The sequence below is a fragment of the Erwinia piriflorinigrans CFBP 5888 genome, assembly GCF_001050515.1.
GTDB lineage: Bacteria > Pseudomonadota > Gammaproteobacteria > Enterobacterales > Enterobacteriaceae > Erwinia > Erwinia piriflorinigrans.
The window spans coordinates 344725-402395 of record NZ_CAHS01000014.1 but is presented as its reverse complement, the minus strand read 5'-3'; the positions used below and the strand labels follow the sequence as shown (position 1 = coordinate 402395).

Genomic DNA, 57671 nt, shown 5'->3' with positions numbered 1-57671 from the left:
GCTGGCCTACTGGTTCTATCCACCGGAAGTGAAGTTCAATGATGAAGTGCCGCGCTGGGCAATAAGCGAACTGGAAAAATTGGGAAGACTCAGCCGTAACGAAATCCTGCTGCTGGTGTTCGTGGTTTCCGCTTTGCTGATGTGGATTTTTGCCACCGCATGGATTGAACCGGCGATGGCCGCGCTGCTGATAGTGGTACTGATGCTGTGGACCGGTGTACTAAACTGGAACGATATCACCAGTAACAAACCGGCCTGGAACACGTTTGCCTGGTTTGCCACTCTGGTGGCGCTGGCAGACGGTCTGGCCCGCGTTGGCTTTATCACCTGGTTGGGTAAAGAAGGTGGCCTGCTGCTGCACGGCTACGACCCGCAGATTTCCGCCGTTGTATTGATGGTCGCCTTCTTCCTGTTGCACTATCTTTTTGCCAGCACCACTGCACATACCACGGCGCTGTTGCCGGCGATGTTAACCATTGCCGCTGCGATACCGGGTATCAATATGCCTGTGTTCTGTTTGATGATGTGTACCTCACTGGGCGTCATGGGGATCATCACACCGTACGGCACCGGCCCAAGCCCGATTTACTATGGTAGTGGGTATCTGCCAACCAAAGACTACTGGCGCCTGGGTACGCTGTTCGGTGCCATCTTCCTGTGCCTGTTGATGCTGATTGGCTATCCGTGGATGGTGATGATGTTCTGAGGAGTCACCCAGCCCCCTTCAGGCATAACTGATATGCAGTTGTTGCCATATTGTTATACCATTCTGCACCTGCCGGGCCGCATCCACAGCCCGGCAGGATAAAGCGAACCGATATCGCCGTGAAGATTGCCTAACCTCCGCATCAGAGAAGGATGGCAGAAGATCATTAAGTGAGAGCAAAATGTCGAAAAAACCATTCTATTACCAGCCGCCCTTTCCGCTTGCTAAAGACGAAACCGAATATTACCTGCTAACCCGTGAACATGTATCTGTCAGCTGCTTTGAGGGCGAGGAAATCCTTAAAGTGACACCAGAGGCGCTGACGCTGCTGGCCCAGCAGGCGTTTCACGATGCCTCATTTATGTTGCGCCCTGCTCACCAGCGCCAGGTTGCTGCCATGCTGGCAGATCCGCAGGCCAGTGAAAATGACAAATACGTCGCATTACAGTTTCTGCGTAACTCCGAGATAGCAGCCAAAGGCATTCTGCCGACCTGCCAAGATACCGGCACGGCGATTATCATGGGCAAAAAGGGTCAGCGTGTCTGGACTGGCGGCGGCGATGAAGCCGCTCTGGCTCAGGGCGTTTACAAAACCTACACCGAAGATAATCTGCGCTATTCGCAGAATGCGCCGTTAGATATGTATACAGAGGTCAACACCGGCACTAATCTGCCGGCACAGATTGACCTGTACAGCGTTGACGGTGAGGAATATAAGTTCCTTTGCATGGCGAAAGGCGGCGGTTCAGCCAATAAAACCTATCTTTACCAGGAAACCAAAGCGCTGCTTACCCCCGGTAAACTGAAAGCGTTTCTTACTGAAAAAATGCGCAGCCTCGGCACTGCCGCCTGCCCGCCGTATCACATCGCGTTTGTGATTGGGGGTACCTCTGCCGACAGCACGCTGAAAACGGTGAAGCTGGCATCGACGCACTATTACGACGAACTGCCCACCGAAGGCAACGAGCATGGCCAGGCATTCCGCGATGTTGAGCTGGAACAGGAACTGCTGCTGGCAGCCCAGAAGCTGGGGCTGGGTGCGCAGTTTGGCGGCAAATATTTTGCCCATGACATTCGCGTAGTGCGCCTGCCACGACACGGTGCCTCCTGCCCGCTGGCGATGGCGGTTTCCTGCTCTGCCGATCGTAATATCAAAGCGAAGATCAATCGTGAAGGCATCTGGATTGAGAAGCTGGAGCACAACCCAGGCCGCTATATTCCTGCCGAACTGCGCCAGCAGGGCGAAGGCGACGTCGTACAGGTTGATCTCAACCGTCCAATGAAAGAGATCCTCGCCCAGCTTTCTGAATACCCGGTCTCTACCCGCCTGTCGCTCAGCGGCACAATTATCGTTGGTCGCGATATTGCTCACGCAAAGCTGAAAGAGCGTATCGACAAGGGCGAAGGCCTGCCACAGTATATTAAAGACCATCCGGTTTACTATGCAGGGCCGGCAAAAACCCCGGAGGGCTACGCGTCAGGTTCTCTCGGGCCAACGACGGCAGGCCGCATGGATTCCTATGTTGACCAGCTTCAGGCGAACGGCGGCAGTATGATCATGCTGGCAAAAGGTAACCGTAGCCAGCAGGTGACGGATGCCTGCCACAAGCACGGCGGCTTCTACCTCGGCAGCATCGGCGGCCCCGCTGCGGTGCTTGCGCAGCAAAGCATCAAAAGTCTGGAATGTGTGGAGTATCCAGAACTGGGAATGGAAGCTATCTGGAAGATTGAAGTTGAAAACTTCCCGGCCTTTATTCTGGTCGATGATAAAGGCAATGATTTCTTCCAGAGTATCCAGCAGAACTCGTGCGGTAAGTGCGTGAAGTAACCGTTACCCCGTGCGCTGGCAGCATGCTGCCAGCGCACGGCTCGCGAAAGACGGAGAACCCGGCCAGTAAACCATATGAAAACGGGCCATTGCTGGTCGCTTCCCCGCCGTTTCTATTTATTTATCCCTTGAAAAGCCCATGTCGACGCTGCTCACCGTCGGACGATTATCTGCGCCGCATCCGGCGGTCAACCATGATGTTTCTTCAGGAAGGTGACGCCTTGTGCGGGCAGGGTTGGCACAGAGTCCTTTAACCAGTGGTAAAGCAGGTCGATATTCTTTTTGCGTCGAGTGTTTTTAGGCCACACCATATAGTAGCCATCGCCGGTAGCAACAGCGTCACTAAATGGCAGCACCAGCAAGCCATTTTTGATCGCCTGTAGGCTAAGCAACAGGTCTCCCACCGATATTCCGTGACCACTGATGGCAGCCAGATTTCCCTGTTCAAGGGTATCAAATACCTTGCCACGGGAAATATTAAGGCCGTGATGCTGCCCTGTGCTTTTCAGCCACCTTCGCCAGTCACGGCGGTCCGGCGAGGGGTGGATCAGTTCACAGGCTACCAGGCCGGTGCGTGCCGCTTCGACCTGTGCTGGCGCACAGACGGGGATCAGCCATTCTTCAAAAAGTAGATTGCTTTCCGTGTCATCGCCAAACTTCCCGTCACCGAGCAGGATGGCGCAGTCGTAGGGCTCACGATTAAAATCAACCGCATCCGTATCCATCCAGACGCTGGAAATTTCAACTTTCGGCGTTGAGTTATGCTCACGAAACGCATTCAGGGCATCCAGCAACCAGCGCATGGTCAGTGTTGAGGGCGCTTTAAGTCTTAGTTCAAAGCTGTTACTGCGAAAAGCAGAGCAGGCCCGCTCCAGGCACAGAAACCCTTCCGTTAACTGCGCCGACAGGGTTCGTCCGGCATCGGTGATGTCAATACGCGGACCATTACGGCGAAAAAGTTCACATTCAAACCAGGATTCCAGCGTGCGGATATGTCTGCTGACGGCACCTGGAGTCACGTTCAGTGCGGCGGCAGCCTTACTGAATGATCCCAAACGGGCAGCGGCTTCAAATGCGCGCAGCGCATAAAGGGGAGGCAGTGTCATTTCAGCTCATCATTGTGATTTTTACTCACAGTAAAGCGGAGTTTTATCCGTTTTTCAATGTTCGCCCTATTCGGAATAATACGCACTAGGAAATATCTAGTGGGCAGAATAGCATGGATAACGGATTAGTAAGCTGTGGGTGCATCCTCAGACAGCCAGATTTAGACAAACCGATTGCAGAGAGTGACATCGCCTCTTCGGCAGTGGGATGGCAACAAGATGCTTTCCTGGACATTAGCAACAGGCTGAACGATCGGCACTTTCCCTGTCTGTTTGCCCGCCACGCGTGGAAAACAGAGTCTCTGCTGTTTAGCTTTATCCGCTCAAAGGCGACGCTTACCGATATGATGAACGCGATGACGGCGTTTATCCAACGCACGCAGAATACGGCTGAAAAAGACCGTCTTTACAGTCCCTTACTTATGGTTTTCGAGCAGCAAGGGTTTTCCACCCTGAATGAAGCCCATCAGTTTGCCTGGCAGCGCCTGCAGGCATTACACGATCATGACATTCAGCCCTGGCCGGAACATATCCCAACATCACCCGATGACAGTACATGGTCATTTTGTTTCGGCGGTCTGGAGCTGTTTATCAACATCAGCTGTCCGGGCCATCTTCAGCTCAAAAGTCGTCATCTCGGCAAACGGGTGGTCTTTGTGGTGAATCCCCGGGTTCATTTCGACATTCTCGCCAGCCACTGTGACCCAAAGGGAATTAAAATCAGAGAGAAAATACGCACCCGCGTATGCAACTACAACAACGGCTACGTTCCCGCTGCGCTGGGCTTTTATGGCGATGAGAATAATCTTGAATGGCAACAATATCAGCTCAATGAGCCGGGTGCAGCTAACTTCTCGCGCTGTCCGCTGCAAATTAACAAGGAGATAAATAAAACATGAACATGACGTTGCTGGGTGCTTATATCCTGTCTGTTCTGATGCTACTGCTAACCCCTGGCCCGGTCGTCGCGCTGATAACCGGAACGGCTGCACGCTATGGCTACCGCAAGGCTTTTGCCACAGTAGTCGGCACCAACGGCGCTTCGCTGGTGTTGATTGCGCTGGCAACATTGATGCTCGCTGGCGTGGTGTCGCTCTCACCCATTTGGCTCTACCTGGTTGGCATTTTAGGTTCGATTTATATCGGCTATGGCGCCATACAGACGCTGCGGGCCATGTTGCGCAAGGATGCGCCGACCAACACAGCGGCCCCTGATAGTGGCGCAGGATTTGTGCGCGGCTTTCTGACAGGTATTGCCAACCCTAAAGATATCCTTTTTTTTGTTTCTTTCTTTCCGCAGTTTATCGCCATAACCCAAAACTTCAGTACCAGTGTGATTACGCTGTCGCTGGTGTGGATCCTGTTTGATTTTTCAGTGCTTACACTATATATACTGACGGTTAAACGCTGGATCCCGGCACGACACGGCGCGCGTATTGAGCTGGTTTCATCCCTTTTTCTGCTTACGGTTTCTTTATGCGGTATCATATATAACGTACATAAAGTGGTAAACGTGATGCCGTAATTGCCCGCTAACATCCCATGATACTGGAACAGATTTTGCGGTATCAGGGTGAAAACGGGCTTTCAGATTAAAATTCGCCGTCAATTAACGCCCTACCTTCTGCTGGATAGTGAATATGCGAAAAAAAACGATAGCCCTGTCCGTGCTGGCACCGCTGATGGCCAGTTTCCAAACGTTTGCCTCCTCAGACGGCTTTGGCTGCCTGTGGGGGACTGCCGGCTGTTATCTGACCAGCCCGCCGGTGCTGGGCATCACCAATGATACCCGGGATAACCTGTTACGGCTGTTGAGTGAAAAAAAACATCTCGCCCTGCCATTACAACCTGTGCCAGTGGATATCACCCGCAGCCGGAATTACTATTTCGGTGCTCACGATGAGTCACCGATCGCAGTCCCGACGACGACCGACAGTACCCCGACAGCCGTCTCCTCTCTGAAGCAATTACTCACCGGGATGGGGCTTGATTATACTCCACCAGCAACCTCGCAGTTCGACGACGAAGAAGCAGAAGATCGCCACGTCTCCAATTCCGCAGAAACCCTTTCTCGTTTCGTAAATGCCTTACTGGCAGATAATTCGCTCCCCCCTGAGCAGAAACGGGCGCTGGCACAGGCACGCATCGCGCTGTCAGAAAAGCCGGAAAGCCGACAGAAGATTGAAGCGCTGAACTTCCCGACAGACTCAGCCGCAGGTGCATTCGCTGACTATTTGCTGGCCTCCAGCGATTTTTATCAGGGTAACTATCCTGCCGCTAAAAAGACCTTCACCCGCTTACAATCCTCGACACAGCCCTGGGTGGCAGAGACCGCCAGCTATATGCTGATGCGGACCGCGTTAAACCAAAGCAGCCAGAATGCCAACGGCGAATACGGCAATTTCGACGTGAAAAAAATTGATAAAAATGCGGCAGCAGAGGCACTGACGGCGGATCGGGCTTATCTGGCAGCAAAGCCGGAGGGACTGTATGCGCTCTCTGCGCAGGGGATGTTGCGCCGCATTTACTGGTATCTGGAAGACTGGGAACCGCTGGCTCAGCTCTATGAGCAGGCGCTGACCCAGGCTGACAGTAGCGATCGGCTGATCGCCCTGGTGGCAGAGAACGATGCGAAGCTGCAAAGCAAAGATCAGAGAGGCGATACTCATTTTATCAGCGCACCTGATGCGCCATTGCTGACTTTCACCCAGGCGCTGCGCCTGATGCGTATCAATCCCTGTGAACAAAAACTTCCCTGCGTCGATCGGCCGTTTCTCGACAGCCTCGAACCCCTATTTTCGCGCTCCGGGCATCAACGGTTATGGCAATACCTCAATGTGATGCAGGCATTCCGCACCGGCGATTATGCCGGGGTGATTGATAAGATTCAGCCGATAACCTCCCTGCCCTCACAGGATATTGTCCTGTTCAGTGAGCAGGTGTTGTACGGCGACGCACTGATGGCACAACAGCAGCGGGACGCGGCACGCAAACACTGGTCACATCTGCTCACCCTGAGTCAGGACGCAGAACAACAGCAGTTTCTACAGGCCAGGCTTGCCGCCGTGCTGGTGCAAGATAACCAGGCTGCACAGATTTTTGTGCCCGACAGTCAGGTGACCAGCCTGCGCTATCGCTCGCTGGTGCTCAAAACGCGCGCCGCGCCAGAACTCCTCCGCCAGCAGGTGAGCGCTGGCCCCAACAATGAAGAACGCACCATTGCCCTGCATACGCTGCTGGTCACGGATTTAACCGAAGCACGTTATACGGACTGGCTGCAGGATAAAAATCTCATTCGCGCTATCGCCCACCCCGTTGAAGCTGAAGCCTTTGACGATGTGCAGGTGAGCCACTTTAACTGGTCAGGAGAGCAGGCAGCTACGGGCTATAGCTGTCCTCGACTGGAGGATGTTGTCACCCGCCTGGGTCAAAACGCTGACGACAGCCACGCGTTAAACTGCCTTGGCGAGTTTTTCCGCACCACTGCGGTAGCGGTAAGTCTGTGGGAAGAGACCGGAGGCAACGGTGCGCTGGACACCGTGCTGAAGGACGACCGCCCGCGAGGGCAACCCGACCGACAGCATTATTACCAACAGGTCATTCTTAATAATAACGCTGAACCGGAAGATAAAAGCTATGCGTTATACCGCGCCGTCATGTGCTATGCCCCATCGGGGTATAACGGCTGTGGCGGCGATGAAGTCAGCAAGGCGCAGCGTAAACGCTGGTTTAATCAGTTAAAAAGTGAGTATCCGGGCAGCAAATGGGCAAAAAAACTCAAATATTACTGGTAATCAGCCTGCTTGGTGCCCTGTTTTGCCCGGCTGCGGGGGCATTACCGCAGATCAACGCCGTGGATTATCAGGCATTCTGGCTGTGGTCCGGGGTCAGCCCCGGGCCAGAAATGCGTGCCGCACGCATCGTTTATCTTCATCAGGGAGAAGTGGTCACCCGCCAGGGCAAGGTAACGTTCGAACGCCTGGGCCTGCCGGTGAGCCGCTTAACTTTCCCGCAGATCTGGTTAACCGTTCGCTTCAATACGCTGGATGTCCCCGATGAGATGCTGGCGCGTATCCTGCGCCTGGTGCAGCGCTGGCGGCTGGCGGGGAATCATGTTGTTGGCCTGCAAATCGATTTTGATGCCGCCACCAGGCGTCTTGGGGACTACGGTCAGTTTTTGCAACGGGTGCGAAAAATAATGCCTGCTGAATATGCTCTTGGAGTAACCGGGCTGTTGGACTGGGCTAAAACCGGCCAAGTTGCCACGCTAAATGCCTTACCCATTGATGAGTTGGTGGTTCAGAGTTATCAGGGGCGTCACACGGTACCCAATTACGCCGATTATCTCCCGGCACTGGCCGGACTTCGCATTCCCTTCCGACTCGGGGTTGTGCAGCATGGTCAGTGGCAACAGCAGGATGAACAGCATCTACTCGCCTCCCCCTGGTATCGCGGCATCGTGGTATTTATGCTTAATTCCCGCTAAACATCATCAGCCGCCGTTGACCGCTCCGGGAGTCAGGGAGCAGCGTGCTGATTCACCGATCCGCTCCGCTCATCGCCCGCCTTAAATGACTGCTTATGCATTTAAAACAGATAATCAGTCAATCCGTGTTTACCCTGGGTCTTAAATCTCGCATAATCTGATGCACTGTTTTTACTTACCCGAGGCTGAGACTGTAATGAGTCAGAAATATCGCGTGTTTATCGATGGCCAGGCGGGCACTACCGGATTGCAGATCCAGCAACGGTTAGCCCGTCATCCTCAAATCGACATGCTCCAAATTGACGAGGCGCAGCGTAAAGATGCTGCCGCCCGTCAGGCGCTGATGAAACAAGCTGACGTCACTATCCTTTGCCTGCCGGATGCCGCTGCGCGTGATGCTGTAGCCCTGGCTGACGAAGTAGGCGCACGCGTGTTGGATGCCAGCTCTGCTCACCGTGTTGATAGCGGATGGGTATACGGCCTGCCCGAGTTGGCTCCTGAACAACGTGAGAAAATCCACGCCGCCAGCCATGTTTCCAACCCGGGTTGTTATGCCACCGGAGCGATTGCCCTGCTGGCTCCACTGACTGCACATGGGCTGTTAAAGGCAGACCAGCCGCTGACCATCAACGCGGTTTCCGGTTACAGCGGCGGTGGCAATCAGATGATTGAAAAATATCGACAGGCGGGTACGGGTTATGCTGCTTACGGCCTGGGCTTCGATCATAAACATCTTAAAGAGATCCAGGCCTGGGGCGGCTTGAGTAGCCGACCCATTTTCCAGCCTGCGGTCGGTGACTATGCTCAGGGTATGCTGGTCTTTATCCCTTTAAATCACATCGACGGCGAGCCGCTACAGCAGGCACTGGCAGACTATTATACCGGCCAGCAGTTTATTCAGGTTAACCCCCTGAACGCCATGGATGAACGGGATGCCCCTTACCTGCTGCCGGAAGCGCTGAACAATACCAATAATATGGAACTCTTTGTCTTCAGCCATGCGCAGCAACGTCAGTGTATCCTGGCGGCACGTCTGGATAACTTGGGTAAAGGCGCTTCAGGTGCCGCCGTGCAGAACCTGAATCTGATGCTGGGTCTGCCGGAAGAGACTTGCGTCAACCTGTAAGGTACATGGCGAGGAAACGATCGCTCTCGCCAGCTTATCCTCGCCGCACGCTTTTCGCCGCATCGCTCATTGGTCCTCGACAGAATGGTTGCTGGCACGATAACGGGTGGCTGGCGGCACATTGCACACCCGTCAGTCATTCTCGTTAGGCCGCGCCATTATCCCTTGTCCCCTTAAAATTCCTGCCTGATTCACACTTTGTCGATCTCATTCTCCTGCTTCGCCACATTTTGTCTAAGGTTTTGTATATTTCCCATAGCATTCAGAACCGTCATGGTAAAGGAGAATACCCGATGAGAAGACCCTTCAGGCACCAATCGTCCGTCCCGCTGTTGGCCTCATTGCTGCTATCTGGCGCGTTAGCAGCCAGTTGCACCGTGCGGGCACAAGAAGATCAGCCCGTTTTCAATGCCATTCCCCAGCCGCCCGATGTCCGTTTGGGGCCGCTGTTTAGCGCGGTGCAGGCAGCAAACCTCTATCCGGATCAGAAAACTTTTGCTGATGCCATACCCAAAAGCGACCCCATGATGATTCTCTCCGACTGGCAGATGCAGAAAATGCAGCGTAATTTCGATCTCAAACGTTTCGTTGCCGCCAACTTCTCCCTGCCAGCCACCGATGACGTCTACACGTCTCCACAAGGGCAAAGCCTGCGCGCGCATATCAACGGTTTATGGAAAGTACTGACGCGCTCCGATAAGGTCGAAAATCAGTGGGATTCGCTGCTGCCACTGCCCAATCCCTATGTGGTTCCAGGCGGTCGTTTTCGTGAAGTGTATTACTGGGATAGTTACTTCACCATGTTGGGGCTGGCAGAAAGCGGCCACTGGGAGCGCGTACAGCATATGGTCGATAACTTCGCCTATCAGTTGGATACCTTTGGTCATATCCCCAACGGCAACCGCAGCTACTATCTCAGTCGTTCGCAGCCGCCTTTCTTCAGCATGATGATTGATCTGCTGGCTCAGCACGCCGGTGATAAGGTTTACGGCCAATATCGTCCTCAGCTGGAAAAAGAGTATCGCTATTGGATGGCTGGCGCAGACAGCGACACGCTTCAGGCTGGTAGTGCCACTCAGCGCGTGGTGAAATTGCGCGATGGCACAATATTGAATCGCTATTGGGACGATCGTGATGTCCCTCGTACCGAATCCTGGCGGGAAGATACTCACACGGCACAACAGGCATCAGGCCGTGATAAGGCGCAACTCTACCGAGATTTGCGCGCTGGCGCGGCGTCCGGTTGGGACTTCAGTTCGCGCTGGTTCGATAAGCCAGACGATCTCACCACTATCCGCACCACGCAGATCCTGCCGGTCGATCTTAATGCATTGCTGTTCCACCTGGAAAAGACACTTGCACGCGCCTATAAAACAGAGAATAACAACCCCGCCAGCCAGCGTTTTGAGCAGCTGGCCGAACGTCGCCAAACCGCAATCGGCAATTACCTGTGGGATGAGAAACAGGGCTGGTATGCCGATTACGACTGGCAGAGATCCAGCGTGCGCCCGCAGCTCACCGCGGCGACTCTGTTCCCGCTATATTTGCAGGCCGCCACTGGCGATCGCGCAACCCGTACCGCCAGTGCGGTGAAAAAGCACCTGCTGACAGAGGGCGGATTGGTCACGACCACCCTCAAATCCGGCCAACAGTGGGATGCGCCTAACGGTTGGGCGCCTCTGCAATGGGTAGCCGTCGAGGGCCTTAACCATTACGGTCAAGAGCCATTGGCAAAAGAAATTGGCTTGCGCTTTCTGAATAGCGTGCAGGCGACTTACGATAAAGAACATAAGCTGGTCGAAAAGTATGTGGTGAAGGGTAAAGCGCTGACGCACGGTGGCGAATATCCGCTACAGGATGGGTTTGGCTGGACTAACGCGGTAACGCTGAAACTGATGGATCTTTACTGCCCGAAAGGCTTGACCTGCAACAATGCCAAAGACCTCAACAGCGAAAAAGCATCTCACTAGCGCTTTAGTTAACGTTATCTCCCGGCATATCAGGCCTGGAGACATAAAAAATCGGGGAGGCCTAAGCCTCCCCGATTGCTGCAACAGCCTGAATCAGCTGCGCACTTTGCGGTAGATCCACAGCACCACGATGGCGCCAATCACCGCAACAACGAAACTGCCGAAGTTGAAACCGTCTACCCGGCCAAAGCCAAAGAAAGTACTGATCCAGCCACCTACAACCGCACCAATGACTCCCAGAACCACAGTGATAATGAATCCGCCGCCATCTTTACCCGGCATAATCCACTTGGCAATAATACCTGCGATCAGACCAAAGATGATCCATGAAAGAATACCCATTGCAAACTCCTTAATTTCTTCTGATTAAATTCATCAACCCGTAAAACGCTGTAAGTATAGGCGATGTTTCCAATTCTGTGATTCAAATCCAAGGTATCTTACTATTTTGCTAAATTCTTTGTAAAGACCTGGGCAGCGGCGCCGATATGCGTTACTGAAGCACGTTATCTATTGAGATGGGAGCAGCTGTGGAACAGGATGATAAAGAGCAGTATCTAAAACAAGGGGCACTGGCAGTCTTGGGAGTGCTGCGCGACCTGCTGAAAAATCAGACGCCGATGCGGGTTTCACATCCGCGTGGTCAGTTTATCACCCGGCTACTGTATGTTGACAAAACCAGCATGGTTATCGACTTTGGCAGTAATGACTATGACAATCAGCTGGCAAAAGAGGCGAATGAACTGCATATCGTTGCTGACACCCGTGGGGCCAGAATTGAATTAATCCTGCCCTCATTAGAGATGGGTGAATATGAGGGACTGCCCGCCTTTACCTCCGCACTACCTGACCAGCTTAAGATGATTCAAAGACGCGAATATTTCCGCGTAAATGCTCCCCTCAACCCGCTTTACTACTGCTATGTTCCCTGGCCAGATGGCTCTGGTGAAAGGCGTCTGCGTTTACAGGATCTGTCGATTGGGGGCGTTGGCGTGCTCTCGGATAGTACCTTTGCCGATTCTCTGAACTGCGGTGACAACATTAAAAAACTGCGCCTGGAGATGGGCGAGTATGGGCGTTTTGTCGTTGATGCGCAGGTGATCAGCATAGGCAAACACAGCGTTGTGGGAAACAAGTGCGAAACGATAGTCACCCCACGCCTAAGCCTGCGCTTTCTCTCTCTGAATGCGGCACAGGAGCGTGAATTACAACAGGTTATCTTCTCTCTGGAGCGGTTGGCCAGAGATAAAGCCAACCGCTTTCAGTAATCATCAGATCGTACGGTAGGCTGTGGTCACCTTCCACAAATAGCGAGGGGCCTGAGCCGCCGGATGCCTCTTCTGCACATGCTGGTAAAAAGCCTCTGGGCTCATGGAATTAATCATAGCAATCGCCTGACTTCGTTCGCGTGCGAAGGTGCGCAGTAACGCACCCGCGCCGTTAGCGTATGAAACAATCGTCGCATAACGCAAGGTTTTGGGATCGCGAATACCGGCTAATTGCTGCTGCTGTAAGATGCGCAGATAGGCCGTGCCAATATCAATATTTTTCACCGGATCGCGCAGCTCGGCTTTGGTCGGCTGCCCGCCCCGGCCTTGCGCACGGTAAACCTCGCGTCCTGCCGTGGATGCTTTAATCTGCATCAATCCAACCGCATTCGATTTACTGACTACCGTTGGATTGCCGCCCGATTCGACGGCAATAATCGCCTCGACAAGCTTCTGATCCACTCCGTTTCGCCGTGCTGCCTGTTCAGTCATCATCGACCACGCTGACGCCACCATTGCCGGAGGCGCCTGTGTTAACGGCGTATTGGGCCTGAGAGCGATCTCTTTTTCTGGCTTACCGGCACAGCCCGCAAGCAACAACATTGCGACGAGCGTCGCCACCTTCACGCTTTTTCTCACGCTTTTTTATCCTCTCCGCCTGAGCCTGGCACCTATCATACGGCTTAGCCGCCATCGGAAAATTACCGTTAATCTTAAATTGTGCTACGGGCTGATGACTTCGCCGCTCCGATTCGTCATCATCAAAGAAATTGGACAGCGCCAGGTGGCAAATAATTCACTGCGCGCATAATAAATCGTCTTAGGGAACATGATGACCATAACACCACGAACCATTCATCTGGTCGCCCCTTCCGGCTTCTGCCAAAATTCGGCTGCTGCGGAACGCGGCATAGCGCGTCTGCAGGCGGCAGGCCATCAGGTCGATAATAGCGGCATTATCGCCCGCCGCGATCGGCGTTTTGCCGGCGATGACAGCCAGCGTCTGGCCGATATTAACGCGCTGTCGCACAGGGATACGCTGCCGGATATTGTGCTGGCGGTACGCGGTGGCTACGGAGCCAGCCGCCTGTTACCACACATCGACTACCCAGCGCTACGCCAGCGTCTGCACAATTCGCCGCTGGCAATCTGCGGCCACAGTGACTTCACGGCAATTCAGCTGGCACTGCTGGCACAAAGTGGCGTGCAGAGCTTCAGTGGGCCCATGCTGACAGGGAATTTTGGTGCCGAGATTTTGTCTGAATTTACCGTTAGCCATTTTTGGCGGGCGTTAACAGAGCCTGAGCTGACGCTCAAATGGCAAACGTCACCGCAGCAACTTCAGGTTAGCGGTACCCTGTGGGGAGGTAACCTGGCAATGATCGCTTCCCTGATCGGTACGCCCTGGATGCCCGATATTCAACAGGGCATTTTGGTCATTGAAGATGTCAATGAGCACCCTTTCCGCATTGAACGCATGCTGCTTCAGCTACACCAAAGCGGTATTCTTGCCCGACAGCGTGCTCTCATTATCGGCAGCTTTAGCGGAGCAACGTTAAGCACCTATGATAACGGCTACGATTTCGCCAGCGTGTGGAACCTGATCCGTGACCTGACCGGATTACCGGTGGTGACAGGGCTGGCCTTCGGCCACGATGACGACACGGTTACGCTGCCCATCGGCGCACAGGGCCTGCTGGCGGTTAACGGAACGTCCGCAGTACTACAGATATCAGGGCATCCGGTGCTGGCCCAATCGCCGGGGAACTCGGCATGAAGCAGCTGTATGAAGATCTGTGGATCTGCACCCCAGAAGCTACCGTCAATAAAATTGAACCGGAGCTGATGATGCACGGGTTTTTATTGCAGCATTTGCGCGGCAACATCCTGATATCCCGCGTGGAAAATCCATTAGATCACGATGCAATTGCCGATCGCGGCGGTATCATCCGCCACTATTTGACGCATTGGCATGAAGCAGGGCCGGCAACTCGTCAAATACAACAACGTTTTAACAGTGCTTTGTACTGTCATGCACGCGCTCTGGGCCACGTTAGTCGCTATGCAGAAGCTGATGCGACATTCACCACGGCAGAGGTGCACTGCGGAAGTTTTCATGTCGTACCCACACCAGGACACACGCCCGGCAGCTCCAGCTTCCTCTACGCCTCACCCTACGGAAAAACCTATCTTTTTGTCGGTGATACCGTCACCCTGTCGCATCATCGCTGGGTGACCGTGCGTGCTGCCGAGAGTAACGAACATGACCTGCATCAGACACTGAACTTCTATCGCGCGCTGCGCCCGGACGTGATCCTGATGAGCAGCACGGTTGGGCACCAGGGATGGCAGGAAGTCGATTTGCGCAAATGGCTGGCATTGCTGGACGAAGCAGAAAACAACCCGTGGGATCTATGCCTCGGTCGGGCATCGAATGACGGTGGCTAAGTCAGAATACGCCCTCTCTTTAACCCGTATTCATTGCATCGGGCACTCCAACCGCCCCCCCGACGCTTGTCAGAGTACCGCATCCACCCGGATGGAAGCTTTAATGCCCGATTGGACACGCACCACCTGATTTCCCAGATGAAATTCTGAACACCGCTGCCGTGTTATCGTCTGCTATGGCAATAGCAACGCTATGCGGTAATACCATCCCTGCATGAAGATACGCATAAATCTAAAATAGTCATTGAACCCGGAAGCACATGCCTGTATTTTTATACAGCTAAAATAAGGAGTAAAAATGTTTGTTGAATTGATCTATGACAAGCGCAACGTCGCCGGGTTGGCTAACGCTGAGGAGTTAATTCACAGCGAGCTGGAAAAGCGGGTTCAACGCGTGTTTCCTGATGCACTGGTCAAGGTAAAACCCATGCAGGCTAACAGTGTAAAAAGCGATGCCAGCAAAAGTGATAAATCCGCCCTGCTGCGTATCATTGAAGAGATGTTCGAAGAAGCCGACCAGTGGCTGGTATCAACAGAATATTGATCGCTTTCGCCCGCGAATGGCAGGCATGCTGCCGACAGCCACAGGACAAAGGCATCGTTTAAGCCAGATTGCTGGTTTGTCGACCATTTTCGGCATGGGTCAGCCAGCCTTATTTCTTGTCAATTTGTCAGATTCCCTGGCGATAAAGCGGCTTATACAAAATCCCTGATCTTGTTTCAACCGCGCTAATGTAAGATATCGCCGGGCTAACGTTTTTGACACATGCTCAGTTCTTCTGTCAGTAAATCACATACCTTTGCTGCAAATGCAGAGCTGTCGCGCAGCATCAGCATGGCCTCAGCGAGGTTTTGCGGCGGGACCTGCCCCACGATACGCCAACCAAGTGCGATATTTTTCGCCTCTTCCAGCCGTTCTGAATAATATTCACCTGCCACCGTTTCAGACACGATATTCTCCTGATTTGCTCTTTTGGCTATTCTACGGAGCCGCGCGCCGTAAGCACAAGCCCCGCTTATCGCTTCAGGCCTCATCAAGGGTTGTTTTTTAGCCATTTTTGCCCTAAAAACCCGCTTCCACCCAGCAATTCGGATTAAACCCAATAAAAAGTTAGCTGTTTTTAAGGGGGGAATGGGAAACGCTTGCCTGTTCCTGTCTATATTTTCAGCGTATTTTCATTCATTATCCACAAACCACATCAGGGCACTTCGGTTAAGCCATCTCCTGATTATTTTTATTTATCGGCGGGGGCGCAACACGGCAAAAACCACCGCCACGTTACCTTTGGCTCGATACACCGCTGCACACAAAATCATATTGATCATCACAATAGCCCAATGTGTTTGAGTGTAACCATCTAACAGAAAGCGAAAGGGAACAGATGCGTATGCCAGGATAATCAGATAAGCCAGCCACGATGCCCACCATTGATGCCGGGCACCGGGTTTGCAAAAGAACATCAAGCGAACCACTATTGCAGTACAAAGCACGACATTAATCATGACCATTAAATCACTTATTATCATGTGAGCCTCCCTTCCAACGAGTGAACCAGCTCCAGGGATCCTGCTGGCTGAAAAAAGTCAGCGTTTTAATGGCTAATGCAGAAAGCAATACAGCACCCAAACCATCCAGTGGCCTTTCGCTATACCCCAGGATTTGCTCCAACTTTGCCCCGACCAGGCCGGCGCCATATACGCCAACTATCCAGGAGACTAAGAAATTGGCGGCACGCCTGGTGACTTTCATATATGCCGCGGTGGTCACATAAAATACCGCGCCCGCAAAAGCGCCAAATAGAACACAGTAATCCGTACTGCCTGTACCCCCAACGACGCTGCCGACAGCCGTCAATACGCTGCCCAGATATAATGCAAAAAATGATGCTGCCATATTGCCCCCCTTTACCGTTCCAGATGACTTTTCAGGGATGGCTTACGCCGGGCCTGGTGGCTGGGTTCCACTTCCTGTGAAACGGCCATTTAGCTAACACTACATCGCATTTTGCGTACGCGTGAGCGACCAGGTAGAAATTTGCTCAAAGTTCCTTCAACGCTTAGTCACTTCCTCCTGCCGGGCAACTAATGACCTTACCGCCTCCGGACCAGGCACATGAGCAAACCAGAAACTCGAATCAAAAAGCTGCGTGGCTACTTCAGGCCTGACAATAAAATCAGCGCTTCTGAAATTGAAGAGAATTTGGGTGACTTCCGCCTGTTCTTACGTACAACATTTGAAAATATCTGACTGTTTGAGGCGCTAAGCTCGGCTATAAGGGGGGATCCCGTGTTGGCCGAAAAGCGATACGGCTCTATATCCCCATTCGGACAGTGGTACACTGTACCCACCAATACAGGTACTATTCTATGCCCAAAGCGTGATAAAATTCACAAGCATAGCTTTACCTGGCAAGTATTTTGTCAGGACTTACGCGGAAACAAAAAAAGACCACCTAATATAATAAATGAATGAGATAAAATTTTGATGATCAGTATAAACGACAGAAAATTATTAGCATTATACTCATGCTTGACATTGATTTTTTTATATCCGCTCATCCAGGCGGGTGTTTTCTACCGTGATGATTTAGACAGAGCAATTACAGGCCAGTATGGATGGCGTGGGCTGGGAAGACCAGTAGCCGACATATTGATGAAAATCCTTTCCGCCAGTGGCCACTATAATCTCGACCTGTTTCCCTACACCATGATAGTGTCTTGCTTATTGATTGGCGCCTCATGCTTATTACTTAGTCAGCATTTGATAAAACAAGATGTTCCACACGCTAATTTCATCGCGTCGCTTTTGATATTTAACCCCTATTTATTACAAAACCTGGCTTACCGCTACGATTCATTGGGGATGGCCTTAGCATTTTTACTCGCCGTGTTGTCTTATACCTATAGCAACAATAGCGCAGTTCGTGAAACAACATTAAAATTAACGGCTGGAATACTGGCATTAACATTATATCAGCCATGCACCAATATTTTCATCGCACTGCTTGCCATTGATGTATTGATCATCGCATTTAAAAACCATAAAAAAATTGAAAAAACCTTACATCTTATCGTCAAAAACACCATTTTATTTATTCTATTCAATCTTATTTATATGGTGTTATTTGCACCTAAAAACAATACACGCGCAAAATTAGTGACGCCTGACAGCCAGGGTTTCGACAAAATATCTCACACCGTCAATGAACTGTCAGATCTTGTTTCATCTTATTTTTATGCGCCATCGTATATTTATTTCCTGTTACCTTTACTGGTCGCAGTGACATTAATAGCGTTTAACATATATCAAAAAAAAATAAAAGCAATTTCATTCTTACTGCCAGCCACTTTGGCATTACTTATCTTTTTAATGTCTCTTATGGGGCCAACAATCTTTCTTCAGGATGCCCCTGTATTGCCAAGAGCAATAGTGACATTTTCGGTGATATTTATTCTCATTTCCATTCCAGTAGTCTATCTCTCTCCGCGATTAAGATATATCTCCTTAATCCCTGTCATCACAGCATTTGCCTTCAGTGCTCAATTAAGTAGCACCATAAAGTCGCAGTACGAATATGAGGATTTTGTTTTTAGTATGATTACCAGAGATCTGATAAACCATCCGGGCATAAATACTATCCTCACAACAGGGCAGGTTAATCTTAACGAACGGGCAAAATTATTGATTAACAACAAGCCTGTTATTAACTATTTTGTTAGTCCAGCAGGACAGTTCTTAGCTTCATTTCAACTAATCAATAAAGGACTCACCCAAACAACTCATGGTTATGGTGAAGAAAATGATAATAAGAAAATCCTTCAGCATATCATGGAAAAAGGAACTGAACCCACCGTTTGTAATCCAGAATATTGCATCTACATAAAAAATGATTTAGCGGTAATAAAATTAGGTAACAGTATTCTTTGACGAGCTAATAACAGGCGTTGCGGACGTATAGTTTTGATGCCCGCAGCCTCTTTCTGAGTGGATTCACTCGTTCGACAGACAGAAAAAATCTTGCCCCTTAGCGAGGACTTACCTGGCTCAAGCGCAGTATAGCAAGTAAAAGGAATTAATATTAGGGCTGGCTCCAATAAATTTTGCAATAATAAGCTGGATAGTTTGGATGCCCCACTTTTCACTTAGAAAAATAAGCTCATCCGCATTTATATGGCCATCAAGACGCGGCAGTATAATTGCAATACCGTGCTAATGGTACGAGTCCATATGACTTCGTTTAAACAAAAGTTAAACGAATCCTGATATACTCCGAAACACCCTGATAATAACGCACCGTTAGCTTTTTTTTGCCGAAACTGGCTGATAAAATACCAAGATGGAAATGTTAAGCCTCTTACGAGGCTTCTTAAATAAAATCAGGGACAGGTTGACATTCATGCATGATAAGCACACGAGAAGTTTTAAACCCATCTTAATTCATTTACTGGCTATCATATTCTCAATACTTTTTGATTCTTCTTTTGGTTTTTCTCTTCGGCCTTGCTATGCACTGGTCATTTATTTACTTCTAATCATAACCTCACCCATAAAATATCTTTTTTCAATAGTTACTCTAAGCCTGAGTGCGATATCATCTCTATATGCCCCCATTTCATTCTTATATGGCTCACCGAATATCAATATATTATTATCAATAGGCCACTCGAATTTTTCAGAAAGTTTAGAATTTCTTTCAGCTATACCATTTACCTACTATCTTTTTAGCGCCACGGTTATATTTATCACCCTTGTTCTATTGAAAAACTCAAGCCTGCTGGATATTAAACACCGTAAGTTAACACTCTTCATATTGCTTAGCATTTTGTTATTCCGTCCAATATCCAGCGCAACAACTAAGGGTGAGATGGAAATTGACTTTACACCAGTAAAATTTATAAAAAGATTTTGTGATGCAGCGATCACCGTAAACAAAGATAACTCCAGACTTAAATCACTGATAAATAAAAAGACCACCCTGACACCAACTAATGCCAGTGATAAATTTGACACCTATATTCTTGTTGTCGGTGAAAGTGCACGCCGGGATTTTATGGGGGCTTACGGATTCAAAATAAATAACACCCCCTTCATGAGTTCAGTAAACGGGACCATTTTTAACAAATATATTTCTGCGGCAAGTTCTACACAAATGTCTCTGTCAACATCCTTTTCCGTTCATAACAAGCCGCAGAACAATCTTATCCGTCTTGCACAAAAGCAAGGTTTAGATACATGGTGGATATCTAACCAGGGAAGTTACGGGGATGACGATTCTCAAATTTCAGCTATTGGCAAACAGGCAGACCACCCGGTATTCATCAAAAAGGGCGAATATGATGCGACGAACCACGATGACGTGGAATTATTCCCTTATATAAAGACTGCACTACAAACTAACAGCAAAAATAAATTAATCGTGGTCCATTTGATGGGGTCGCATTCTAACTTCTGCACTCGCACAGCCAACAAGTATGATGACTTTTATGTGAACAAAACATTATCATGCTATGTTCAGACGATAAAAAACACCGACATTTTACTATCCCATATCGCAAAAGCGGCAAATGAAGAGAACAAAAAATGGACACTGATGTATTTTTCAGATCATGGATTATCTTTTGTAGGTAAAGAGAACGAGAGTACGCTCACCCTCACTCACGGAGATAAAACGAAGCAAAACTTCAGCGTCCCACTGTTTATCACTTCTTATGATTCAACCAGACGGGCTGTGAGAGAACTTCCGTATTCTGCAATGGATTTTTTATCTCTTTACCTTTTCTGGACGGGATCACGTGAAAATACGATTGCTCAAACATGTAACCCTATTGAGATAAATAAATGTAAAAACAATGAGATAAAGGTTATCGATTTCGATCATAATATTAAATCCTATTCGGATTTAATAAATGAACCCGTCATGTAATCAAATGCACAACGAATCATGAAACGGTCACCCACTACGGCATAAGTTATTTTTGCGTGGAAAGACTTGAACACAGGCTCTTTATGCGCTTTTATGGCATTCCATCAATTTTATAAATGACTTAGTGACAGAAGTAATCTATATGACCGGGCGGCTACGGACGTTCACAGCACCCGATTCCCGTGTATAGGTCGACTGTACTTTTTATGCTTTAGCGCTGAAGCGGCAGGTCTCGGCTCGCCCGTCAATCTTACAAAGGGCGGCATAGTTGTCACCACTCTTAACCCGTTACAACACTTTTTGCGTAACGCAGTAGAATTATTTACTATTGCTGTACAACTGCTTTTTATAACTGCGCATCATGTCAGCTGATGCCACGCTTTTGCTCAGACTCAAACGGAGAACGGATGCATGGCACGTCAGATTGCCCCAGGTTACTGTGTTGTGGAGCGCCCCGGGAACCTTGATTTCCAGGCACGGGAGCTGTTCAGGGATATCCGTTCCCCTGCCGCCAGCCTGTTTATGAAACTCAATGCCGATACCCAGTGGCTGAAGCCGGGTCAGATATTGATAGTTGCCGATCCGGATACGACTGCACCGGTCACTACGCAGATGCTGCACAAGCTCAGGCTGGCAAAACAAAATACCAATAACGCCCTTATCGGCGTCAGTACAGAGGATGCCGGCTTTCTTCAAAAGCACTACGGCATGATTGCCGGACTGACCAGCGCTGGTGATAAAATTTTTGGCACGGCAGGGGACGTGGGCGAAAAATACTTTTCTGCCATTGAGCAGACCCTGAAGAAAATCGAAGTCAGCTATCAGAACCAGTTCCGTACACAGGGCACGCTTATCGGCCAACAGTTTTTTGTTGAGCGCAATCAGCTACTGAATCAACTAAAAGAGCTGGTCAACAAGCCGCTGGTCAAATCCCTTGCCCGCCATTCCGTGAAATTCAGACCTTACGAAGATATGCGCAGGGCGTTAAATCTCTCCAGTCGTTCTATTGTGCATGAATGGTCAACGGCAGGTGTGACTGGCATACCGGGTTATTCAACCTATGTCGGCAATGCCGCAAAAGCCGCACGCTTTCTCAAGTACGGAGGATATATCGGCATTGGGTTCGCTTTTGCCGGAACGACTAATGATGTTGCGGATGCCTGCACCAAAGGGCGTGAAGGTGAATGTGGGAATATAGCTTTTAAGGAATATGCTAAATTCGCAACCGGTACAGTTACTGGCATAGCTGGAGGTACTCTGGGTGCAGCTGCAGGTATGGGCGTTTGCGTTGCGGTAGGCATGGTAACCGCTGGTGCAGGTGGTGTTGCATGCGCCGCAGTGGGTTCATTAATCGGCGGAACTGCTGCCAGTTCTGCAAGCGATTACATTATGGATGCTTGGTCAAAATAGCATGAAAAATATTATTTATTACACCGGACTTGCATTTGCTATCGTTCCTTTCTTCATCATTGTTATACAGTTCATTTTTTTTTCTATCAATAACAGAAAATATAACACTTTGTTATCCATGTATCATGGTAACGAATTTGAACTCCCTCCCCTGTATAAATTTTACGCTTCAATGGGTTTCTTTGGGTCTTTTGGGATGGCTTACTTTTTTTCAAGGATTAAAAAAGGTAAAAAAATAATCTTTCAACCCAAAGAGCACCTTGATATTTCCAATTTTCTGAGACGTGTTGACGTAAACCTCACAAAGTGGATCGATACTTATTACTGCATGTCAATTGCAGTAATGATTTTATATATGATTTTTGTTGTAATGACCCTGATAAAAATGGTCGTTACGTAACGTTGAAAGCCCACAAGGTGGGCTATTCTTCCTTGATTAGATTAACTGTCTATCTCCAGCTCAACATCCAACAGCGACAGACAGCCCTCAATAAACCTTTCTGCCATCTGAAACTTTATCCTAATTATCCCCTCAGACAGCTTCAACTTGCGTCGCTCGCATGCATTGATGATCGGTGCAACCTATACCTACAGAGTTTTCAGGTAGCAGACCCTTAAACCCGGCATTAATGGCAAAACAGCCAACTCAGTCGTGGTAAAGATTGGATTGTTGTAGCTATATAGTCTGGTTGTTTTTTAATCGGTTTTGCAGTGGGGTTTTGCAGGGATTTCGAAGAAGAGCTAAAGCCAGTTGTCAACTATGGCGGGGAGAGCAAACCCCCCCCCCTAAACATACTTACATATGCTTAATCATTGCATCGCCAAACTCTGACGATTTCAACAGCTTAGCGCCGTCCATCAGACGCTCGAAGTCATAGGTCACGGTTTTAGCGGCGATTGCCCCTTCCATGCCTTTAACAATCAGGTCAGCCGCTTCGAACCAGCCCATATGACGCAGCATCATTTCTGCCGACAGGATCACAGAACCTGGGTTCACCTTATCCTGACCAGCATATTTAGGCGCAGTGCCATGAGTCGCTTCGAACAGTGCACATTCGTCACCGATGTTAGCCCCCGGTGCAATACCAATACCGCCAACCTGTGCAGCCAGCGCATCCGAAATGTAGTCACCATTCAGATTCATACAGGCAATTACATCATACTCAGCAGGACGCAGAAGAATCTGTTGCAGGAAAGCATCAGCAATGACGTCTTTGATCACGATTTTTTTACCGGTGTTCGGGTTCTTAATCGTCTGCCATGGACCACCATCGATCGGCTCACCGCCAAACTCTTCCTTCGCCAACTGGTAACCCCAGTCTTTGAAAGCGCCTTCGGTGAACTTCATGATATTGCCTTTGTGAACCAGGGTTACGGAATCACGGTCGTTGGTGATAGCGTATTCAATGGCTGCGCGAACCAGACGTTTAGTACCAGCTTCCGAGCAAGGCTTAACACCGATGCCGCACTGCTCCGGGAAACGAATCTTATTCACGCCCATTTCGTCACGCAGGAACTTGATCACTTTATCTGCTTCTGGCGTACCCGCTTTCCATTCGATACCCGCATAGATATCTTCGGCATTCTCACGGAAGATCACCATATCAGTATCTTCCGGGCGTTTTACCGGGCTTGGCGTGCCGGTGTAGTAACGAACAGGACGCAGGCAGACATACAGATCTAACTGCTGGCGCAGGGCAACATTCAGCGAACGAATACCGCCGCCTACCGGGGTGGTCAGCGGGCCCTTAATGGCAACGCGATATTCTTTGATCAGGTCGAGGGTTTCTTCTGGTAGCCATACGTCCTGGCCATAAAGCTCTACTGACTTCTCACCGGTGTAAATTTCCATCCAGGAAATTTTACGCTCACCGCTGTAAGCTTTCTGCACGGCGGCGTCAACAACTTTGATCATCACCGGAGACACGTCAACGCCAATACCATCACCTTCAATAAACGGGATAATTGGATTGTTAGGTACGTTGAGTTTTCCCTGATCCAGGGTGATTTTCTGACCTTCCGCCGGAACAACTACTTTGCTTTCCATTAACCTCTCCTTCGAGCGCTTTTTTTGTTAATGACTTGTAAGATGCGCGTCAATACTACTCGAATATTGCCTTCACGCCAATCATCTCGGGTTTGCGGTATAATGCGCCTATTGACCCAGAGTGCAAAGACTATGCGAAAAACTTCCTTTATCCATCATCATTCTAAGCGCATCCATCAGCGTTATGCCGCCAAGCCAGCGGATAAAGGCCCGCGTTGCGTGGTGCTCTTTAACAAACCCTTTGATGTGCTACCTCAATTCAGCGATGAAGCCGGTCGCCGCACGCTAAAAGATTTCATTCCACAGTCGGGTATTTATGCCGCAGGCAGGCTTGACCGTGACAGCGAAGGTCTGATGATATTAACCAATGACGGTGCGCTTCAGGCGCGGCTCACACAGCCGGGCAAACGCACCGGGAAAGTCTATTTTGTACAGGTTGAAGGCTGCCCGCAGGAAAACGACCTGCAACCACTGCGCGATGGGGTCAATCTGAAAGATGGCCCTACCCTACCAGCAGGGGTAGAAAAAGTGGCAGCCCCAGAGTGGTTGTGGGATCGTCAACCGCCTATTCGTGAACGCAAAGCTATTCCCACCAGCTGGCTAAAGATAACGCTTTACGAAGGACGTAACCGCCAGGTAAGACGTATGACCGCCCACATCGGTTTTCCGACCCTACGCTTAATCCGATTCTCAATGGGAAATTTACAACTACAGGCGCTGGCGCCCGGTGAGTGGCGTGATATCAGTAACGAGATCTAGCTTTTAAACAGCGCTATACCGCGCGTATTCACCGAAGAGAGGGAATGATGTTCAAACCGCATGTCACCGTTGCTACCGTCGTACAAGCTGAAGGGCAGTTTCTTGTGGTAGAAGAGCGCGTACGTGGGCGAACCACCTGGAATCAACCAGCGGGCCATTTGGAAGCAGATGAAACCCTTTTGCAGGCGGCGGTACGAGAATTATCGGAAGAAACGGGTATTGAAGCCGTTCCCCAGGCATTTTTGCGCCTGCATCAGTGGATAGCTCCAGACAATACGCCTTTTCTGCGATTCCTGTTCGCTCTTGATCTGCCAAAAGTGGTCGAAACATCTCCGCAGGATCGCGATATTGATCGCTGTTGGTGGCTCACTGCACAAGATATTATTGCGTCAAAAAAGCTACGCTCACCGCTGGTAGCAGAAAGCCTGCATATTTATCAGCACGGCGTGCGCTACCCGCTGGAAATTCTCAGCGCCTTTCAATGGCCGTTTAGCGAGAGTGCGCACGCCGCCGCCACATGGTAGAATGCGTGCGCAATTTTATCAGAGTCGCCTTTAACGACTCCTGGTACCCGGCATGTTTTAGCTGATTGCTTAAAAAATGACGGGTAAAAACTTTAAAGTCAGGAATATGATGTCTAATAGCCAGAAAAAAGTGATCGTCGGCATGTCCGGCGGCGTTGACTCCTCCGTTTCGGCCTGGTTGCTACAGCAACAGGGTTATCAGGTTGAAGGCCTGTTTATGAAAAACTGGGAGGAGGATGATGGTGAAGAGTATTGCACCGCAGCAGAAGATCTGGCCGATGCGCAGGCCGTATGCGACAAACTCGGCATCTATCTTCATACGGTCAATTTTGCCGCCGAATACTGGGATAATGTTTTCGAACTCTTCCTCGCTGAGTACAAAGCCGGCCGTACCCCAAACCCCGATATTCTTTGCAATAAAGAAATAAAGTTTAAAGCCTTCCTGGAGTTCGCGGCGGAAGATTTAGGGGCAGATTATATCGCCACCGGTCACTACGTGCGCCGACAGGATGTGGAGGGCAAAAGCCGCCTGCTGCGTGGTCTGGACGGTAATAAAGACCAGAGTTACTTTCTCTACACGCTCGGCCATGAACAAATCGCGCAAAGCCTGTTTCCGGTCGGTGAGCTTGCCAAACCCGAAGTACGCCGCATTGCCGAACAGCTGGATCTGGTAACCGCAAAGAAAAAAGACTCTACCGGCATCTGTTTTATCGGCGAACGCAAGTTCACCGAGTTCCTTTCACGCTATTTACCGGCACAGCCTGGGCCGATCCTCTCCGTAGACGGGGATAACGTGGGACAGCATCAGGGCCTGATGTACCACACTCTGGGCCAGCGTAAAGGCTTAGGTATTGGTGGAAGAAAAGAAGCTAACGACGATCCATGGTACGTGGTAGATAAAGACGTGGCCAGTAATGTGTTGATTGTCGCGCAGGGCCACGAGCACCCTCGCCTGATGTCGACAGGCCTGATCGCCCAGCAGCTGCACTGGGTTGACAGAAATGTGCTGACCGCCCCGTTGCGTTGCACGGTTAAAACCCGCTATCGCCAGGAAGATATCCCCTGCACAGTGACCCCTATTGATGCTGAACGCATTGAAGTGCGTTTTGATCATCCGGTGGCAGCCGTTACGCCGGGGCAGTCTGCCGTGTTTTACCTTGATGAAGTCTGTCTCGGTGGCGGAATTATTGAACAACGTCTGTCGTTAACTAACGCATAACTTAACGAGCCGGGAGTCGATCACCGTGGCGAAAAACTATTATGATATTACCCTGGCGCTGGCAGGTATCTGTCAATCAGCACACCTCGTTCAGCAGCTCGCTCACCAGGGGCAGTGCCCGCAAGATGTGCTGAAAACATCGTTAAGCAGCCTTCTGGATCTGAACCCGCCCTCAACCTTGGCGGTGTTTGGAAATCAGGAAAAGAATTTGCAGTTTGGTCTGGAAACGCTGATAGCGGTGTTGAATAGCAGCAGCCGTCAGGGGCTGAGCGCAGAGCTGACTCGCTACACCCTGAGTATTATGGTGCTGGAACGCAAGCTCAACGCCAGCAAAACCGCGCTGGACAATCTGTCCAGCCGCATTGAGCAACTGGATCGGCAGCTGGCGCATTATGAGCTGGCATCCGATACGCTGCTAAGTGCCATGGCCAGTATTTATGTTGAACTGATAAGCCCGTTAGGCCCTCGTATTCAGGTCACCGGCTCCCCGGCAATCCTGCAAAATACCCAAATACAAAACAAAGTACGTGCAACACTGCTGGCGGGTATCCGTGCGGCCGTGTTATGGCAGCAGGTTGGCGGTGGCCGTCTGCAGCTGATGCTTTCCCGAAACCGTTTAGTTAATGAAGCCAAGTCGATACTTGCGCGCCTTGACGGGACCCCAACCTGATTTTTTAATCTATCCTGGAGCAGCTACAATGGAATTATCCTCTCTGACCGCCATTTCACCTGTCGATGGCCGTTATGGCGACAAAGTTAGCCCACTGCGTGCTATTTTCAGCGAATTTGGCCTGCTGAAGTATCGCGTTGAGGTCGAAGTTCGCTGGTTACAAAAACTGGCGGCCTGCGCAGAGATCAAGGAAGTTCCGGCTTTTGACCTCGACGCAAACGCTTTCCTCGATACTATTGTCAGTACTTTCAGTGAAGAAGATGCCGCTCGTATCAAAACCATTGAACGCACGACGAATCACGATGTGAAAGCGGTGGAGTACTTTCTGAAAGAGAAAGTCGCATCGGTTCCTGCCCTGCACGCCGTTACTGAGTTTATTCACTTCGCCTGCACCTCTGAAGACATTAATAATTTGTCGCACGCGTTGATGCTCGAAGCCGCGCGCCGCGAAGTGATTGTGCCTTACTGGAAAAAGATCATTGCGGCGGTGAAAGATCTGGCGTTGCAGTATCGTGACATCCCGCTGCTTTCTCGCACTCATGGCCAGCCGGCGACCCCGTCTACGTTGGGCAAGGAAATGGCGAACGTGGCGTACCGCTTCGAACGTCAGTTACGTCAGCTGGAACGCATTGAGGTATTGGGTAAAATCAATGGTGCCGTGGGAAATTATAATGCTCATATCGCTGCCTACCCGGAAGTCGACTGGCACCAGCTCAGCGAAGAGTTCGTTACCTCACTGGGCGTGACCTGGAACCCATACACCACGCAGATTGAGCCACACGACTATATTGCCGAACTGTTTGACTGCATGGCGCGTTTTAACACCATCCTTATCGACTTCGATCGCGATATTTGGGGTTACATCGCACTAAACCATTTCAAACAAAAAACGATAGCGGGTGAAATAGGTTCTTCCACCATGCCCCACAAGGTGAATCCGATAGACTTCGAGAACTCTGAAGGCAACCTCGGACTGGCTAATGCGGTGATGCAACATCTGGCAAGCAAATTGCCCGTGTCCCGCTGGCAGCGTGACCTGACCGATTCAACCGTGTTACGTAACCTCGGGGTGGGTGTGGGTTACGCGCTGATAGCCTATCAGGCAACCCTGAAAGGCGTGTCAAAACTTGAGGTTAACCGTGCCCGTCTGCTGGACGAGCTGGACAATAACTGGGAAGTTTTAGCGGAGCCAATCCAGACGGTTATGCGCCGTTATGGCATCGAGAAGCCTTATGAAAAGCTGAAAGAGCTGACTCGTGGTAAGCGCGTTGATGCAGAGGGCATGAAAGCCTTTATCGACGGCCTGGCACTGCCAGAAGAAGAAAAAGTGCGCCTGAAGCAAATGACTCCCGCAAACTATCTTGGCCGCGCCATTCAGATGGTTGATGATATGCAGTAATGCCTCCTGACAGGGCTGGTGCAAGCCAGCCCATGTTAAGGTGCGGTTTATTTGCTTTCCGCTATACTTTTTCCAATCTGTGCTGCCGATATCTGGCAGTTCATCATTTTAAGGATTTAGCTATGCGTGTGTTAGTCGTGGAAGATAATCCACTGCTTCGTCATCATTTGGCGGTGCAGCTGCGTGAGATGGGCCATCAGGTCGATGCAGCTGAAGATGCTAAAGAAGCTGACTACTTCCTGAATGAACACAGCCCGGATATTACGCTCGTCGATCTGGGCTTACCTGATGAAGATGGTATGACCTTGATCCGCCGCTGGCGAACGCAGGAAGTGCGACAGCCTATTCTGGTGCTGACCGCTCGTGACGGCTGGCAGGCGAAAGTTGAAGCACTGGAGGCGGGTGCCGACGACTACGTAACCAAGCCATTTCACATTGAGGAAGTGGTCGCCCGTCTGCAAGCGTTAATGCGCCGTAACTCCGGCCTGGCCTCACAAATTATTACGCTTCAACCTTTCCAGATAGATCTGTCGCGCCGGGAAGTGACTATTCATGAACGCCAGATAAAGTTAACAGCTTTCGAATACACCATTATTGAAACGCTGATTCGCAATGCCGGAAAAGTAGTGAGTAAGGATTCATTGATGCTGCAACTTTATCCCGATGCTGAACTGCGTGAAAGCCATACCATTGATGTGTTGATGGGACGCCTGCGCAAAAAGATTCAGGCTGAATACGCGCAGGAAGTGATTACTACGGTGCGCGGTCTGGGCTACCGCTTCGACCTCTAAATATATGCTTAATTTCAGCCTGCTGAGTAAAAAACCGTTCTCTTTACGCATTCGTTTTCTTCTTGCCACCGCAGCTGTTGTCCTGACCATGTCACTCTCTTACGGCATGGTTGCGGTGGTCGGTTATGTGGTGAGCTTCGATAAAAATACCTATCGCGTGCTGCGCAGTGAAAGCAATCTTTTTTTCACGCTGGCTAAATGGCAGGATGATAAGCTCACTATCGTTCAACCTGAACGCATGACGCTTAACTTTCCCGCTCTGGTATTTATTTATGACGATCACGGCAAACTGCTGTGGCAGCAGCGAGATGTACCGGATATCCGCTCGAAAATTCAGCGTGAATGGCTAAACAAATCAGATTTCTACGAGATTGATACCAACAATCATACCAGTCGCGAAGTGTTGGGCGATGATCAGGGCGCACAGCAAAAAATGACCGACTACGACGATGACGGTAATGATACATTCACTCATTCTGTCGCGGTCAATCGCTATGATGCAACGCTTACCTTGCCAAAACTTACCATCGTGGTCGTCGACTCCATACCGCAGGAGTTGCAACATTCCGACGTGGTCTGGTCATGGTTTAGCTATGTACTGCTGGCTAATCTGCTGCTGATCATTCCACTCTTATGGCTTGCTGCGCACTGGAGCCTGCGCCCGATCGGTGCGCTGGCCGCGCAGGTACGTGAGCTTGAAGGCGGCAATCGTGAGACGCTCGATCCGTCAACGCCGCAAGAACTGAAAGGGCTGGTACGTAATTTAAACCTGTTGCTGGACAATGAACGCCAACGCTACACCCGCTACCGAACCACCCTAAGCGATTTAGCACACAGCCTGAAAACACCGCTGGCGGTGTTACAGAGCACGCTACGTTCGCTGCGCGGCGGGCGTACCCTCTCCATACAACAGGCTGAACCGATAATGCTGGAGCAGATCAGCCGTATTTCCCAGCAGATCGGATATTATTTGCATCGCGCCAGCATGCAGGCAGATCACCATGCGTTAAAACGCGACATGCACTCAGTTCCGGCCCTGCTCGACAGCCTGACCTCGGCGCTAAACAAGGTGTACCAGCGTAAGGGCGTGGTATTAACCCTTGATATTTCACCGGAGGTCATTTTTGTCGGTGAGCAGAACGATTTTATGGAGGTTATGGGCAATGTGCTGGATAACGCCTGTAAATATTGCCTGGAGTTTGTCGAAGTCAGCGTGCAACAGACAGAAAATTCGTTACGCATCTATGTTGACGATGATGGGCCGGGTATCCCGGAAAACAAGCGCGATCTGATATTTATACGTGGTCAGCGTGCTGATACGATGCGCCCGGGTCAAGGTCTCGGTCTGTCGCTGGCGCGTGATATTCTCGAACAATATGCAGGGGATATAAGCGCCAGTACCAGCACACTTGGCGGCGCACGCATGGAAGTTATTTTTCAGCGCCAGTAGCCTCCCAGCTCGAGATCTTCGCTTGATTTGTCCTGAAAATTCGACCTGCTGTTTTAAAAATGCAACGCATTTTTAAAACAGCACCGTTGCTCTCACCGAAGCCCCCCAGATCAGGGCTTGCTAATGCGGCAGCGGCACTCGTGCAACGCATACTCATCCTGAAGTATGACCGCGACAGTACCCAGCAGCAGCTCGACACTGTTATAATCGATCCACTTTGGCGTTTCAGGAAACCATCATGGATTATCAGCTTGATCTCAACTGGCCCGACTTTATTCAGCGCTACTGGCAGAAACGCCCGGTAGTGCTTAAACGCGGCTTTAAAAACTTCATCGACCCCATTTCCCCTGACGAACTGGCTGGACTGGCCATGGAAAACGAAGTGGATAGCCGTCTGGTTAGCCATCAAGGCGGAAAGTGGCAGGTTGGGCACGGGCCGTTTGAGAGCTATGACCATCTTGGTGAAAATAACTGGTCGCTGCTGGTGCAGGCGGTAAATCACTGGCATGAGCCTTCAGCCGCGCTAATGCAGCCATTCCGAGCCATCCCGGACTGGCGTGTTGACGATCTGATGGTGTCCTTCTCGGTCCCTGGCGGCGGCGTAGGCCCACACTTCGACCAGTATGACGTATTTATCGTCCAGGGAACGGGTCGTCGTCGCTGGCGCGTAGGTGAAAAAATGGAGATGAAACAGCACTGCCCACATCCAGATTTGTTACAGGTCGAACCTTTCGATGCCATCATTGACGAAGAAATGGAGCCTGGGGACATTCTCTATATTCCGCCTGGCTTCCCCCATGAAGGCTATTCGCTGGAAAACGCCATTAACTACTCGGTTGGTTTCCGAGCGCCTAGCGGACGTGAGTTAATCAGCGGCTTCGCCGATTATGTGCTGGCACGCGAACTGGGTAGCCATCGTTTTAGCGATCCGGATGTTCAAATGCGTGAAAACAATGCTGAGATACTTCCCACTGAACTGAATGGTATTCGCACGATGATGTTGGAGGTAATGAATCAGCCCCAGCATTTCAATCAGTGGTTTGGCGAGTTTATTTCGCAATCACGCCATGAGCTGGATGTTGCACCGCCGGAACCCCCGTATCAACCGGATGAAATTTACGATGCGTTGCAGCAGGGCAGCGAACTGTCGCGTCTGGGTGGTTTGCGAGTCGTCTCTATTGGCGAGGCGATATTCATCAATGGTGAACAGCTGGAATCGCCACATCGCTCCGCCCTGACCGTACTGGCTAACCAACTGACACTGGGCCACGAACAGCTGGGTGAAGCACTTGATGACCCCGCGTTTCTTGCACAGCTGGCAGCGCTGGTAAACAGTGGCTACTGGTATTTTTCTGACGAAGAATAAACGTGATCATCGCGAACGATCGTTACTCATGGTCGTTCGCGCCGAGAGCATCATACACCCGCCCCTTTTGTCGCAAACCGCTCTAAGGCTGATAACGCTTTTCCGATCATTTCCGGCGAGATAAATACGCTATCAGCGGCGTGGATAATGAATAATATCGTGAAAGCAGAGTAAATTTTTGCCCGGATTACGATAGCTGTGTGGCCTGTCCGCATAAAAGCGCAACGCCTCCCCCTCTTTAAGCCGCTGCCAGTCTCCATCGACTGCAATTTCCAGCTCCCCGGTAATCACAATTGCGTGTTCAATCACCCCCGGCTCATGCGCACTGGACCGACTAAATGCTCCCGGTGACATCTCAATAACCAGTACTTCGCAGCCTGTTTCTGCATCAAAAGGGAATAACGGTACGACCTGCATGGCCTTGTTCTCCTGATGAAATACCTGCAAATAACGGTGACAGCGCGGCGCGCAAGGATCGCCATTATCAGCTGCGATAAAAGACGTAAATGGCACGTTAAAGCCGCTGGCGATCTTCCAGAGTGTGGCAACCGTTGGGCTGGACTCCGCGCGTTCAATTTGCCCAAGCATTGCCTTACTCACACCGGTTATTTGCGCGGCATGAGCCAGGCTCCAGCCGCGCGCCGCGCGCTGCGCCCTCAGGGTTTTAGCCAAATGCTCTTGCAGACTATTCACGTCGATTTCTCCAATATGCCTGCGACGAGTATAACCACTTGTGCGCTATAACGCACAATGCTACGTTGTGCGTTATAGCGTCCAGGTTATCACCCGAGGAACCGTTTATGCGTTCACCCCAACCTCTTTACCCCCCGACCTTACCGGCTGTTGTCGCGGGGCTGGTTGCCGTGCTTGTTAGCTACACCAGCTCAGCGGCGATTATCTTTCAGGCAGCAGCGGCGGCAGGAGCCAGCGCAGCGCAGACCGGAGGCTGGATAACGATTCTCGGGCTGGCAATGGGTGCCACCACGCTGGGGCTATCGCTGTGGTATCGCGCCCCGGTACTCACCGCCTGGTCAACACCGGGAGCGGCTCTACTGGTCACCGGTCTACCGGGCACCCCACTTAATGAAGCCATTGCCGTGTTTGTCTTCGCCTCCGCCCTGATCCTAATTTGTGGCATCACCGGACTTTTCGCCCGCATGATGAACGCTATCCCGCAGTCCATTACCAGCGCAATGCTGGCCGGTATTCTGCTGCACTTCGGCATTAATGCCTTCACGGCTCTGCAAATTAATCTTGCCCTTAGCGGCATCATGTGTCTGGTTTGGATACTGGCACGCCGCTGGTCATCGCGTTATGCTATCGTCTATAGCCTGCTGGCCGGGTTGGTGGTGGCTGTTTTGCAGGGCAATGTCAATGTGGTCCACACGCCAAGCATGGTAATCCCGGAGTTTATTGCCCCACACTTCAGCTTGTCTTCCTTGTTGGGAATTGGCATCCCGTTCTTCGTCGTGACAATGACCTCTCAAAACGCCCCTGGAATAGCCGCTCTGAGGGCGCACGGCTATTCACTGCCTGTGTCACCACTTATTGCCTGGACCGGCCTGACCGCCCTGCTGCTCGCCCCGTTCGGCGGATTTAGCGTCTGTATTGCCGCCATCACCGCTGCTATCTGTATGGGAGAAGATGTGCACAAAGATCCCCAACGCCGCTATTGGGCAACAGCCACAGCCGGGGTCTTTTATCTGCTGGCGGGAATATTTGGTGGGGCAATTGTCGGGCTGTTTGATGCACTGCCGCTGGCATTAATTCATACCATCGCTGGTCTGGCATTGCTCGGCACTATTTCCGGGAGCCTGCTGCGATCGCTGAGCGATGAACAGCAGCGCGATGCAGCGGCGATCGCTTTTCTGATCACCGCCTCTGGCATCACCCTGCTGGGAATAGGTTCAGCATTCTGGGGATTAATCGGGGGAGTTATCGCCCACCTGATCCTTACGCTGCGCAAACGCTGACAAGGGTTCGCTGTCATTCAGCGTAATCGGTCGGGCGATCATTTTCAGCACGTTATGCACCCATTCAGGCACCACTTGACTCGCCAAACCGTACTGTTTCTGCTCGAATTCGCTGCCAACCTGGCTGGGTTCCAAATTAAGCTCTACGGTATGAGCACCCTGCAAACGAGCCTCATGCACAAAGCCTGCTGCGGGATAGACATGACCAGATGTGCCGATGGCCACGAAATAATCCGCTGCGGCAATCGCCGTATAAATCTCGTCCATCTGTAATGGCATTTCGCCAAACCACACGATATGTGGACGAAGTGCCGACGGGAACTGGCAGCAGTGACAGCGTTCGTCGGGTTTGACGTCTTCGTTCCAATGCAGAATTTGACCACTATGGGCACAACGTACCTTGAGCAATTCCCCGTGCATATGGATAACGTTACGGTTACCTGCTCGCTCGTGAAGATTATCGATATTCTGCGTCACCAGCAGAAAACGGTCACCCAGCGCCGCCTCAAGTTCTGCCAGCGCCATATGTGCGGCGTTCGGCTGAACCTCTGATTGTTGTAGCTGACGGCGGCGCTGATTATAGAACTCCTGCACCTGCTGCGGGTTGCGGGCAAAGCCTTCCGGCGTCGCCACATCTTCTACCCGGTGGTCTTCCCACAGTCCATCTTCAGCGCGAAACGTCTTGATACCCGACTCGGCGGAAATACCCGCTCCGGTCAGTACGACAATACGCGGTAGCGGATAACGGGCAATCTCAATATTACGGTCACGTTCAAAAATGCGCTGACGAAAACGCTGATGTACCTGGCGTCGGGTCTTTTTGTAGCGTGCCAGTCTTAAACGGCGGCGTGGTGTGCGCATGATTAAATCCTCTAAAACTTTAGGTGCAGGAATGCGGCACCGCGCATTCCTCCTGCATCTCCATGACGCGCCTTGGCAAAGCGCGGTGGCCGGGCAACCGGTAACAGATGAGCGCTCACTCGCTCTGCCAGGCCGTCATACAACGCATCAAAATTGGACAAACCGCCGCCCAGCACCACCAGGTGCGGGTCCAGCAGCGTCAGAATATTCCCCAGACAGACGGCTAGCAGCTCACAATAGCGTTCAGTGTGTGCAAGCGCGTCAGCATCTCCCTCATAATAGCGACTGATGATCTCCGGCGCACTGTGTGTCTGCTGATAAAAATGGTGCCACAACCAGGAAAATCCGCTCCCTGAAAGATAGCCCTCAATGCAGCCATACTGACCACAACCACAGGGCAGCAGCGGAATATCACGGCCGAGTACACGCAATGCGTCTACCGGCAGGCGCATGTGACCTAGTTCACCGACCACATGATTACGCCCGGTAACCGGTTTACCATCAACAATCAGCCCTCCCCCCACGCCCGTGCCGAGAATCATCCCCAGTACCACCGGATAGTGCAGAAATTCGTCATCCCAGGCTTCGGAGAGGGCAAAACAGTTGGCGTCATTATCAATGCGCACTTCCCGGCCCAGCCGAACGCTGAGATCGGCCTGTAGCGTGCGTCCCCTTACCGCCGGAATATTGGCGGTAAAAAGCGTACCGTCATCCGCTATCGGCAGCCCCGGCACGCCAATGCCCACGCTGCCCCGCATGCCGCAAAAGTCATCAGCCTGCTGCGTCAGCGTGTCGATCGCCGCCAGCAACTGCGCATAGTCATCCTTAGGCGTGGCAACGCGACGTTGCCAAATAAGCTGGCGCTGTGCGTTATACACACCCAAAGCGATCTTACTGCCACCCATATCAAAACCGTAATACATACAGCCCCCTGACCTTACTGGCCGCTAAGCACCCGGGCCGGATCGATGCGGCTGGCACGACGAGCCGGATACCAGCTTGCTAACAGGCTGAGCAGCAGTGACGTTAGCAATACGATAGCGACATCACTCCAGTGCAGTTCCGAGGGAAGAAAATCGATAAAATAGATATCACCTGAAAGGAAATGGTAACCCGTTACCGCTTCAATCGCATGAATGACAGCCGTCAAATTGAGGGCAGCCAGCACTCCGACCACCACGCCGCTCACACTACCCACCAGCCCGGCAAGTAGCCCGTACCAGACAAAAATAGCGCGGATCAGGCCATCTTTAGCGCCCAACGTGCGCAGCACCGCAATATCACTGCTCTTATCTTTTACCGCCATCACCAGCGTGGAGACGATATTAAAACAGGCGACACCGATCACCAGCACCATCGCCAGATACATAATGGCGCGGATCATCTGGATATCGCGGTACATGTAACCGTAAGTACCTATCCAGCTTCGGATATAGACGTATGAATGGGTCACCTCGCCCGCCTGACGTACCAGGGCCGCAGCGTTAAACGGATCGCTCGCCTTGATGGCAATACCCGTTACGTTTTGCCCCATGCCCAACAGCTGTTGGGCATCATCCAGCGGTATCAGCGCCAGACTGTGATCGAGCATGCCGCTGAGTTTAAGCACCCCGGCCACCTGTAGACGCACGCGCTTAGGCTGCAACAGTTTGTGTCCGGCATCGCTGTTAGGGATCATTACGGTCAGCCAGTCCCCCTGTTTGAGCTTCAGGCTGTCAGCCACCCCCTGCCCCAGAAGGATCTGTTGTTTGCCCGGCGCGAAACTTTGCCAGGCATTTCCCTGCACATAGGATGGCAGCGCGCTAAGGCGGCCTTCCAGCTGTGGATCAACGCCTTTCACCTGAACGGCCTGTAGCTTACTGCCGCTTTCAATCAGTCCGGTAAAATTGATATAGGGTGCCGCTGCCGCCACGCCCGGAACCTGGGCGATCTTCGGCAGCAGCGCCTGCCAACCGGTAAACGGCTGATTGACCGGTTCGATTTCACCGTGAGGAACCACCGCCAGAATGCGATGGTTGAGTTCACGCTCAAAGCCGTTCATTGCGCTAAGGCCGATGATAAGCACGGCGACGCCCAACGCGATCCCCACGGTGGAGATCACTGATATCAGCGACACCATGCCACCGCGCCTGCGGCCACGGCTGAAGCGCAGGCCAAGCAATAGTGAAAGAGAACCCGCCATTAGAAACGACCTGCCTGGCTCATTTGTTCACTTAGTTGGCCGTCACGCATCTCCATCTGACGACGCAGACGTTTAGCCAGATGCAGATCGTGAGTGACAACCAGAAAGGCCGTACCCTGCTTCTGATTCAGTTCATTTAACAGATCGAATATGGCATCAGCATTACGGGCATCAAGATTCCCGGTTGGTTCATCGGCCAATACCAGGCGCGGATTATTGACCAGCGCGCGGGCTATTGCCACGCGCTGGCGCTCTCCCCCGGAGAGTTCGGACGGGCGATGCGCCGCGCGGTGTTCAAGACCGACCGCTTTCAGCATTAGCGCCGCGCGCTCCTGCGCCTGCGCCTTAACCGTTTTGGCGATCAGCAGCGGCATAGCCACATTTTCCAATGCGCTGAAGTCGGGCAGCAGATGATGGAACTGGTAGATAAAGCCCAGCTCACGGTTGCGCAATGCGGCTTTCGCCGCAGAGGACATGGCATTCAGTGATTCGCCATCAAACAGGACATCTCCTGAAGTTGGCGTATCCAACCCGCCCAGCAAATGCATCAGGGTACTTTTACCCGAGCCGGAACTGCCGACGATTGCCGTCATCTCGCCCGGCTGTACGTTGAAAGTCACATTGCGCAGAACGTCAGTCTGCACGCTGCCTTCCTGATAGCGCTTACACAGGTTGTCGCACTGCAACAGGATATTGTTACTCATAACGTAAAGCCTCAGCGGGTTGAACGGCGGCCGCGCGCCAGGATGGATAAAGTGTCGAAAGCAGTGCCACTACAATGGCAGTAGCGGTAATAGTGGCGACCTGGGTCAAGGAGATCTCAACCGGCAATGCCCCCCCATCAAGGAAAGCGCCTAACACCGGCATTAAATTATCGAGCTGGCTGGCAAGCAGCATACCCAGCAGAGCGCCAAGCAGCGAACCCACAATACCCGCCGTCGCACCTTGTACCATAAATAGCGCGACGATTTGCAGACGCGTCAGGCCCTGAGTTTGCAAAATGGCCACTTCCCCCTGCTTCTCCATAATGAGCAGGCCGAGAGAAGTCACAATATTGAAGGCAGCCACAGCAACAATCAGGCTGAGCAGCAGCCCCATCATATTTTTTTCCATTTTAACCGCCTGGAAAAGCTCGCCTTTGCGCTCACGCCAGTCTTTCCACACCAGAGATTTTGGCAATATCTGTTGGCTGGTGCTGTCAACCTGTAACGGTTTATCCAGCCACAGACGCCAGCCGGTAATATTGCCCGACGGGTAGCGCAGCAGACGTGAGGCATCCTGCTGATTTACGAGGACCTGATAACCGTCAACGTCGCTGTTAGCAGAGAAAGTCCCGATCACGGTAAACAGACGCTGGCTGGGAATGCGCCCCATTGGCGTAAACTGGCTGGCGGAAGGCACCATCAGGCGCACCTGTTCCCCCGTCTTCAGCCCGAGCTGGCCAGCCAGCTGTTCGCCAACAATCACATTATACTGCCCTGACCGCAGCTGCTGCTGCTTCACGTTCACTAAATAAGGCGTAAGCGGATCGGCTTCATCAGGGTTGATCCCCAACATCACGCCGACACCTACGCTGCCGGCGCTCTGCATCACCACTTCACCGGTAGACAATGGCGTAATGTGACTCACGCCGGACAAATGCAGGCTACTGGCAGGCGTCTGCCGGGGGTCAATGGATCCCGACTCGCTGGTGATCAAAGCCTGTGGCATCAGGCCCAGCGTATTTTTCTCCAGCTGGTGTTCCATGCCGTTCATGACCGACAATACGGTTACCAGCGCCATAACGCCCAGCGTAATACCGATGGCCGAAAGCCAGGAGACAAACCGCCCGAAGCGGTCTGAGCCATGCCCACGCATATAGCGCAGGCCAATAAATAAGGCGACAGGTTGGTACATGGCTTCCGTCTTTTGTAATGGCAGTAAACAGTTGCAGGAATGATAAAGGTTAGCACCGCGTTATGGAACCACTAAGCCCCTGACTATGAACATTGTTTCACCAGCGGCTAAAAAATTTCCTGTGAAACTGTAAAAATCCTCCCTGTTGCGCTCATACGACATGCAGCCCAAGCTCATACCGTGTTAAAACTGCCCCGGTATGGCAAACTGGCGATAAACGCACTCTATAAAAAACCGCCTGCCACAATAAGGTTAATCTGGAAATATCACAAACAAGCGGATAACGGGTTCTTTTATTCGCTCGCCATGATTTTTTGCGCTATATGTTGCTGCACATCAAGGTCCTGACTGCATAACGGATGAGAACCCAGTCACCTGATGGCTCTTAGTGAGGGCAACACGTAAACGGCGCCTCTTGTCATTAAGCAAAAAGTCTATAAATTGCTTGCAGCCGGGCACCATGTGTCCTTTAAGGGTTTAATTTTCTTCCGTTTTACTGATATCGTTCTTTGGCCAGGCACGCAACCAGCTTTAGACCCGACCGTCACGTGAGCGACTTGTTTTCACCGTCATGAGCCTGAAAGATGCCAAAGAACACTTATAACCTGAGTCGGGCCATCATTTTATTCACTCTTGCCATGCTGCTGTCGACGGTCGGCCTTGAGTCACGGGATATTGCCTCGCTGTCGCTATTCTGGCCCTGTAATGCCGTGTTGCTGGGGCTACTGATCCGATTTACCTCTCTGGACACACTTGGCAACCTGCTGGTGCTCTTTTTCGGCATGTTATGTGCAGACCTCCGCTATGGCACCGACTTGATAATCGCGCTGGGACTCAACGCCGCCAATATCGTTTTTATTGCCACCGCGCGCTGGGTACTGCTCACCAGGCACTTCAACCGCACTCGTCCACGTCGTCTGCAAGCTCTGTTGCACCTATTTCCCGCATCGCTGTGCGGGGCGACAGCCTGTGCGCTGGTTGGCGCTTTTGTCAGCCGGCGTTATTTCAATGATGAGCTGTTACAGGCCTGGTCCTCGTGGTTTTCAGAACAGATGTCGACCTCAATTTTGCTGCTGCCACTGGTCATCAGCCTGCCGCGCCGTGACCAACTCCCCCAGCTCGCCGCAGCGCTTCGCGACAGCAGCCTTCTTCCTCTTTTGTCATTGCTGGTGACTATCGCCAGCGCGATCTGGCTTGGAGGGGGCGGTAGCCTGCTATTTCCCCTGCCGGCATTACTGTGGTGCGCCATCAGCTATCCGCTGTTTATCACCTGCATCCTGACGATGTTAACCGGTATCAGCGAAATTATTTTGGTCGCGGGCAACGAGCTCAGTATTCAGGGTAAAGATTACCTGTTTCGCATCGACAGCCTGTCATCTGCGCGCCTCGGCGTGGCTGCCATGCTAATCAGCCCACTCATTGTCAGCCTGAGTACCATCTCAAATAAAAAGCTGGTGGCACGCATTACCCGACGTGCTGATTACGACTTTTTAACCGGCGCACTGACCCGTAGCGGTCTTTCAGCAAAACTGGATTCACTGGTCAAGGGACGCAACAGGCAACCGTTTTTTTTCGGCGCGGCGCTGGTGATCGATATTGACCGTTTTAAAGATATCAATGACACATGGGGCCATGCGGCAGGAGACTATGTTTTGGCTAAAACCGCAGAGTGTTTACGTGAGGGATTACCGCAGTCGGCATTGATTTGCCGTATGGGCGGAGAGGAGTTCCTGATTTTAATCGAAGGGATTGCACAACCGCGCTCGTTACTTCTGGCTAATAGATTGCGTCAAAATATTGAAAATAATAAAGTTTTATTTAATGGAGCTGATTTAAGTGTAACGGTCAGCATTGGCATTAGCTCACTGAACATCAGTAACGTGAATAGCCTCGACGAGTCGATTATGCGCGCCGATGAACAGCTTTACATTGCCAAAAGCAGCGGCCGTAATCAGGTGAGACCAGAATTTGTCTTGTAACGATAGCAACCTGTGCGCGTGCCGATGGCTCCCGACATAATTTACGCCCATAGACCTATTACGCCTGGATGTTACGCATATCACTGACCAGCTGAATAGGTAATGCGTGCATAAATTCACACGCATTACCTGACAGCGGATAACCAGATCGGAATGTATAGAATCATAAGCAATAATCGAATTGACCAACCCGATCCCCTCACCAGGGCGAGGCAAGTGCCGGTGTGGATTTAACGTCTGGGAAAACGCTCATCTTCTTCATTAAAGCCGCGCCAGATATTATCATTAACACTCACCGCAGCCTTTACGCCTTGATTCAATAATAGGCAATTTTCCTATCGGTTCCGTTGATATTCACCGTCATATAACCGCTGGGTGTCAGATCGATTGGTACACTTGCTGTGGCGGTGGCTATTGTCAGTACCCCTTGCTCATTCGCCCCTACGCCTGCCAGGCCATTATGAAAGCTGACACGCGCTGCCGGCGATACCGTTCCTATGGTAGTCAGATCCTCAACCTCATCCAGATCGGGGGTGAATAATGAACATACTCCAGACTCAAAGCGTGTGGGCCCGGTTGATGACAAATTAAACAAAGTGTCTCCACTGTTGGCTTTCAATTTAACCCAGATTTCCGATGTCGTCGTACCGATGCGGTTGTATTTAATATCGAGTACCGCCGGTAATCCGTAGTGGCGGATATCGCCGTAAATCGCCTTAGCGCAGCGTGAAATAGCGAGAAAGCTGGTGCCTGAAGACATTGCCGTCACGGGATTGCCAGCGACCCCGCTTATTTCTTCATTGGTCAGTTTTCCTGTCATCTCAACAATCCACTGTTGATTTTCTTTCGGCATAAATATTTTTCCCAGCTTGTACCACTTATCGCTGGCAGAAATATTGGTTATTCGATAACCGCTGTGCCACCCCACTCGCAATGTGCCCGTCATTTGTGTGCCAAAACTTTCATCCCGCCGCCAGCCGGTTTCAAAACGGGACAGCCAGCGGTCAGTGGTGCTGTTCAAACTCACCGAACCACCCGATTGAAGATTTAGCTGCCGGATTTGTACGCGCGCATTGTCGAGAATCAAAGGATTAGCGCAGTCTTCCAAACTCAGTGCATCCATCAGCCACTGGCCATTGTTCAGGTCACCCGGAAAACGGGTATGTTCGATCCAGACATTGCGCATGATCCCCTGAGTGACACGCGGCATCATCAAGGTCGCGTCGCCGTAGCCATGCTGGAAGTTTGCATTCGACAATTCTATCGCGGTTGAGTGATCCCAGGCACCGTTTGCGCTGCCAGACCAGCCGACATCGAAAATCCGGGCGTAGGTGTTATTGGTATAAATCCGATCAAAGCAGGTATCAAAAGTATCAAGTAATTTAAAAACCGTTCCACCGTTGTTCTGGGCACGAAAACAGCTAACCTGAGTAACCTCACCTCCGGCGGTGATATTTTCAAAAAAAGGTTGTTGGTTGCTACACATCTCGGCCGATATGGCCCCCCGGTTTGTGACGGTATCGGCACAGGCACGGCCGTCCCAGCTAATTCCTTTAATGACCGCGCGTCTGGCCTGAACCTTAAACACGGGTTTGACCGACATGTCAGAGATAATGGTAGTCAGTGGTACAACGCCCAGTGAATCGTCGTCACCACACAGATAGAACAATCGCATTTCACTGGCAGAGACATCAACGGGGTGAATCAAAAAATGACCCGCAGGAAAACGCACCCCCATATTTTTACCATTTTCATTGACGCTTAACGCCCAACTCAACATCAATTTAAATGCCATACTATCATCAGTGACACCGTCACCTCTTGCCCCAAAGTGGAAGATATTCAGCTCTTCTACGCTATCATTCACGCGCTTCCAGTAAAAACCCTCCCCCACGGCCAATGTACCGCCGTCGTCGACAGGTAGCACAGATGTCGCCAATCCGACAAAATCACCGCCGCCACGGAAGCTGGCAACATCATCGTAATAACCTGTTAAAAACGCGACCTCACCCGATTTAGTGGGCGCGGTGATGCGTAATTTAGCGAAAGAGTTAACTTCGATCATAATAACCTCCAGGACATTGCACGCCTGCGCAGCGCCTTATTAAGGATAAATTAGATGGATTGGGTTAATTCATCTCAAGTGGTATGGCACCTTATGTGGTGCGTTAAATTCTAAGGCATCTGCATTTAAACAAGACCCTTACCGGGTCCACAGCACTACACAGATATCAACAAAAAATATCAACATGTCTATACCACCCAGATAATCTGCATCATTCCTAAATAAAAATACTATGTCTTTCTATTGCGTACGCTTACATCGATGTTCCGTCAGTTCCTTTCTTACCACAAGGACTGCGAGTCTTATGAAAAGTGAGATAAATTAAGAACCCGCGCCGGGATGTTAGAAAATCGATATTAATAGCGTATAACGGAAATTGCGTACGCATCAGCATATGAGACGAATAATTGCTAAATCAACGCATGAAATTTTGATAAGGAGAATCAATCATCCAGAATTTTCGCATTCAAGCTCACTCTCCAAAGCAGTTAACACCCCGCAGATAAAGCCTTCTGCTGTCTGAATTTTCCTACGAATAGTACCGTCCGCGCAGCGTCGCCGACGGGCAATGGAACGCAGAGAGATCTGGTAGAGATAGTGGGCAACTACAATATCATGTTGTTCTTTAGATACCTTCGCCAACCGACTAATACAGCTATCAAGGATGATGCCATCATCATCGCTACACTCAAGCCTGCTGCTGGCATGATGGGTAATTAATCCTCTGAAACCAGAGGCTACGGGGGCATATCCGAGCCTGCGTTCTCCTAATGCAGCCCAGCCTCCCCATCTCCTCAATAATACTTTGATATCTCGCATAGGTTGCTCCTTGCTAAATTTTGATGCAGGCGTCAACACCTCTGGCTGGCCCTCTGACAAAACCCACTCATTTGTACACTGGATCGACCGACAGGACGCTTAAAAGCTGACAAGACAAAAGCAGGAGCGTTGTTGTAGGCAGTACGATTGTCAGTGACTAATCTGTGCAGGCTAATAACAGAAGAAAAGGATTAATCTCCGCCAATAAATCGCCTACTCGGTGTTTCAAATACGCTTACTGTGACCAGGCAGTTAACTGAAGATAATTGTATCTGGTCAGTATCCCTGACACCGGATACTTTCATCTGCGCACGCGCTTTAATTTCCCCTGTATAGCACCCTGTAATAGTTAAAGCTATAGCGGGTGATATTTATAGCAAAAAGCATCAATCACTTATAACCACTTCAAAATAACGAGCTAAAAAACATAAAGTTGAGATATTTCGCAAAGCATCCACTCATTTATAGCCGCACATCCCTCACAAAAATAAAACAAAACTTACCAAAGGGAATAAAAAAGCATTATATAATTTACTTTTTCAACGGAAAAAATATATTATTGAACGAGTGAACGAATCTAAATCAATAGATACTGAAAAGTGTGGCAAGTCTGAAGAGGATCCTACCGGAGGGATAATTAAGAATATCATAATGATAAATAAACGGCGAATTGTCAGGTTAGCAATAAAGTTAACTAATTGTTTTAACAGCTAATTCAATTTAGATTGTCGCATGATAGCATTAAAAACAGGCCGCAAAGGGCAGCCTGTCGGGTTTAACAATCACTTTCACTATCGCTATCAAGCTTATTCTTTTGCAAAGACTCAATAAATTTACGTTGTTCAGAGGTCAGCTCCCAACCTTCCAGATTGGGTACTTCTGATCCTTTGTCTTGCTCCACATCATTTTGTGAAGATGAAAGGCTGTCAGTCGGGTTGTCAGCAACGTTGATTTTTTTATCCATAAAATCTGTTAATGAACATTAGTCAGTAAGAAAGTTCAACTCTCGCGCAGATTCCCAGTATAACTTTCTGGACGTTTCTCTCACTGACACGTTCCAGTCTCCCTGTTAGATATGACAAGTTATATTTTAGGATTTTCCTGCGCAGATGTAAGTTAATTATTCTAATGTTTAATGAGATAATGAACAGCCAAGTACTTTGTTAAGACTCGCCTGGCAGAGCACGTTGCGAGTCTCCTTAGAAGGCTCCCCGCTCAGCTTGCTCCTAAACCGCTGCATCTTCCAGAACCCTGGAAATGACCGCAGAGAGCTGTTTAATTTCAAATTTTGCCACATATCCGTTGGCTCCAACTTTACGCACATGATCTTCGTTGGCACTGCCAGAGAGTGAAGAGTGGATGACTACCGGAATATGTTTAAGATTCGGATCGCTTTTAATATTGCGCGTCAGGGTGAAGCCATCCATTTCAGGCATTTCAAGATCGGTTAATACTAAACCAATTTTGTCATGGATAGAAACCCCTTCGGCCTGCGCTTCCTGATACATTTGTTTGATTTTCACCCATGCTTCCAAGCCTGTATTATACATCAACGTCGGGATCCCCATCACTTTCAGCCCTTGCTCAAGCATCTGGCGTGCGACTTTGGAGTCTTCCGCAACAATCGCGACCGCATCAGGACGCAGCCTGAATGTCTTCGCATCAATATCGCCTTCTTTAACTTCTCGCACCGAGGGAATGATATCGTGCAGGATCTGCTCAACATCCAACACCATCGCCATTTTATTTTGATCATCCAGGCAGGCGATGCTGGTGATATTACGCGTACTGACGCCAGATTCAGCGGCACGTACCTGGTTCCAGTCAAGTCTGACAATATCCTCTACTGACTCCACGGCGAACGCCTGGGTACTGCGCGCATATTCAGTCACCAGCAACAGGTTAAGCCCGGTCGCGGGGGTACAACCCGCTACCGCAGGCAGATCGATGACGGGGATCAGCTGACCGCGAATATTCGCCATGCCGAGCAATGGGGACTTCATGCCGGCCGCACGGGTAATATTCGTCATCGGTACGATTTCACGCAGTTTAAACACGTTAATGCCGAATAATTCAGGCTGTTCATCCTGATAAGCAGCCCCCAGACGGAATAACAAGAGTTCAAATTTGTTAGATAGGGCGAGATTCGCTCTCTCATCAATCTCTTTCTGGAAGTTATCCATGTCTACCTCAAGTTCATTATTCATTATTGTCAACTGACGTGGCAAAACGCTATCAGGCATCGTTTTGATTGTTATCGGCAATAGTGAAAAAAAATACAGAGGAAATTTGGCGGGGTCAGTCAATCGGGCAGAGATGCAACCAGTGAAAAGCTCTCTCCTTCGAACTGGCAATCATCGGTAGTCAACAGCGTTGAGCCGTTATTCATTTATGCTTGAGTGGCTATTCTCTTTCATTCGAACCCAAGCAAAGAACTGACTAGGAGGCGATATAAAAATCATTATTTATTATGATGTTAGTTTCCCTGGCGTGAGCAATTCGCTTACCGCTGTGGTTGTGGCCAACTGTGATCCCAACCAAAGGCTGACAGCACACCGGAGCTGAAGAGATAAACGCCAACGGCCACAATGAGTAAAATGACAAATAATTCAATATAATTAATAACTTTAGCTTTTATCATCGCTAACACCTCGCTTTTAACATGGTTAATAACCTAATGAAAACATAGAGTGTTACCGGTAAACATGCAACAAAAAACGAGAAAAACCTCATAAAAACTATTAATTAATATTGCAGGCTTGGCATCATGATTCTGTTTAAAAAATACACGCCCTTCACCTAATGATCTCACCTTCTTGAAGGAGTCGCTGAACCACACTGGCGTAAATGTTTCGGAGGTGAATCATCACGCGCTATGTCACCGCATATCCTGTTTTTTGGCCGCTCAACTATCGCTTTGTGATGATAAATGACAGCGTGCGCTTTGAGTGACATTATCGCCAGTCAAAGACAACACGACTTGATGAAAGTGGGAGATTAGGCGGGACGCTAGCAGCTCGACCGTTTCGGTGTCGGGCAGAGAGTAGGGAAAGCGATAGAGGTAATACCCCTCACTGATGCCCCATAACAACAAAACAGGGCATTTTTGACATCAATTTCTCGTGTTATAGCAATCAAACCTGCATATTCATGATATCGCTATAGGCACTGACCAGCTTGTTACGCACCTGAATCCCCATCTGCATAGAGACACTGGATTTCTGAAGGTCAACCATCACGTCATTCAGTGAGATCCCTTCTTTCCCCATTTCAAACTCCTGCGCCTGGTTGCGGGCAGCGGTCTGTGTTTCGCTTATCTTATTCAGCGCCGCTTTCATTTCTGCGCCGAAATCAGCCGAAGAGGCACTGTCAGTCTTGCTGCCACTTGCCTGGAGAGCTGCCGTCTGCATTGCCTGCATCACACTCTCAATACCCTGAATCGCCATGATTACTCCCGGATGGATGCCAAATTTATGGTAAGTGGCGACAAACTTAGCACAGTGTCAATAAGACAAAGCCGCTAAATAGATACAAAAAATAGAGCTTATTCAGCCATCGATTTTCAGGTTTAAGAAAATAATGGCAGTCCATTCAGGTGGAAATTTTTTTAAGCCAGCGCATCAGGGAGTCAGTTTTGTTACGACACTACACGCAGCAGTCCAGTCAAATGTCAGACAGGAACGAGTCATGAATGCAACTGCCACGCAGGATAATCCAGCGAAAAACGGCGTAAATGACCTGCTCGCTCGCCTACGCGCCAATCCACGGGTGCCTCTTATTGTTGCCGCTGCCGCTGTCATTGCCATTGTCATCGCAATGGTTCTTTGGGCGAAACAGCCAGATTATCGCGTACTTTATAATAACCTCAGCAATGAGGATGGCGGTACCATCGTCACCCAACTCACGCAAATGAACGTGCCCTATAAGTTTGACGATCAAGGTGGCGCACTGCTGGTTCCGGCAGCGCAGGTGCACGAGCTGCGTTTACGTCTCGCCTCACAGGGTCTGCCCAAAGGCGGCGCAGTTGGCTTCGAACTGCTGGACAAAGAAAAGTTTGGCATCAGCCAGTTTAGCGAGCAGATCAATTACCAGCGCGCGCTGGAAGGTGAACTGGCACGCACAATCGCCACCCTTGGCCCGGTCAAGGATGCACGCGTGCATCTGGCCATGCCAAAACCAACCCTGTTCGTCCGTGAGCAAAAATCGCCTTCTGCTTCTGTCACTCTCGCCCTGCAACCTGGACGGGCGTTGGATGAAGGTCAGATTAATGCCGTGGTGCATATGGTCTCCAGCAGCGTTGCGGGAATGCCGCCGGGTAATGTGACCGTGGTGGATCAATCTGGACGCCTACTGACGCAGAACGACACAACCGGCCGCGACCTTAATGATACTCAACTGAAGTACGCCAGCGATGTTGAAACACGCTATCAGCAGCGTATCGAAGCGATACTGGGGCCGATTGTCGGTAACAATAATGTGCACGCGCAGGTTACCGCACAGATAGATTTTAATAAGCGTGAAAAAACCGATGAGCAGTACGCACCGAACAGTAATCCTGACCAGCAGGCCGTCCGCTCACGGCAGACCAGCAACAGCGAACAGCTCGGCGGCCAGTCTGCTGGCGGCGTACCGGGTGCGCTGTCCAATCAGCCAGCGCCAGCCAATGCTGGCCCGGTGACCACGCCGAACAATAATAATGCGAATAACGCTAACGGTGCCAATGCCAACGGTGGCCAAGCGGCAAATAACGCAGCCAGTGGCGCGCAAAAACCGATTCCGTCGAATACCCGCAATGACAACACGACCAACTACGAAGTCAACCGTACCATTCTGCATACAAAAATGAATGTCGGTGAAGTTCAGCGTCTGTCCGTGGCGGTGGTCGTCAACTATCGCAGTGATGCTGCCGGTAAACCCATTGCGCTGAATGATGCGCAGATCAAACAGATAGAAAATCTGACTCGTGAAGCAATGGGCTATTCAGAGCAGCGTGGCGACAGCCTGAATGTGGTCAACTCGCCGTTTACGGAAAACAGCGATCTTGGTGCCGAGCTGCCATTCTGGAAACAGCCAGCGTTTATCGACCAGCTGTTTGAAGCCGGTCGCTGGTTACTGGTGCTCATTGTCGCCTTTATCCTCTACCGTAAACTGCTGCGTCCGCAATTGCAGCGTAAAGCAGCGCTGGAGAAATCCACGCGGGAAGCCGCCACATCCGCAGCGCGCAACAGCACGCAAGAAGAAGGCGTTTCCGTCAAGCTGTCCAAAGACGAGCTTGACCAGGAACGTAAATCACAGCATCGCATGAGTGCTGAAGTGATGAGCCAGCGTATTCGCGAAATGTCAGAAAATGACCCGCGCGTCGTGGCTCTGGTTATTCGCCAGTGGATGAAGGACGAACTATGAGTCTCACCGGTACAGAAAAAAGCGCCATCATGATGATGACCATTGGCGAAGATCGCGCAGCGGAGGTGTTTAAACACCTGGACGCGCGTGAGGTACAGCACCTCAGCTCTGCCATTTCTAATATGCGTCAGGTTTCCCATAAACAGCTGACTGATGTACTGCGCGAGTTTGAAACCGATGCAGAGCAGTTTGCCGCTCTAAGCCTGAACTCTAACGACTATCTGCGTTCCGTGCTGATTAAGGCACTGGGCGAAGAGCGTGCTTCGACGCTACTGGAAGATATTCTTGAAACCCGCGAAACCACCAGCGGCATGGACACGCTCAACTTTATGGAGCCACAGGCGGCTGCCGATCTGATCCGCGACGAACATCCGCAGATCATCGCCACCATCCTGGTGCATCTGAAACGAGGACAGGCTGCGGATATTCTGGCGCAGTTTGACGAACGCCTGCGTCACGACGTCATGCTACGCATTGCCACCTTCGGCGGCGTACAGCCAGCCGCGCTGGCTGAACTGACCGAAGTCCTTAATGGCTTGCTGGATGGTCAGAACCTCAAACGCGCGAAGATGGGCGGCGTGCGCACCGCAGCAGAAATTATCAACCTGATGAAAACGCAGCAGGAAGAAGCCGTTATGGAAGCCGTGCGCGAATTTGATGGCGAGCTGGCACAAAAAATCATCGACGAAATGTTCCTGTTCGAAAATCTTATCGCAGTGGACGACCGTAGTATTCAACGCCTGTTGCAGGAAGTGGAATCCGAGTCGCTGCTGGTGGCTCTGAAAGGTTCAGAACAGCCGCTGCGCGAGAAGTTCCTGAGCAATATGTCGCAGCGTGCTGCCGATATCCTGCGCGATGATTTGGCCAACCGTGGCCCAATGCGTATGTCCGCAGTGGAAACCGAGCAGAAAGCTATCCTGTTGATTGTTCGTCGTCTGGCCGAAAGTGGCGAGATGGTGATTGGCGGTGGCGAGGAAACCTATGTCTGATCATGCCTCTCTGCCGTGGCAGCGCTGGCAGCCAAACGACCTGGCGCAACCGGAACCGCAGCCTGTCGAAGAACAGACGCAGCCTGAAGTCAGTGAAGAACCGTTGGAACAGCAGCAGTTTCAGCTGGATGAGTGGCAAGCCCAAGTGCGCAATGAGGCGCAGGGACAGGGCTACGCGGAAGGCCAACAGCGCGGTTTTTCCGATGGCCAGAAAACCGGTTACGATGCGGGCTTTCAGCAGGGGCTGGCGGAAGCTCAGCAGCAGCAGGCACCTTTACAGGCGCGCATGCAGCAACTGGTCTCTGAATTCCATAACGCGCTTGAAGGGCTGGACAGCGTGATCGCCTCGCGTCTGATGCAGCTGGCGCTGGAGGCGGCACGTCGCGTCATCGGCCAGGCACCGCACGTTGACGGCACGGCTCTGCTACGTCAGATCCAGGATATGTTGCAGCAAGAACCGATGTTTAGCGGCAAACCTACGCTGCGCGTTCATCCCGATGATTTACCACGCGTCGAAAGCACGCTGGGTGCGACGCTTAGCCTGCACGGCTGGCGGCTGCTCGGTGACACCACCCTTCATCCGGGTGGCTGCAAAGTGAGTGCGGAAGATGGCGACCTGGATGCCAGCATCGCAACCCGCTGGCACGAATTGTGCCGTCTGGCCGCGCCGGGAGAATTGTGATGATGACTCGCCTGTCACGCTGGCTCGGTGCGCTCGACAATCTTGAACAACGTATGGAGCAGCTGCCAGAGGCACGCCGTTATGGTCGCCTTGTGCGCGCGACAGGACTGGTACTGGAAGCCACCGGGCTTCAGCTGCCACTTGGCGCAACCTGCGTGATCGAACGACAAGATAATCAGGGTATCGGTGAAGTAGACAGCGAAGTCGTCGGTTTTAACGGTCAGAAGCTGCTGCTAATGCCGCTGGAAGAAGTGGAAGGCATTGTACCCGGAGCGCGTGTCTACGCTCGCGTCTCTGGCGACAGCCAGCACAGCGGTAAACAGTTAATGCTTGGCCCCGAACTGCTGGGCCGCGTGCTGGACGGCAGCGGTCGCCCACTCGATGGCCTGCCTGCGCCAGAAACCGGCTATCGCGCCCCGCTGATCACGCCGCCGTTCAACCCTTTGCAGCGCACACCAATCACTGAGGTGCTCGATACCGGCGTACGCGCTATCAATGCCCTTCTTACCGTGGGTCGTGGTCAACGTATGGGGCTGTTTGCCGGTTCTGGCGTGGGTAAAAGTGTCCTGCTGGGCATGATGGCGCGCTACACGCAGGCTGATGTCATTGTCGTCGGCCTGATCGGTGAACGCGGACGCGAAGTGAAGGATTTTATCGAGAATATTCTTGGCAGCGAGGGCCGCGCCCGCTCGGTGGTGATTGCCGCACCGGCGGACGTCTCTCCCCTGCTGCGTATGCAGGGTGCCTCCTACGCCACCCGCATCGCGGAAGATTTTCGTGACCGTGGTCAACATGTGCTGCTGATCATGGATTCCCTGACGCGTTACGCCATGGCGCAGCGCGAAATTGCCCTCGCCATCGGCGAGCCGCCGGCAACAAAGGGCTATCCACCTTCGGTATTCGCCAAACTGCCCGCGCTGGTGGAACGCGCCGGTAACGGGATCGATGGCGGAGGTTCGATTACCGCCTTTTATACCGTGTTGACCGAGGGGGACGACCAGCAGGATCCAATTGCCGATTCGGCGCGCGCCATCCTTGATGGCCACATTGTCCTCTCCCGCCGGCTGGCTGAATCCGGTCACTATCCGGCGATTGATATTGAAGCCTCAATCAGCCGCGTGATGACACACCTGATTGACGATACCCACTATGCGCGCGTGCGACAGTTCAAACAGCTGCTGTCCAGCTACCAGCGCAACCGCGATCTGGTTAGCGTCGGTGCTTATGCTGCGGGTACCGATCCCACGCTGGATAAAGCGATCAAACTCTATCCCGAGCTTGAGGCGTTTTTACAGCAGGGTATGTTTGAGCGCAGCACGTTCGATGACGCCAGCCTGCATTTGCAGGCGATTTTTGGTTAAGTTCCTGACCTGTCACCGGAGGATCTATGACTAAAACAGCTTCAGCCATCGACACATTGCGCTCGCTGGCGCACAAAGATGTTGAAAAAGCGGCCATACAGTTAGGCGAGGCACGACGTGCCCATAAACAGGCCGATGAGCAGCTGACGATGCTACTCAACTATCAGGACGAATATCGTAAAAGCCTTAACAACACCATGAGTGAGGGGATCGCCAGCACCCGTTGGTACAACTACCATCAGTTTATTCAGACGCTGGAAAAAGCGATTGAACAGCACCGTGCCCAGCTAACAAACTGGAGTGCTCGGGTTGAAAATGCGCTGCGGCTGTGGCGCGATAAACAGCAACGTCTGCACGCTTATGAAACGCTACAGGCACGCGAGCTCGCCAGCGCTCTGTTACAAGAAAACCGTCTCGATCAGAAACGAATGGATGAATTTGCCCAACGGGCATCATTGAGGAAAGGCGAATGATTACCTTACCAACCGCGGTAACCAGCACCCGCAGCACAACCACCGACAGCGTAAACGGCGATAGTGCGCTGGATAACCGTACAGACGGTGAATCGACCCCTGGCGCAGAAAATCTGCCACAGGGTTTTCTTACGCTGTTAGGGAACAGACTGCTATCACTGGCGCAGAAACCGGTGAATAACGCCCAAACTTCTGACGGTGCTGCGGCTGGCGCAGACGGTAAAAGCACGGCGAAAAGCGTCGTCAATGAGCTGTTGGCTACACTGGGTAAACCTGAAAGCCTGAGCGACCTGCTACAGCCAGCGGCAAGCATCATCGGGAAAAAGGGCGAGGGGCAGAGTGACGAATCCGCCACCCCGGTGACAGCCCTGAACGCAAATGATATGCAGGCTTTACAGGCGCTGTATGCCATGTTGCCTAATCACGTCACCCCACCTGCCAGTGCCCCTACCGCGCACGATCTGCCCGACGCCACGTTAAATAAAAGCGATAAGTCGTCGGCGCTGGATGCGTTAAGCACAACCACGGGCAAAACGGACGGCGAAAACGATGAGTTGAGCGATGCGCTGTCAGGCAAAAGCAGTCACGATGAATGGCAGGCAAAGGCAGCGGATAAACCCGGAGGCAAGCCTGAAACCGGCTTAAATACCGCAGCGCAAAGCGGCAATCCAGCCTTTCAATCGTTAATGAATGATGCAAGCAAAGATAAGGGCCAGGACAAACAACAACCTGATTCTGCGCTGAACACACCGATCATACATAGCGGGCTAACGTCCGCCGCCACGGCCATCACGCCAACGACAACATCCGCAGTCAGCGCCCCGGCAACGCCATTGCTGAATGCACAGCTCGGCAGCCCGGAATGGCAACAGGCCTTGGGGCAACAGATCCTGATGTTCAGCCGAAACGGGTTACAGACGGCCGAACTGCGTCTGCATCCACAGGATTTGGGCAGCATCCAGATCAGCCTGAAGCTGGACAACGATCAGGCCCAGCTGAGTTTAGTCTCCCATCACAGTCAGGTCAGAGATGCACTGGAGGCGGCCATTCCACAATTACGCGCTTCGATGGCTGAGAGTGGCATTAACCTGGGGCAAAGTAACGTCAGCAGCGACGCCTTCCAGCAGGGAAAATCCTTCAGCGGCCAGCAGGAACAACAGCGCAACAATAATGAAACACCATTCAGTCTTGGCAACGAAGGTGACGGCGATGCCACGCCGATAGCCGTTCCCGCCAGCCTACAGGCACGCGCAACCGGTACGAATGCGGTTGATATCTTCGCCTGACGGCCACAAACGCACAAGCTAATGGCAAAACTCGTGTCTTTTCTGCCAATTGTTTACGGCAAGACACGAGATAATTTGCTTAATACGGCGTGAAGCAGCGAATTGAGTTGTACCGCTCTACTGAAAATAATTACAGGAAGTCACAGCAAATATGACCGATAGCGCTAAATCCAGAAGCGGAAAACGTAAGCTCCTGATACTGATGTTAGTGATTGTGGCTCTGATCGCCTGCGGCGTAGCGGGTTATACCGTGTGGAAACGGATGAAGGCTCCGGCCGATCCCGCGGCGGCTGCCAAGCTCCAGCCGCCGGCCGTTCCGGTATTTTTCGCCCTGGATACCTTCACCGTCAACCTGATCAATCCAGATAATGACCCGGACCGCGTACTGTATGTCGGTTTTACTCTGCGCTTGCCGGACGAAGATACGCGCCGTCGTCTGAACGATTATTTACCCGAGGTTCGTAGCCGTCTATTGCTGCTGCTTTCTCGTCAGACGGTGGCCTCGCTAAACAATGAGCAAGGCAAGCAACAGTTAGTGGCACAAATTAAGCAGGTACTGGCCCCTCCGCTGGTGCAAGGACAACCACAGCAGGTCGTGACCGATGTCCTTTTCACGGCCTTTATCCTGCGGTGATGAAATAAAATGGGCGATAACATCCTTTCTCAGGCAGAAATTGACGCACTGTTGAATGGCGACAGCGACAGCGCAACGGAAGACAAGGCCAGTAATAAAGAGGGCGAGAATCATATTCGCCCCTATGATCCCAATACCCAGCGCCGCGTGGTGCGCGAACGCCTACAGGCACTTGAGATCATCAACGAACGCTTTGCCCGTGCTTATCGTATGGCGCTATTCAATTTACTGCGCCGCAGCCCGGATATTTCCGTTGGGGCGATTAAGATCCAGCCATATCATGAGTTCGCCCGCAATCTTCCGGTGCCAACCAATCTTAATCTGATCCATCTCAAGCCGCTGCGTGGCACGGCGCTGGTGGTATTTTCGCCAAGTCTGGTCTTCATTGCCGTGGATAATCTCTTCGGTGGCGATGGCCGCTTCCCGACGAAAGTTGAAGGACGTGAATTTACCCATACCGAGCAGCGCGTGATCCGCCGAATGCTGAAACTGGCGCTGGAAGGCTACAGTGAAGCCTGGAAACCTATCTACCCGCTGGACGTGGAATATGTACGTTCCGAGATGCAGGTGAAGTTCACCAACATTACCACTTCTCCTAACGACATCGTGGTCACCACGCCGTTCCAGGTCGAGATTGGTAATCTGATCGGTGAATTCAATATCTGCATCCCTTTCAGCATGATTGAACCGCTGCGTGAAACCCTGGTAAACCCACCGCTGGAGAACTCACTTACCCAAGATGAGACCTGGCGTGACACGCTGGTTAAACAGGTTCAGCACTCTGAACTTGAGCTGGTCGCGAACTTTGCAGATGTCTCAATGAGGATCTCACGCCTGCTGGCGTTAAAACCTGGCGACGTGCTCCCTATTGAAAAACCGGACCGCATTATTGCCCATGTGGATGGTGTACCGGTATTGACCAGTCAGTACGGCACCTTGAATAAACAGTACGCGCTGCGCGTAGAACACCTGATCAACCCGATTTTGAATTCGATGAATGAGGAACAGCCCGATGAGTGATACCAATAAGCCGTCCGATAATGATACCTCTGCGGACGACATGTGGGCTGACGCCATGAATGAACAGACGAAATCTTCGTCCACCGACGGCGTATTTAACTCATTAGAGGGTGGCGAAAACCCCGCCTCGCTACAGGATATCGATATGATTATGGATATCCCGGTCAAACTGACCGTTGAGCTGGGTCGCACCAAAATGACCATCAAAGAACTCCTGCGCCTGTCGCAGGGCTCAGTCGTGGCGCTCGACGGACTGGCAGGCGAGCCGCTGGATATTCTGATCAACGGCTACCTGATTGCTCAGGGTGAAGTGGTGGTAGTCGCCGATAAGTATGGCGTGCGCATTACCGATATCATCACCCCTTCTGAACGTATGCGTCGCCTGAGCCGCTAAATGAACAGCACCCAGCAGCAGTCTGTCACCCCACAGCCGGCGATTTCTACCGGCTCTATGCTGACCCAGGTCAGCGGGGTTTTGACGGCCATTATTATTCTGATCCTGGCGATTGCCTGGCTGGCAAAACGCTTTGGCTTTGCCTCTAAGCGTAACGGTAGCCAGCAGCTTAATATTAGCGCCAGCTGCCAGCTGGGCCAGCGCGAACGCGTGGTCATCGTTGATGTCGACGAGGCGCGACTGGTGCTGGGCGTCACAGCCCAGCAGATTACCCATTTGCACACGCTGCCAGCAAAACCCGCGCAGGATCCCACGGATCTCCCGGCGGCTCCGACAGATTTCCGTCAGATTCTACAATCGTTACGCAAAGGACACGGGAAGAAATCATGAAACGTCTCATTCCTTTGCTTTTGCCTACCCTGTTGATGCTGGCACCCAACGTCTATGCTCAACTGCCGGGGCTTATCAGCCAGCCGATGGCGAACGGTGGGCAAAGCTGGTCACTGCCAGTGCAAACGCTGGTATTTATTACATCGCTGACCTTCCTGCCCGCTATTTTGCTGATGATGACCAGCTTTACGCGCATCATTATCGTGTTTGGTCTACTACGCAATGCTCTCGGTACGCCTTCAGCACCGCCGAATCAGGTATTGCTCGGGCTGTCGCTGTTCCTGACCTTCTTTATTATGGGGCCGGTTTTCGACAAAATTTATACTGATGCCTATCAGCCGTTCAGTGAAGACAAAATCAGTATGCAGGAAGCGATTGATAAAGGCGCTCAGCCACTGCGCGAGTTTATGCTGCGCCAAACGCGTGAGGCCGATCTTGCGCTGTTTGCCCGACTGGCGAATACAGCACCGATTGCCGGGCCAGAAGCCGTTCCAATGCGGATCCTGCTGCCTGCTTATGTCACCAGCGAACTGAAAACGGCGTTTCAGATTGGCTTCACGGTATTTATTCCATTTTTGATTATCGATCTGGTGGTTGCCAGCGTATTGATGGCGCTGGGGATGATGATGGTTCCACCTGCAACCATCGCGCTACCCTTCAAGCTGATGTTGTTTGTGCTGGTCGACGGCTGGCAGCTGCTGGTCGGTTCGCTGGCACAGAGCTTTTATTCCTGACCCGGAGCCTGAAAAATGACACCTGAATCGGTA

57 protein-coding genes (2 of these 57 only partly in view) are annotated in these 57671 nt (G+C 51.3%); 38 read left to right on the top strand and 19 right to left on the bottom strand.

Annotation, left to right across the window (positions count from 1 at the left end):
• Together EPIR_RS08020 and fumA are read left to right on the top strand one after the other, a co-directional pair.
• Positions 1 to 706, top strand: the 3' end of a protein-coding gene (locus EPIR_RS08020) for a DASS family sodium-coupled anion symporter (protein ID WP_023654844.1). The gene continues 806 nt to the left of window position 1, outside the view; only the last 706 of its 1512 coding nucleotides appear in the window; its start codon lies beyond the left edge, outside the window; it ends in the stop codon at positions 704 to 706.
• A gap of 181 nt (positions 707 to 887) precedes the next feature.
• The gene (gene fumA / locus EPIR_RS08015) at positions 888 to 2534 is read left to right on the top strand and encodes a class I fumarate hydratase FumA (RefSeq protein ID WP_023654843.1); all 1647 of its coding nucleotides are present in this window, start codon (positions 888 to 890) and stop codon (positions 2532 to 2534) included.
• A gap of 188 nt (positions 2535 to 2722) precedes the next feature.
• Here the strand turns inward: fumA and EPIR_RS08010 are convergent, their stop codons facing one another.
• Positions 2723 to 3640 carry a LysR substrate-binding domain-containing protein gene (locus EPIR_RS08010; RefSeq protein ID WP_023654842.1) on the bottom strand — a complete coding sequence of 306 codons (918 nt, stop codon included), beginning with the start codon at positions 3638 to 3640 and terminating at the stop codon, positions 2723 to 2725.
• A gap of 113 nt (positions 3641 to 3753) precedes the next feature.
• On the opposite strand from EPIR_RS08010, the gene EPIR_RS08005 reads away from it, so the two are divergent.
• The 6 genes from EPIR_RS08005 (at position 3754) to treA (ending at position 11222) form a co-directional block, all read left to right on the top strand.
• Positions 3754 to 4539: a YqcI/YcgG family protein gene (locus EPIR_RS08005; RefSeq protein WP_023654841.1), complete on the top strand. Its 786-nt coding sequence runs from the start codon at positions 3754 to 3756 to the stop codon at positions 4537 to 4539.
• Positions 4536 to 5165 (top strand): LysE family translocator, encoded by a 630-nt coding sequence (locus EPIR_RS08000; protein ID WP_023654840.1) that lies wholly within the window; start codon positions 4536 to 4538, stop codon positions 5163 to 5165. Before EPIR_RS08005 ends, EPIR_RS08000 begins: the two co-directional genes overlap by 4 nt.
• Before the next feature lie 115 nt (positions 5166 to 5280).
• Positions 5281 to 7434 (top strand): PA5441 family protein, encoded by a 2154-nt coding sequence (locus tag EPIR_RS07995; RefSeq protein ID WP_023654839.1) that lies wholly within the window; start codon positions 5281 to 5283, stop codon positions 7432 to 7434.
• Positions 7404 to 8126 (top strand): DUF3142 domain-containing protein, encoded by a 723-nt coding sequence (locus EPIR_RS07990; protein ID WP_023654838.1) that lies wholly within the window; start codon positions 7404 to 7406, stop codon positions 8124 to 8126. The genes EPIR_RS07995 and EPIR_RS07990 overlap by 31 nt, the downstream gene beginning before the upstream one ends.
• A gap of 196 nt (positions 8127 to 8322) precedes the next feature.
• On the top strand, positions 8323 to 9252 hold the full coding sequence (gene argC / locus EPIR_RS07985; protein WP_023654837.1) for an N-acetyl-gamma-glutamyl-phosphate reductase: 930 nt from the start codon (positions 8323 to 8325) through the stop codon (positions 9250 to 9252).
• Between the two features lie 293 nt (positions 9253 to 9545).
• Positions 9546 to 11222 carry an alpha,alpha-trehalase TreA gene (gene treA, locus EPIR_RS07980; protein WP_023654835.1) on the top strand — a complete coding sequence of 559 codons (1677 nt, stop codon included), beginning with the start codon at positions 9546 to 9548 and terminating at the stop codon, positions 11220 to 11222.
• Between the two features lie 93 nt (positions 11223 to 11315).
• Here treA and EPIR_RS07975 read toward each other — a convergent pair whose 3' ends face one another.
• Positions 11316 to 11564, bottom strand: coding sequence for a GlsB/YeaQ/YmgE family stress response membrane protein (locus EPIR_RS07975; protein ID WP_023654834.1), 249 nt, complete (start codon positions 11562 to 11564; stop codon positions 11316 to 11318).
• Between the two features lie 188 nt (positions 11565 to 11752).
• On the opposite strand from EPIR_RS07975, the gene EPIR_RS07970 reads away from it, so the two are divergent.
• Entirely contained in the window at positions 11753 to 12490 is a 738-nt protein-coding gene (locus tag EPIR_RS07970) for a flagellar brake protein (RefSeq protein WP_023654833.1), read from the top strand.
• A 3-nt stretch (positions 12491 to 12493) separates the two neighbouring features.
• Here EPIR_RS07970 and emtA read toward each other — a convergent pair whose 3' ends face one another.
• Positions 12494 to 13129 carry a membrane-bound lytic murein transglycosylase EmtA gene (gene emtA, locus EPIR_RS07965; RefSeq protein ID WP_023654832.1) on the bottom strand — a complete coding sequence of 212 codons (636 nt, stop codon included), beginning with the start codon at positions 13127 to 13129 and terminating at the stop codon, positions 12494 to 12496.
• Positions 13130 to 13322: 193 nt separating this feature from the next.
• On the opposite strand from emtA, the gene ldcA reads away from it, so the two are divergent.
• From ldcA to EPIR_RS07950, 3 genes are all read left to right on the top strand, one after another.
• Positions 13323 to 14267: a muramoyltetrapeptide carboxypeptidase gene (gene ldcA, locus EPIR_RS07960; protein ID WP_023654830.1), complete on the top strand. Its 945-nt coding sequence runs from the start codon at positions 13323 to 13325 to the stop codon at positions 14265 to 14267.
• On the top strand, positions 14264 to 14938 hold the full coding sequence (locus EPIR_RS07955; RefSeq protein ID WP_023654829.1) for an MBL fold metallo-hydrolase: 675 nt from the start codon (positions 14264 to 14266) through the stop codon (positions 14936 to 14938). The genes ldcA and EPIR_RS07955 overlap by 4 nt, the downstream gene beginning before the upstream one ends.
• A 298-nt stretch (positions 14939 to 15236) precedes the next feature.
• The gene (locus tag EPIR_RS07950) at positions 15237 to 15482 is read left to right on the top strand and encodes a DinI-like family protein (protein ID WP_023654828.1); all 246 of its coding nucleotides are present in this window, start codon (positions 15237 to 15239) and stop codon (positions 15480 to 15482) included.
• 206 nt (positions 15483 to 15688) lie between these two features.
• On the opposite strand, the gene EPIR_RS07945 is transcribed toward EPIR_RS07950, so the two are convergent.
• The 3 genes from EPIR_RS07945 to EPIR_RS07935 all read right to left on the bottom strand — a co-directional run bounded on the left by EPIR_RS07945 (position 15689) and on the right by EPIR_RS07935 (position 16832).
• Positions 15689 to 15994 (bottom strand): hypothetical protein, encoded by a 306-nt coding sequence (locus tag EPIR_RS07945; protein ID WP_240987352.1) that lies wholly within the window; start codon positions 15992 to 15994, stop codon positions 15689 to 15691.
• A 183-nt stretch (positions 15995 to 16177) separates the two neighbouring features.
• Complete coding sequence (locus tag EPIR_RS07940) at positions 16178 to 16465, bottom strand: phage holin family protein (RefSeq protein ID WP_023654826.1); 288 nt, start codon at positions 16463 to 16465, stop codon at positions 16178 to 16180.
• The gene (locus EPIR_RS07935) at positions 16452 to 16832 is read right to left on the bottom strand and encodes a putative holin (RefSeq protein ID WP_023654825.1); all 381 of its coding nucleotides are present in this window, start codon (positions 16830 to 16832) and stop codon (positions 16452 to 16454) included. The genes EPIR_RS07940 and EPIR_RS07935 overlap by 14 nt, the downstream gene beginning before the upstream one ends.
• Before the next feature lie 219 nt (positions 16833 to 17051).
• On the opposite strand from EPIR_RS07935, the gene EPIR_RS19185 reads away from it, so the two are divergent.
• From EPIR_RS19185 to EPIR_RS07920, 4 genes are all read left to right on the top strand, one after another.
• Entirely contained in the window at positions 17052 to 17186 is a 135-nt protein-coding gene (locus EPIR_RS19185) for a hypothetical protein (RefSeq protein WP_023654824.1), read from the top strand.
• Positions 17187 to 17423: 237 nt separating this feature from the next.
• Complete coding sequence (locus EPIR_RS07930; RefSeq protein WP_023654823.1) at positions 17424 to 18866, top strand: glucosyltransferase domain-containing protein; 1443 nt, start codon at positions 17424 to 17426, stop codon at positions 18864 to 18866.
• A 469-nt stretch (positions 18867 to 19335) separates the two neighbouring features.
• Positions 19336 to 20862: a phosphoethanolamine transferase gene (locus EPIR_RS07925; RefSeq protein WP_167337183.1), complete on the top strand. Its 1527-nt coding sequence runs from the start codon at positions 19336 to 19338 to the stop codon at positions 20860 to 20862.
• A 411-nt stretch (positions 20863 to 21273) separates the two neighbouring features.
• Positions 21274 to 22272: a hypothetical protein gene (locus EPIR_RS07920; RefSeq protein ID WP_023654821.1), complete on the top strand. Its 999-nt coding sequence runs from the start codon at positions 21274 to 21276 to the stop codon at positions 22270 to 22272.
• A 441-nt stretch (positions 22273 to 22713) separates the two neighbouring features.
• Here the strand turns inward: EPIR_RS07920 and EPIR_RS19045 are convergent, their stop codons facing one another.
• Positions 22714 to 22779, bottom strand: a complete 66-nt coding sequence (locus EPIR_RS19045) for a hypothetical protein (RefSeq protein WP_240987355.1) — start codon at positions 22777 to 22779, stop codon at positions 22714 to 22716.
• A 289-nt stretch (positions 22780 to 23068) separates the two neighbouring features.
• Entirely contained in the window at positions 23069 to 24319 is a 1251-nt protein-coding gene (icd, locus tag EPIR_RS07910; protein WP_023654818.1) for an NADP-dependent isocitrate dehydrogenase, read from the bottom strand.
• A gap of 102 nt (positions 24320 to 24421) precedes the next feature.
• Here icd and rluE point away from each other — a divergent pair, with 102 nt between their 5' ends.
• The 8 genes from rluE to EPIR_RS07870 all read left to right on the top strand — a co-directional run bounded on the left by rluE (position 24422) and on the right by EPIR_RS07870 (position 32497).
• Positions 24422 to 25078: a 23S rRNA pseudouridine(2457) synthase RluE gene (rluE, locus tag EPIR_RS07905; RefSeq protein WP_023654817.1), complete on the top strand. Its 657-nt coding sequence runs from the start codon at positions 24422 to 24424 to the stop codon at positions 25076 to 25078.
• A gap of 47 nt (positions 25079 to 25125) precedes the next feature.
• Complete coding sequence (locus EPIR_RS07900; protein WP_023654816.1) at positions 25126 to 25602, top strand: NUDIX domain-containing protein; 477 nt, start codon at positions 25126 to 25128, stop codon at positions 25600 to 25602.
• A 106-nt stretch (positions 25603 to 25708) separates the two neighbouring features.
• Positions 25709 to 26821 (top strand): tRNA 2-thiouridine(34) synthase MnmA, encoded by a 1113-nt coding sequence (gene mnmA / locus EPIR_RS07895; protein ID WP_157037508.1) that lies wholly within the window; start codon positions 25709 to 25711, stop codon positions 26819 to 26821.
• A 25-nt stretch (positions 26822 to 26846) separates the two neighbouring features.
• Positions 26847 to 27491, top strand: a complete 645-nt coding sequence (gene hflD / locus EPIR_RS07890; protein ID WP_023654814.1) for a high frequency lysogenization protein HflD — start codon at positions 26847 to 26849, stop codon at positions 27489 to 27491.
• A 28-nt stretch (positions 27492 to 27519) separates the two neighbouring features.
• Positions 27520 to 28890 carry an adenylosuccinate lyase gene (purB, locus tag EPIR_RS07885; protein WP_023654813.1) on the top strand — a complete coding sequence of 457 codons (1371 nt, stop codon included), beginning with the start codon at positions 27520 to 27522 and terminating at the stop codon, positions 28888 to 28890.
• A 122-nt stretch (positions 28891 to 29012) separates the two neighbouring features.
• Positions 29013 to 29681, top strand: coding sequence for a two-component system response regulator PhoP (gene phoP / locus EPIR_RS07880; protein WP_023654812.1), 669 nt, complete (start codon positions 29013 to 29015; stop codon positions 29679 to 29681).
• Positions 29682 to 29685: 4 nt separating this feature from the next.
• Entirely contained in the window at positions 29686 to 31131 is a 1446-nt protein-coding gene (phoQ, locus tag EPIR_RS07875) for a two-component system sensor histidine kinase PhoQ (RefSeq protein ID WP_023654811.1), read from the top strand.
• Positions 31132 to 31369: 238 nt separating this feature from the next.
• On the top strand, positions 31370 to 32497 hold the full coding sequence (locus EPIR_RS07870; protein ID WP_023654810.1) for a ribosomal protein uL16 3-hydroxylase: 1128 nt from the start codon (positions 31370 to 31372) through the stop codon (positions 32495 to 32497).
• A 132-nt stretch (positions 32498 to 32629) separates the two neighbouring features.
• Here EPIR_RS07870 and EPIR_RS07865 read toward each other — a convergent pair whose 3' ends face one another.
• Entirely contained in the window at positions 32630 to 33190 is a 561-nt protein-coding gene (locus EPIR_RS07865) for a helix-turn-helix domain-containing protein (RefSeq protein ID WP_023654809.1), read from the bottom strand.
• A gap of 107 nt (positions 33191 to 33297) precedes the next feature.
• Between EPIR_RS07865 and EPIR_RS07860 the strand changes: the two genes are divergently transcribed.
• On the top strand, positions 33298 to 34470 hold the full coding sequence (locus EPIR_RS07860; protein WP_023654808.1) for a benzoate/H(+) symporter BenE family transporter: 1173 nt from the start codon (positions 33298 to 33300) through the stop codon (positions 34468 to 34470).
• On the opposite strand, the gene cobB is transcribed toward EPIR_RS07860, so the two are convergent.
• Genes cobB through lolC form a run of 5 tightly spaced genes read right to left on the bottom strand, consistent with a single transcriptional unit; the run spans position 34420 to position 39409 of the window.
• On the bottom strand, positions 34420 to 35331 hold the full coding sequence (gene cobB, locus EPIR_RS07855; protein ID WP_023654807.1) for a Sir2 family NAD+-dependent deacetylase: 912 nt from the start codon (positions 35329 to 35331) through the stop codon (positions 34420 to 34422). The genes EPIR_RS07860 and cobB overlap by 51 nt on opposite strands.
• Before the next feature lie 11 nt (positions 35332 to 35342).
• Positions 35343 to 36254 carry an N-acetylglucosamine kinase gene (gene nagK, locus EPIR_RS07850; RefSeq protein WP_023654806.1) on the bottom strand — a complete coding sequence of 304 codons (912 nt, stop codon included), beginning with the start codon at positions 36252 to 36254 and terminating at the stop codon, positions 35343 to 35345.
• Positions 36255 to 36268: 14 nt separating this feature from the next.
• Positions 36269 to 37513: a lipoprotein-releasing ABC transporter permease subunit LolE gene (gene lolE, locus EPIR_RS07845; protein ID WP_023654805.1), complete on the bottom strand. Its 1245-nt coding sequence runs from the start codon at positions 37511 to 37513 to the stop codon at positions 36269 to 36271.
• Entirely contained in the window at positions 37513 to 38217 is a 705-nt protein-coding gene (gene lolD / locus EPIR_RS07840; RefSeq protein ID WP_023654804.1) for a lipoprotein-releasing ABC transporter ATP-binding protein LolD, read from the bottom strand. The genes lolE and lolD overlap by 1 nt, the downstream gene beginning before the upstream one ends.
• Entirely contained in the window at positions 38210 to 39409 is a 1200-nt protein-coding gene (gene lolC, locus EPIR_RS07835; RefSeq protein ID WP_023654803.1) for a lipoprotein-releasing ABC transporter permease subunit LolC, read from the bottom strand. Before lolC ends, lolD begins: the two co-directional genes overlap by 8 nt.
• A gap of 584 nt (positions 39410 to 39993) precedes the next feature.
• On the opposite strand from lolC, the gene EPIR_RS07830 reads away from it, so the two are divergent.
• Positions 39994 to 41388 carry a GGDEF domain-containing protein gene (locus tag EPIR_RS07830; RefSeq protein WP_023654802.1) on the top strand — a complete coding sequence of 465 codons (1395 nt, stop codon included), beginning with the start codon at positions 39994 to 39996 and terminating at the stop codon, positions 41386 to 41388.
• Between the two features lie 316 nt (positions 41389 to 41704).
• Here the strand turns inward: EPIR_RS07830 and EPIR_RS07825 are convergent, their stop codons facing one another.
• From EPIR_RS07825 to fliE, 5 genes are all read right to left on the bottom strand, one after another.
• Positions 41705 to 43453 carry a glycosyl hydrolase family 28-related protein gene (locus EPIR_RS07825; protein WP_023654800.1) on the bottom strand — a complete coding sequence of 583 codons (1749 nt, stop codon included), beginning with the start codon at positions 43451 to 43453 and terminating at the stop codon, positions 41705 to 41707.
• Between the two features lie 447 nt (positions 43454 to 43900).
• Positions 43901 to 44272 (bottom strand): antiterminator Q family protein, encoded by a 372-nt coding sequence (locus EPIR_RS07820; protein WP_023654799.1) that lies wholly within the window; start codon positions 44270 to 44272, stop codon positions 43901 to 43903.
• A 775-nt stretch (positions 44273 to 45047) separates the two neighbouring features.
• On the bottom strand, positions 45048 to 45236 hold the full coding sequence (locus EPIR_RS07815; RefSeq protein WP_023654798.1) for a hypothetical protein: 189 nt from the start codon (positions 45234 to 45236) through the stop codon (positions 45048 to 45050).
• Positions 45237 to 45498: 262 nt separating this feature from the next.
• Entirely contained in the window at positions 45499 to 46455 is a 957-nt protein-coding gene (locus EPIR_RS07810) for a chemotaxis protein (RefSeq protein WP_023654797.1), read from the bottom strand.
• Between the two features lie 951 nt (positions 46456 to 47406).
• A complete protein-coding gene (gene fliE / locus EPIR_RS07805; protein ID WP_023654795.1) occupies positions 47407 to 47718 on the bottom strand; it encodes a flagellar hook-basal body complex protein FliE in 312 nt (103 codons plus the stop codon).
• Positions 47719 to 47959: 241 nt separating this feature from the next.
• Between fliE and fliF the strand changes: the two genes are divergently transcribed.
• From fliF to fliQ, 12 genes are all read left to right on the top strand, one after another.
• Positions 47960 to 49675 (top strand): flagellar basal-body MS-ring/collar protein FliF, encoded by a 1716-nt coding sequence (gene fliF, locus EPIR_RS07800; RefSeq protein ID WP_048697109.1) that lies wholly within the window; start codon positions 47960 to 47962, stop codon positions 49673 to 49675.
• The gene (gene fliG, locus EPIR_RS07795) at positions 49672 to 50664 is read left to right on the top strand and encodes a flagellar motor switch protein FliG (RefSeq protein WP_023654792.1); all 993 of its coding nucleotides are present in this window, start codon (positions 49672 to 49674) and stop codon (positions 50662 to 50664) included. The genes fliF and fliG overlap by 4 nt, the downstream gene beginning before the upstream one ends.
• On the top strand, positions 50657 to 51346 hold the full coding sequence (fliH, locus tag EPIR_RS07790; protein WP_023654791.1) for a flagellar assembly protein FliH: 690 nt from the start codon (positions 50657 to 50659) through the stop codon (positions 51344 to 51346). Before fliG ends, fliH begins: the two co-directional genes overlap by 8 nt.
• Positions 51346 to 52707, top strand: a complete 1362-nt coding sequence (gene fliI / locus EPIR_RS07785; RefSeq protein WP_023654790.1) for a flagellar protein export ATPase FliI — start codon at positions 51346 to 51348, stop codon at positions 52705 to 52707. Before fliH ends, fliI begins: the two co-directional genes overlap by 1 nt.
• A gap of 26 nt (positions 52708 to 52733) precedes the next feature.
• Positions 52734 to 53180: a flagellar export protein FliJ gene (gene fliJ, locus EPIR_RS07780; RefSeq protein WP_023654789.1), complete on the top strand. Its 447-nt coding sequence runs from the start codon at positions 52734 to 52736 to the stop codon at positions 53178 to 53180.
• Positions 53177 to 54466: a flagellar hook-length control protein FliK gene (locus tag EPIR_RS07775; protein ID WP_023654788.1), complete on the top strand. Its 1290-nt coding sequence runs from the start codon at positions 53177 to 53179 to the stop codon at positions 54464 to 54466. The genes fliJ and EPIR_RS07775 overlap by 4 nt, the downstream gene beginning before the upstream one ends.
• 151 nt (positions 54467 to 54617) lie before the next feature.
• Positions 54618 to 55100 carry a flagellar basal body-associated protein FliL gene (gene fliL / locus EPIR_RS07770; RefSeq protein WP_023654787.1) on the top strand — a complete coding sequence of 161 codons (483 nt, stop codon included), beginning with the start codon at positions 54618 to 54620 and terminating at the stop codon, positions 55098 to 55100.
• 9 nt (positions 55101 to 55109) lie between these two features.
• Positions 55110 to 56120 (top strand): flagellar motor switch protein FliM, encoded by a 1011-nt coding sequence (gene fliM, locus EPIR_RS07765; RefSeq protein WP_023654786.1) that lies wholly within the window; start codon positions 55110 to 55112, stop codon positions 56118 to 56120.
• Positions 56113 to 56514 carry a flagellar motor switch protein FliN gene (fliN, locus tag EPIR_RS07760; RefSeq protein ID WP_023654785.1) on the top strand — a complete coding sequence of 134 codons (402 nt, stop codon included), beginning with the start codon at positions 56113 to 56115 and terminating at the stop codon, positions 56512 to 56514. Before fliM ends, fliN begins: the two co-directional genes overlap by 8 nt.
• Positions 56515 to 56904, top strand: coding sequence for a flagellar biosynthetic protein FliO (fliO, locus tag EPIR_RS07755; RefSeq protein ID WP_023654784.1), 390 nt, complete (start codon positions 56515 to 56517; stop codon positions 56902 to 56904).
• Positions 56901 to 57638 carry a flagellar type III secretion system pore protein FliP gene (gene fliP / locus EPIR_RS07750; RefSeq protein WP_023654783.1) on the top strand — a complete coding sequence of 246 codons (738 nt, stop codon included), beginning with the start codon at positions 56901 to 56903 and terminating at the stop codon, positions 57636 to 57638. The genes fliO and fliP overlap by 4 nt, the downstream gene beginning before the upstream one ends.
• 15 nt (positions 57639 to 57653) lie before the next feature.
• Positions 57654 to 57671 carry the start of a flagellar biosynthesis protein FliQ gene (gene fliQ / locus EPIR_RS07745; RefSeq protein WP_012441723.1) on the top strand. It continues 252 nt past the right edge of the window, so the window shows 18 of its 270 coding nt (coding positions 1–18); the start codon lies at positions 57654 to 57656; the stop codon falls past the right edge of the window.

Bases quoted from the DNA above. Each gene is read 5' to 3' on its own strand.
- EPIR_RS07940 (WP_023654826.1), bottom strand. From the start codon at position 16,465: ATGATAATAAGTGATTTAATGGTCATGATTAATGTCGTGCTTTGTACT.
- EPIR_RS19185 (WP_023654824.1), top strand. From the start codon at position 17,052: ATGAGCAAACCAGAAACTCGAATCAAAAAGCTGCGTGGCTACTTCAGG.
- ldcA (WP_023654830.1), top strand. From the start codon at position 13,323: ATGACCATAACACCACGAACCATTCATCTGGTCGCCCCTTCCGGCTTC.
- EPIR_RS07870 (WP_023654810.1), top strand. From the start codon at position 31,370: ATGGATTATCAGCTTGATCTCAACTGGCCCGACTTTATTCAGCGCTAC.
- lolD (WP_023654804.1), bottom strand. From the start codon at position 38,217: ATGAGTAACAATATCCTGTTGCAGTGCGACAACCTGTGTAAGCGCTAT.
- fliI (WP_023654790.1), top strand. From the start codon at position 51,346: ATGATGACTCGCCTGTCACGCTGGCTCGGTGCGCTCGACAATCTTGAA.
- icd (WP_023654818.1), bottom strand. From the start codon at position 24,319: ATGGAAAGCAAAGTAGTTGTTCCGGCGGAAGGTCAGAAAATCACCCTG.
- fliF (WP_048697109.1), top strand. From the start codon at position 47,960: ATGAATGCAACTGCCACGCAGGATAATCCAGCGAAAAACGGCGTAAAT.
- EPIR_RS07930 (WP_023654823.1), top strand. From the start codon at position 17,424: ATGATCAGTATAAACGACAGAAAATTATTAGCATTATACTCATGCTTG.
- phoP (WP_023654812.1), top strand. From the start codon at position 29,013: ATGCGTGTGTTAGTCGTGGAAGATAATCCACTGCTTCGTCATCATTTG.
- EPIR_RS07900 (WP_023654816.1), top strand. From the start codon at position 25,126: ATGTTCAAACCGCATGTCACCGTTGCTACCGTCGTACAAGCTGAAGGG.
- EPIR_RS07950 (WP_023654828.1), top strand. From the start codon at position 15,237: ATGTTTGTTGAATTGATCTATGACAAGCGCAACGTCGCCGGGTTGGCT.
- EPIR_RS07955 (WP_023654829.1), top strand. From the start codon at position 14,264: ATGAAGCAGCTGTATGAAGATCTGTGGATCTGCACCCCAGAAGCTACC.
- fliL (WP_023654787.1), top strand. From the start codon at position 54,618: ATGACCGATAGCGCTAAATCCAGAAGCGGAAAACGTAAGCTCCTGATA.
- EPIR_RS08010 (WP_023654842.1), bottom strand. From the start codon at position 3,640: ATGACACTGCCTCCCCTTTATGCGCTGCGCGCATTTGAAGCCGCTGCC.
- fliO (WP_023654784.1), top strand. From the start codon at position 56,515: ATGAACAGCACCCAGCAGCAGTCTGTCACCCCACAGCCGGCGATTTCT.
- EPIR_RS08005 (WP_023654841.1), top strand. From the start codon at position 3,754: ATGGATAACGGATTAGTAAGCTGTGGGTGCATCCTCAGACAGCCAGAT.
- mnmA (WP_157037508.1), top strand. From the start codon at position 25,709: ATGATGTCTAATAGCCAGAAAAAAGTGATCGTCGGCATGTCCGGCGGC.
- fliP (WP_023654783.1), top strand. From the start codon at position 56,901: ATGAAACGTCTCATTCCTTTGCTTTTGCCTACCCTGTTGATGCTGGCA.
- rluE (WP_023654817.1), top strand. From the start codon at position 24,422: ATGCGCCTATTGACCCAGAGTGCAAAGACTATGCGAAAAACTTCCTTT.
- lolE (WP_023654805.1), bottom strand. From the start codon at position 37,513: ATGGCGGGTTCTCTTTCACTATTGCTTGGCCTGCGCTTCAGCCGTGGC.
- fliN (WP_023654785.1), top strand. From the start codon at position 56,113: ATGAGTGATACCAATAAGCCGTCCGATAATGATACCTCTGCGGACGAC.
- EPIR_RS07925 (WP_167337183.1), top strand. From the start codon at position 19,336: ATGCATGATAAGCACACGAGAAGTTTTAAACCCATCTTAATTCATTTA.
- fliG (WP_023654792.1), top strand. From the start codon at position 49,672: ATGAGTCTCACCGGTACAGAAAAAAGCGCCATCATGATGATGACCATT.
- fliE (WP_023654795.1), bottom strand. From the start codon at position 47,718: ATGGCGATTCAGGGTATTGAGAGTGTGATGCAGGCAATGCAGACGGCA.
- fliH (WP_023654791.1), top strand. From the start codon at position 50,657: ATGTCTGATCATGCCTCTCTGCCGTGGCAGCGCTGGCAGCCAAACGAC.
- EPIR_RS07775 (WP_023654788.1), top strand. From the start codon at position 53,177: ATGATTACCTTACCAACCGCGGTAACCAGCACCCGCAGCACAACCACC.
- EPIR_RS07820 (WP_023654799.1), bottom strand. From the start codon at position 44,272: ATGCGAGATATCAAAGTATTATTGAGGAGATGGGGAGGCTGGGCTGCA.
- EPIR_RS07830 (WP_023654802.1), top strand. From the start codon at position 39,994: ATGCCAAAGAACACTTATAACCTGAGTCGGGCCATCATTTTATTCACT.
- phoQ (WP_023654811.1), top strand. From the start codon at position 29,686: ATGCTTAATTTCAGCCTGCTGAGTAAAAAACCGTTCTCTTTACGCATT.
- EPIR_RS07920 (WP_023654821.1), top strand. From the start codon at position 21,274: ATGGCACGTCAGATTGCCCCAGGTTACTGTGTTGTGGAGCGCCCCGGG.
- fliJ (WP_023654789.1), top strand. From the start codon at position 52,734: ATGACTAAAACAGCTTCAGCCATCGACACATTGCGCTCGCTGGCGCAC.
- EPIR_RS07810 (WP_023654797.1), bottom strand. From the start codon at position 46,455: ATGGATAACTTCCAGAAAGAGATTGATGAGAGAGCGAATCTCGCCCTA.
- EPIR_RS07825 (WP_023654800.1), bottom strand. From the start codon at position 43,453: ATGATCGAAGTTAACTCTTTCGCTAAATTACGCATCACCGCGCCCACT.
- treA (WP_023654835.1), top strand. From the start codon at position 9,546: ATGAGAAGACCCTTCAGGCACCAATCGTCCGTCCCGCTGTTGGCCTCA.
- EPIR_RS07815 (WP_023654798.1), bottom strand. From the start codon at position 45,236: ATGGATAAAAAAATCAACGTTGCTGACAACCCGACTGACAGCCTTTCA.
- nagK (WP_023654806.1), bottom strand. From the start codon at position 36,254: ATGTATTACGGTTTTGATATGGGTGGCAGTAAGATCGCTTTGGGTGTG.
- purB (WP_023654813.1), top strand. From the start codon at position 27,520: ATGGAATTATCCTCTCTGACCGCCATTTCACCTGTCGATGGCCGTTAT.
- cobB (WP_023654807.1), bottom strand. From the start codon at position 35,331: ATGCGCACACCACGCCGCCGTTTAAGACTGGCACGCTACAAAAAGACC.
- argC (WP_023654837.1), top strand. From the start codon at position 8,323: ATGAGTCAGAAATATCGCGTGTTTATCGATGGCCAGGCGGGCACTACC.
- EPIR_RS07935 (WP_023654825.1), bottom strand. From the start codon at position 16,832: ATGGCAGCATCATTTTTTGCATTATATCTGGGCAGCGTATTGACGGCT.
- EPIR_RS07990 (WP_023654838.1), top strand. From the start codon at position 7,404: ATGGGCAAAAAAACTCAAATATTACTGGTAATCAGCCTGCTTGGTGCC.
- EPIR_RS07945 (WP_240987352.1), bottom strand. From the start codon at position 15,994: ATGGCTAAAAAACAACCCTTGATGAGGCCTGAAGCGATAAGCGGGGCT.
- lolC (WP_023654803.1), bottom strand. From the start codon at position 39,409: ATGTACCAACCTGTCGCCTTATTTATTGGCCTGCGCTATATGCGTGGG.
- EPIR_RS07995 (WP_023654839.1), top strand. From the start codon at position 5,281: ATGCGAAAAAAAACGATAGCCCTGTCCGTGCTGGCACCGCTGATGGCC.
- EPIR_RS07975 (WP_023654834.1), bottom strand. From the start codon at position 11,564: ATGGGTATTCTTTCATGGATCATCTTTGGTCTGATCGCAGGTATTATT.
- fliM (WP_023654786.1), top strand. From the start codon at position 55,110: ATGGGCGATAACATCCTTTCTCAGGCAGAAATTGACGCACTGTTGAAT.
- fumA (WP_023654843.1), top strand. From the start codon at position 888: ATGTCGAAAAAACCATTCTATTACCAGCCGCCCTTTCCGCTTGCTAAA.
- EPIR_RS07860 (WP_023654808.1), top strand. From the start codon at position 33,298: ATGCGTTCACCCCAACCTCTTTACCCCCCGACCTTACCGGCTGTTGTC.
- EPIR_RS08000 (WP_023654840.1), top strand. From the start codon at position 4,536: ATGAACATGACGTTGCTGGGTGCTTATATCCTGTCTGTTCTGATGCTA.